General features: G+C 54.3%; 52 protein-coding genes, 1 tRNA gene and 1 pseudogene (1 of these 54 running past the window's edge). 28 read left to right on the top strand and 26 right to left on the bottom strand.

From position 1 onward, the window contains the following. Window positions 1-31: the 3' portion of a folate-binding protein gene (locus tag ABJM03_RS08700; protein ID WP_348417000.1), read on the top strand. Its footprint begins 719 nt before the window's first position; 31 of the gene's 750 nt are visible here — the last part of the coding sequence; its start codon lies off the left edge, out of view; it ends in the stop codon at window positions 29-31. A 69-nt stretch (window positions 32-100) separates the two neighbouring features. Here ABJM03_RS08700 and efp read toward each other — a convergent pair whose 3' ends face one another. After that, window positions 101-664, bottom strand: a complete 564-nt coding sequence (gene efp, locus ABJM03_RS08695) for an elongation factor P (protein ID WP_348416999.1) — start codon at window positions 662-664, stop codon at window positions 101-103. A 219-nt stretch (window positions 665-883) separates the two neighbouring features. Between efp and ABJM03_RS08690 the strand changes: the two genes are divergently transcribed. After that, entirely contained in the window at window positions 884-1,204 is a 321-nt protein-coding gene (locus ABJM03_RS08690) for a DUF6280 family protein (protein WP_008228933.1), read from the top strand. Window positions 1,205-1,260: 56 nt separating this feature from the next. On the opposite strand, the gene ABJM03_RS08685 is transcribed toward ABJM03_RS08690, so the two are convergent. Then, entirely contained in the window at window positions 1,261-1,836 is a 576-nt protein-coding gene (locus ABJM03_RS08685; protein WP_348416998.1) for a cobalamin biosynthesis protein CobQ, read from the bottom strand. Between the two features lie 64 nt (window positions 1,837-1,900). Here ABJM03_RS08685 and ABJM03_RS08680 point away from each other — a divergent pair, with 64 nt between their 5' ends. Then, complete coding sequence (locus tag ABJM03_RS08680; RefSeq protein ID WP_348416997.1) at window positions 1,901-3,364, top strand: cobyric acid synthase; 1,464 nt, start codon at window positions 1,901-1,903, stop codon at window positions 3,362-3,364. A gap of 3 nt (window positions 3,365-3,367) precedes the next feature. On the opposite strand, the gene ABJM03_RS08675 is transcribed toward ABJM03_RS08680, so the two are convergent. From ABJM03_RS08675 to ABJM03_RS08665, 3 genes are all read right to left on the bottom strand, one after another. Beyond that, a complete protein-coding gene (locus tag ABJM03_RS08675) occupies window positions 3,368-4,504 on the bottom strand; it encodes a hypothetical protein (RefSeq protein WP_348416996.1) in 1,137 nt (378 codons plus the stop codon). A gap of 177 nt (window positions 4,505-4,681) precedes the next feature. After that, window positions 4,682-6,085 carry a TolC family outer membrane protein gene (locus ABJM03_RS08670; RefSeq protein ID WP_348416995.1) on the bottom strand — a complete coding sequence of 468 codons (1,404 nt, stop codon included), beginning with the start codon at window positions 6,083-6,085 and terminating at the stop codon, window positions 4,682-4,684. A gap of 79 nt (window positions 6,086-6,164) precedes the next feature. Beyond that, window positions 6,165-6,818, bottom strand: a complete 654-nt coding sequence (locus ABJM03_RS08665; protein ID WP_348416994.1) for a protein-L-isoaspartate O-methyltransferase — start codon at window positions 6,816-6,818, stop codon at window positions 6,165-6,167. Window positions 6,819-6,985: 167 nt separating this feature from the next. On the opposite strand from ABJM03_RS08665, the gene ABJM03_RS08660 reads away from it, so the two are divergent. Continuing rightward, window positions 6,986-7,059: transfer RNA gene (locus tag ABJM03_RS08660), tRNA-Cys, on the top strand. 62 nt (window positions 7,060-7,121) lie between these two features. Here the strand turns inward: ABJM03_RS08660 and ABJM03_RS08655 are convergent. Further along, entirely contained in the window at window positions 7,122-8,027 is a 906-nt protein-coding gene (locus ABJM03_RS08655) for a tyrosine-type recombinase/integrase (RefSeq protein WP_348416993.1), read from the bottom strand. A gap of 600 nt (window positions 8,028-8,627) precedes the next feature. On the opposite strand from ABJM03_RS08655, the gene ABJM03_RS08650 reads away from it, so the two are divergent. Next, window positions 8,628-8,975, top strand: a complete 348-nt coding sequence (locus ABJM03_RS08650; RefSeq protein WP_348416992.1) for a hypothetical protein — start codon at window positions 8,628-8,630, stop codon at window positions 8,973-8,975. A 2-nt stretch (window positions 8,976-8,977) separates the two neighbouring features. On the opposite strand, the gene ABJM03_RS08645 is transcribed toward ABJM03_RS08650, so the two are convergent. After that, on the bottom strand, window positions 8,978-9,394 hold the full coding sequence (locus ABJM03_RS08645; protein WP_348416991.1) for a hypothetical protein: 417 nt from the start codon (window positions 9,392-9,394) through the stop codon (window positions 8,978-8,980). 383 nt (window positions 9,395-9,777) lie between these two features. Here ABJM03_RS08645 and ABJM03_RS08640 point away from each other — a divergent pair, with 383 nt between their 5' ends. The 17 genes from ABJM03_RS08640 to ABJM03_RS08560 all read left to right on the top strand — a co-directional run bounded on the left by ABJM03_RS08640 (window position 9,778) and on the right by ABJM03_RS08560 (window position 25,830). After that, window positions 9,778-9,990, top strand: a complete 213-nt coding sequence (locus tag ABJM03_RS08640; RefSeq protein WP_035920163.1) for a helix-turn-helix transcriptional regulator — start codon at window positions 9,778-9,780, stop codon at window positions 9,988-9,990. A 443-nt stretch (window positions 9,991-10,433) separates the two neighbouring features. Then, entirely contained in the window at window positions 10,434-11,162 is a 729-nt protein-coding gene (locus ABJM03_RS08635; RefSeq protein ID WP_348416990.1) for a hypothetical protein, read from the top strand. Between the two features lie 606 nt (window positions 11,163-11,768). After that, window positions 11,769-12,095 (top strand): hypothetical protein, encoded by a 327-nt coding sequence (locus tag ABJM03_RS08630; protein WP_348416989.1) that lies wholly within the window; start codon window positions 11,769-11,771, stop codon window positions 12,093-12,095. A 64-nt stretch (window positions 12,096-12,159) separates the two neighbouring features. Beyond that, window positions 12,160-12,738: a lytic transglycosylase domain-containing protein gene (locus ABJM03_RS08625; protein ID WP_348416988.1), complete on the top strand. Its 579-nt coding sequence runs from the start codon at window positions 12,160-12,162 to the stop codon at window positions 12,736-12,738. After that, the gene (locus ABJM03_RS08620) at window positions 12,738-13,028 is read left to right on the top strand and encodes a TrbC/VirB2 family protein (protein ID WP_114885057.1); all 291 of its coding nucleotides are present in this window, start codon (window positions 12,738-12,740) and stop codon (window positions 13,026-13,028) included. Before ABJM03_RS08625 ends, ABJM03_RS08620 begins: the two co-directional genes overlap by 1 nt. Window positions 13,029-13,035: 7 nt before the next feature. After that, a complete protein-coding gene (locus tag ABJM03_RS08615; RefSeq protein WP_024096577.1) occupies window positions 13,036-13,314 on the top strand; it encodes a VirB3 family type IV secretion system protein in 279 nt (92 codons plus the stop codon). Continuing rightward, complete coding sequence (locus tag ABJM03_RS08610; RefSeq protein ID WP_348416987.1) at window positions 13,304-15,670, top strand: type IV secretion system protein B4; 2,367 nt, start codon at window positions 13,304-13,306, stop codon at window positions 15,668-15,670. The genes ABJM03_RS08615 and ABJM03_RS08610 overlap by 11 nt, the downstream gene beginning before the upstream one ends. Window positions 15,671-15,906: 236 nt before the next feature. Beyond that, window positions 15,907-16,962, top strand: a complete 1,056-nt coding sequence (locus ABJM03_RS08605) for a lytic transglycosylase domain-containing protein (protein ID WP_348417571.1) — start codon at window positions 15,907-15,909, stop codon at window positions 16,960-16,962. Then, window positions 16,959-17,738, top strand: coding sequence for a type IV secretion system protein (locus ABJM03_RS08600; RefSeq protein WP_348416986.1), 780 nt, complete (start codon window positions 16,959-16,961; stop codon window positions 17,736-17,738). The genes ABJM03_RS08605 and ABJM03_RS08600 overlap by 4 nt, the downstream gene beginning before the upstream one ends. 4 nt (window positions 17,739-17,742) lie before the next feature. Further along, window positions 17,743-18,393, top strand: coding sequence for a type IV secretion system protein (locus ABJM03_RS08595; RefSeq protein ID WP_348416985.1), 651 nt, complete (start codon window positions 17,743-17,745; stop codon window positions 18,391-18,393). 3 nt (window positions 18,394-18,396) lie between these two features. Continuing rightward, entirely contained in the window at window positions 18,397-19,092 is a 696-nt protein-coding gene (locus ABJM03_RS08590; protein WP_348416984.1) for a TrbG/VirB9 family P-type conjugative transfer protein, read from the top strand. Beyond that, entirely contained in the window at window positions 19,085-20,398 is a 1,314-nt protein-coding gene (locus ABJM03_RS08585; RefSeq protein ID WP_348416983.1) for a TrbI/VirB10 family protein, read from the top strand. The genes ABJM03_RS08590 and ABJM03_RS08585 overlap by 8 nt, the downstream gene beginning before the upstream one ends. A 2-nt stretch (window positions 20,399-20,400) precedes the next feature. Further along, window positions 20,401-21,396: an ATPase, T2SS/T4P/T4SS family gene (locus ABJM03_RS08580; protein ID WP_348416982.1), complete on the top strand. Its 996-nt coding sequence runs from the start codon at window positions 20,401-20,403 to the stop codon at window positions 21,394-21,396. Then, the gene (locus ABJM03_RS08575) at window positions 21,389-21,565 is read left to right on the top strand and encodes a DUF4177 domain-containing protein (RefSeq protein ID WP_259938008.1); all 177 of its coding nucleotides are present in this window, start codon (window positions 21,389-21,391) and stop codon (window positions 21,563-21,565) included. Before ABJM03_RS08580 ends, ABJM03_RS08575 begins: the two co-directional genes overlap by 8 nt. Before the next feature lie 21 nt (window positions 21,566-21,586). Continuing rightward, the gene (locus tag ABJM03_RS08570) at window positions 21,587-22,585 is read left to right on the top strand and encodes a type IV secretion system protein (protein ID WP_348416981.1); all 999 of its coding nucleotides are present in this window, start codon (window positions 21,587-21,589) and stop codon (window positions 22,583-22,585) included. Window positions 22,586-22,777: 192 nt separating this feature from the next. Next, a complete protein-coding gene (locus ABJM03_RS08565; RefSeq protein WP_348416980.1) occupies window positions 22,778-24,214 on the top strand; it encodes a hypothetical protein in 1,437 nt (478 codons plus the stop codon). After that, window positions 24,211-25,830, top strand: a complete 1,620-nt coding sequence (locus tag ABJM03_RS08560; RefSeq protein WP_348416979.1) for an Hsp70 family protein — start codon at window positions 24,211-24,213, stop codon at window positions 25,828-25,830. The genes ABJM03_RS08565 and ABJM03_RS08560 overlap by 4 nt, the downstream gene beginning before the upstream one ends. Before the next feature lie 128 nt (window positions 25,831-25,958). Here ABJM03_RS08560 and ABJM03_RS08555 read toward each other — a convergent pair whose 3' ends face one another. The 13 genes and pseudogenes from ABJM03_RS08555 to ABJM03_RS08495 form a co-directional block, all read right to left on the bottom strand. Beyond that, entirely contained in the window at window positions 25,959-27,851 is a 1,893-nt protein-coding gene (locus ABJM03_RS08555) for a type IV secretory system conjugative DNA transfer family protein (protein ID WP_348416978.1), read from the bottom strand. After that, the gene (locus ABJM03_RS08550) at window positions 27,844-29,652 is read right to left on the bottom strand and encodes a relaxase/mobilization nuclease domain-containing protein (RefSeq protein WP_348416977.1); all 1,809 of its coding nucleotides are present in this window, start codon (window positions 29,650-29,652) and stop codon (window positions 27,844-27,846) included. The genes ABJM03_RS08555 and ABJM03_RS08550 overlap by 8 nt, the downstream gene beginning before the upstream one ends. Beyond that, window positions 29,639-30,229 (bottom strand): hypothetical protein, encoded by a 591-nt coding sequence (locus ABJM03_RS08545; RefSeq protein ID WP_348416976.1) that lies wholly within the window; start codon window positions 30,227-30,229, stop codon window positions 29,639-29,641. Before ABJM03_RS08545 ends, ABJM03_RS08550 begins: the two co-directional genes overlap by 14 nt. A 173-nt stretch (window positions 30,230-30,402) precedes the next feature. After that, window positions 30,403-30,684: a hypothetical protein gene (locus ABJM03_RS08540; RefSeq protein WP_348416975.1), complete on the bottom strand. Its 282-nt coding sequence runs from the start codon at window positions 30,682-30,684 to the stop codon at window positions 30,403-30,405. 22 nt (window positions 30,685-30,706) lie between these two features. Then, window positions 30,707-30,895, bottom strand: a pseudogene (locus tag ABJM03_RS08535) (hypothetical protein); the annotation flags it as partial. After that, the gene (locus ABJM03_RS08530) at window positions 30,892-31,095 is read right to left on the bottom strand and encodes a hypothetical protein (protein ID WP_247034477.1); all 204 of its coding nucleotides are present in this window, start codon (window positions 31,093-31,095) and stop codon (window positions 30,892-30,894) included. The pseudogene ABJM03_RS08535 and the gene ABJM03_RS08530, both read right to left, overlap by 4 nt. Then, window positions 31,092-31,970: a zincin-like metallopeptidase domain-containing protein gene (locus ABJM03_RS08525; protein ID WP_348416974.1), complete on the bottom strand. Its 879-nt coding sequence runs from the start codon at window positions 31,968-31,970 to the stop codon at window positions 31,092-31,094. Before ABJM03_RS08525 ends, ABJM03_RS08530 begins: the two co-directional genes overlap by 4 nt. 420 nt (window positions 31,971-32,390) lie before the next feature. Beyond that, entirely contained in the window at window positions 32,391-33,302 is a 912-nt protein-coding gene (locus tag ABJM03_RS08520; RefSeq protein ID WP_348336959.1) for a phospholipase D family protein, read from the bottom strand. Window position 33,303: 1 nt separating this feature from the next. Further along, on the bottom strand, window positions 33,304-35,076 hold the full coding sequence (locus tag ABJM03_RS08515) for an ATP-binding protein (RefSeq protein WP_348416973.1): 1,773 nt from the start codon (window positions 35,074-35,076) through the stop codon (window positions 33,304-33,306). Further along, on the bottom strand, window positions 35,076-36,737 hold the full coding sequence (locus ABJM03_RS08510) for a DEAD/DEAH box helicase (protein ID WP_348336961.1): 1,662 nt from the start codon (window positions 36,735-36,737) through the stop codon (window positions 35,076-35,078). The genes ABJM03_RS08515 and ABJM03_RS08510 overlap by 1 nt, the downstream gene beginning before the upstream one ends. Before the next feature lie 267 nt (window positions 36,738-37,004). Further along, the gene (locus ABJM03_RS08505; protein WP_348336962.1) at window positions 37,005-37,844 is read right to left on the bottom strand and encodes a phosphoadenosine phosphosulfate reductase family protein; all 840 of its coding nucleotides are present in this window, start codon (window positions 37,842-37,844) and stop codon (window positions 37,005-37,007) included. Then, window positions 37,837-41,187 carry a hypothetical protein gene (locus tag ABJM03_RS08500; protein ID WP_348336963.1) on the bottom strand — a complete coding sequence of 1,117 codons (3,351 nt, stop codon included), beginning with the start codon at window positions 41,185-41,187 and terminating at the stop codon, window positions 37,837-37,839. The genes ABJM03_RS08505 and ABJM03_RS08500 overlap by 8 nt, the downstream gene beginning before the upstream one ends. After that, window positions 41,177-42,118 (bottom strand): DUF4007 family protein, encoded by a 942-nt coding sequence (locus tag ABJM03_RS08495; protein WP_348336964.1) that lies wholly within the window; start codon window positions 42,116-42,118, stop codon window positions 41,177-41,179. Before ABJM03_RS08495 ends, ABJM03_RS08500 begins: the two co-directional genes overlap by 11 nt. 126 nt (window positions 42,119-42,244) lie before the next feature. Between ABJM03_RS08495 and ABJM03_RS08490 the strand changes: the two genes are divergently transcribed. From ABJM03_RS08490 to ABJM03_RS08475, 4 genes are all read left to right on the top strand, one after another. Then, window positions 42,245-43,387 carry a cysteine desulfurase family protein gene (locus ABJM03_RS08490; protein ID WP_348336965.1) on the top strand — a complete coding sequence of 381 codons (1,143 nt, stop codon included), beginning with the start codon at window positions 42,245-42,247 and terminating at the stop codon, window positions 43,385-43,387. 71 nt (window positions 43,388-43,458) lie between these two features. Continuing rightward, window positions 43,459-45,486, top strand: a complete 2,028-nt coding sequence (locus ABJM03_RS08485) for a DNA phosphorothioation-associated putative methyltransferase (protein WP_348416972.1) — start codon at window positions 43,459-43,461, stop codon at window positions 45,484-45,486. A gap of 77 nt (window positions 45,487-45,563) precedes the next feature. Continuing rightward, window positions 45,564-46,931: an exonuclease domain-containing protein gene (locus ABJM03_RS08480; RefSeq protein ID WP_348336967.1), complete on the top strand. Its 1,368-nt coding sequence runs from the start codon at window positions 45,564-45,566 to the stop codon at window positions 46,929-46,931. A 111-nt stretch (window positions 46,932-47,042) separates the two neighbouring features. Next, window positions 47,043-49,364 carry a DUF262 domain-containing HNH endonuclease family protein gene (locus ABJM03_RS08475; protein WP_348416971.1) on the top strand — a complete coding sequence of 774 codons (2,322 nt, stop codon included), beginning with the start codon at window positions 47,043-47,045 and terminating at the stop codon, window positions 49,362-49,364. A gap of 334 nt (window positions 49,365-49,698) precedes the next feature. Here the strand turns inward: ABJM03_RS08475 and ABJM03_RS08470 are convergent, their stop codons facing one another. The 6 genes from ABJM03_RS08470 to ABJM03_RS08445 all read right to left on the bottom strand — a co-directional run bounded on the left by ABJM03_RS08470 (window position 49,699) and on the right by ABJM03_RS08445 (window position 54,577). Then, window positions 49,699-49,896: a hypothetical protein gene (locus tag ABJM03_RS08470; protein WP_348336969.1), complete on the bottom strand. Its 198-nt coding sequence runs from the start codon at window positions 49,894-49,896 to the stop codon at window positions 49,699-49,701. 389 nt (window positions 49,897-50,285) lie between these two features. Then, window positions 50,286-51,506, bottom strand: coding sequence for a type II toxin-antitoxin system HipA family toxin (locus tag ABJM03_RS08465; RefSeq protein WP_348416970.1), 1,221 nt, complete (start codon window positions 51,504-51,506; stop codon window positions 50,286-50,288). Next, window positions 51,499-51,801, bottom strand: a complete 303-nt coding sequence (locus ABJM03_RS08460) for a helix-turn-helix transcriptional regulator (RefSeq protein ID WP_348336971.1) — start codon at window positions 51,799-51,801, stop codon at window positions 51,499-51,501. Before ABJM03_RS08460 ends, ABJM03_RS08465 begins: the two co-directional genes overlap by 8 nt. 235 nt (window positions 51,802-52,036) lie before the next feature. Beyond that, window positions 52,037-52,900, bottom strand: coding sequence for a hypothetical protein (locus ABJM03_RS08455; protein WP_348416969.1), 864 nt, complete (start codon window positions 52,898-52,900; stop codon window positions 52,037-52,039). Between the two features lie 344 nt (window positions 52,901-53,244). Beyond that, window positions 53,245-54,255 carry a site-specific integrase gene (locus ABJM03_RS08450; RefSeq protein WP_348416968.1) on the bottom strand — a complete coding sequence of 337 codons (1,011 nt, stop codon included), beginning with the start codon at window positions 54,253-54,255 and terminating at the stop codon, window positions 53,245-53,247. Then, on the bottom strand, window positions 54,242-54,577 hold the full coding sequence (locus ABJM03_RS08445; RefSeq protein WP_348416967.1) for a hypothetical protein: 336 nt from the start codon (window positions 54,575-54,577) through the stop codon (window positions 54,242-54,244). Before ABJM03_RS08445 ends, ABJM03_RS08450 begins: the two co-directional genes overlap by 14 nt. Window positions 54,578-55,303: 726 nt before the next feature. Here ABJM03_RS08445 and ABJM03_RS08440 point away from each other — a divergent pair. Together ABJM03_RS08440 and ABJM03_RS08435 are read left to right on the top strand one after the other, a co-directional pair. Next, window positions 55,304-56,392 carry an AAA family ATPase gene (locus ABJM03_RS08440; protein ID WP_348416966.1) on the top strand — a complete coding sequence of 363 codons (1,089 nt, stop codon included), beginning with the start codon at window positions 55,304-55,306 and terminating at the stop codon, window positions 56,390-56,392. Continuing rightward, window positions 56,370-56,978: a HEPN domain-containing protein gene (locus ABJM03_RS08435; RefSeq protein WP_348416965.1), complete on the top strand. Its 609-nt coding sequence runs from the start codon at window positions 56,370-56,372 to the stop codon at window positions 56,976-56,978. The genes ABJM03_RS08440 and ABJM03_RS08435 overlap by 23 nt, the downstream gene beginning before the upstream one ends. Window positions 56,979-57,671 lie beyond the last annotated feature (693 nt).

The raw sequence follows: 57,671 nt of genomic DNA, 5'->3' as shown, positions 1-57,671 counted from the left end.
TGCCACGCTCAGGCGTATTGACGACGCATAAGGACGCACCACGCATAAAAAAAGCAGCCCCGCAAATCGGGACCGCTTTTAAATTCCGGCAAAGCCGCGCTTAGGCGCGCTCTACGTATTCCATCGTTTCTGTGTTCACGATGATATCCTCGTCCTGCCCTACGAAGGGCGGCACGGATACTTTGACACCGTTATCAAGGATCGCAGGCTTGAATGAATTGGCCGCGGTCTGGCCTTTCACCACTGGCTCGGTCTCGGCAATCTTGCAGGTCACTTTCTGCGGCAAGGCGGCGTTGATGGCCTCTTCTTCGTAATATTCGACCACAATCATCATACCATCTTGCAAAAACGGGCGACGCTCGCCCAGCAGATCGGCAGGCAGCTGTACCTGATCATAGGTATCGGTATCCATCAGAACCAACATGCCCGCGTCTTCATACAGGAACTGCTGATCTTTTTGCTCCAAACGCACGCGTTCGACCTTATCCGCGCTGCGGAAACGTTCGTTGAGCTTGGAACCGTTGCGCAAGTTCTTCATCTCGACCTGAGCAAAGGCACCGCCCTTTCCCGGTTTAACATGATCGACTTTGACAGCCGCCCACAAACCGCCGTTGTGTTCAAGCACGTTTCCGGGGCGTATCTCGTTTCCATTGATTTTTGGCATGTGTCAAAACTCTAGCAAAAGGTTGATGATTTGTTAGCCGCTCCTATATCTTGTGAGGTAACCACGCGCAAGGAGCCCTATCTGGCATAGGCATGCCCCCTAAGCTATGCACATAAAGCATAGATGCCATGCATAAACAGGGTATCCGAATCAAAGCTTTTCTGTCAGAAGGGGCGAACGCCGAAATGACAAGAGCAAGAATAATGGAAGGACGACGAGTTGAAAGATTTCGTTGATGGCACGGCCTTTAATAATGAACAAGGTAACCGCGCCCGCAAACTCTTTGCTGCCGTAGTACTTGCGGCACTTGATGATGCAATCGCAGACGACAAAAAATACGGCAACGGTCCTGAGCAAATCGCCCGCTGGGCACGTTCACGCGATGGCCGCGAAGTACTCAGCTGCGCCGGCATCGACCCGAACGAACGCGTTGTAACCGGCCTGATGGACTTTGTTGGCAAAGGCGTACGGACATCCGTTGCCCTGTCGCGTGAAGAATCAGAACGCCGCAATGCTGCACAGCAGGCCGAAGCGGCTTAAACCCGCCCCAGCCTAAGACCAATAAAAAAGACGCAGCCTACGGGCTGCGTTTTTTTTCATCTACCAAAGACAAACACCCAAACAGATGTGACCGAAAACTCTGCAACCAGCAAAAGCCCGGCCACAATCCCAAGAACCCACCCCGGCCGTAAAAGCCATAGCCGGACAGCAGCCGCAGCGGTAAGCGCCGCCTCGATCGGGCCAATCCAATCGGCTCCGTAATTCCGGTTCCAATAGCTGAACGGACTGTCGAACACCCAATTCGAGATCGGCCAGAAATGTGCCCGCCCGTCGTTGTGGTGCAGTGGAAAATCCAGACTAAGATGCAGCAACGCGGCACCCGCGAATGCCACACTCGCAGCGCTATGCCGCCACAATGCCAGCGCCAGGATAGCCCCCCAGACAAAGAACGAGTTATCGATCGCAAAAATTGCCTGCCAGCTGTCCGAATAGTAAAGTTCGCGAAACACCACATCGGGCGAAATACCAAATAGATACATCGCACCGCCTGCCAGCAGATAAAGCGACATATCAGGCACAAGCGCCCCCGCCAAAGCAGCCCAGATCACCCCGCGCCGGCCCTTTTTGCCAAAGGCGGCAGCGCCAATCAAAAGATGCGCAGGTGTATTCATGAAATGGCTTTTCCTCTGGCGATGTTTGCGCCACCTTGCCCCTGAAATTCGGGGAAGGCAAACCATGGCAAACGCAATCATGTTACAGGGCACCGGCAGCAATGTCGGCAAATCCATGATCGTCGCAGGCATCCTGCGAGCGGCGCGCGCACGTGGCCTGACCGTGCGCCCGTTCAAGCCGCAAAACATGTCCAACAATGCCGCCGTGACCAGCGACGGCGGCGAGATCGGGCGCGCTCAGGCCCTACAGGCAAGGGCTTGTGGCGTTGCGCCCCATACGGACATGAACCCGATCCTGCTGAAACCGCAAACCGCCACAGGTGCGCAGGTCATTGTCCAAGGTCAGGTTGCAGGCCATCAAGAAGCCCGTGACTTTGGCCGAAACAAGCAAACTCTGATGCCTGCTGTGTTGGATAGTTTTCACAGGTTGGCACGTGAATGTGATCTGATCGTGGTCGAGGGGGCCGGCTCCCCTGCGGAAACGAACCTGAGGGCGGGCGACATTGCCAATATGGGCTTTGCCCGCGCGGCAGGCGTCCCGGTGATCCTGATGGGCGACATTGACCGTGGCGGTGTGATTGCCCAGATCGTCGGCACGCAGGCGGTCCTGTCAGAGGCCGATAACGCGATGATCAAAGGGTTTTGCGTGAACAAATTCCGCGGCGACCGCAGCCTGTTTGACGCGGGCCGCGATGATATTGCCGCGCGCACGGGGTGGCCCTCCCTTGGGGTGCTGCCCTGGTTTGACCATGCCGCCCGCCTGCCCGCCGAAGACGTGATGGACCTGCCCGCGCGGGCGCGATCTGGTGGGGACGGATTGGTTGTCGTCGTTCCGCAATTGCCGCGTATCGCAAATTTTGACGACCTCGATCCGCTGGCCGCCGAGCCCTCAGTCGATCTGCGCATGATTGCCCCCGGCACGCCCCTGCCCTCTGATGCGGATCTGGTGCTATTGGTCGGCAGCAAATCTACCATTGCTGATCTTGCTGCCCTGCGCGCTGCCGGTTGGGACATTGATATAGCCGCGCATATCCGGCGTGGCGGCCATGTGATGGGTCTATGCGGCGGGTATCAAATGCTGGGCCGTAGCATTGATGACCCCAATGGGATCGAAGGCCCCGCAGGCCGCGTGCAAGGTTTGGGGCATCTGGATGTCGATACAGTGTTGGCCCCTGTCAAAAACCTGTCACTGCGCGAAGGTGTGCATCTGGACAGTGGCGCAGAGCTCAACGGTTATGAAATTCACATGGGTGAGACCCTAGGCCCTGACTGCGGCGCGCCATGGCTGCGTTTGGGCATTACGGATGAAGGCGCAAGCAGCCAAAATGGCCGCGTGCTGGGGTCTTATCTGCACGGGATTTTTGCATCAGACAGCTTCCGCGCGGCCTATTTGGCCGGATTGGGCGCGACGTCGTCGGTCGCCTTCGAAGACCGCGTGGAAGAGACACTCGACGCGCTTGCCGCGCATATCGAGGCCTATTTCGACCTCGATACCCTACTCTTTGCCGCAACCGAGGTCGGCGGCTGAGCCTTACTCCAGCTCTTGAGCCGTCAGGGCGCGGTGAATTTCACGGCGCACCAGTTTGCGTACATTCCGCGTGATCCGCTCTCCTAAAGCGCCTTGTAGTTCAGCGCGTACGATTTCGCTGACCAAATCGCGCAGGGCTTCTTCATCAAGAAGCTGATCCTCAGCGCCAAAAGCAGCGGAAGGTGCCGTGCTTTGTTCTTCGGTTTCGGGGGGCGTATCCGCAATGTCCTCAACAGCTTCGACATCATCCAGAACAGGCGCACCAAGCGCATCCAGATCAACGTCATCTTCCCAGGCCATGGCTACAGCATCCGCTGGCACAAGGTCTTCTTCCTCGCTGCCATCGGGCTCCCACTCTTGCTGGGTACCACTCACCGCGGCCTCTAGTGCGGCGATCTTGGCTGTCAGTGGCAGAACCGAGATATTGCCCGTGTCACCGTAAAGCTCGCGCGCCGGTACGAATGTCGGCGTCGCCGCCTCTACCTGCGTATCGTCTTCGTCTGTCTCAGGGGCGTTGTCTTCGGGAATCGAGGCTTCTTCCTCTGCGCGCATACGTTCTTGCGCCTCGATATCAAAACCGGCGGGGGAATCGGCCAGGTCTTCGTCGTTCCAATAGCTTTCGTCGGAATAATCGCTTTCAGCGCCTTGCGCTGCTTCGTTTTCCAGCGTGTCCTGCACCAATGCATTCACTGCATCCATTGCGGCACTTTCTTCATCGTCACGCGCGCAATCGGCTTCCGCTGCCTGCGGGAACAGCATCAAAGGTGCCTCATCCGCCTCTGCCTCAGGTCCGTCAGGCAAATCGGATTCGTCCTCCATCCAAGTCTGCCGCGCAACAGCGCCCAGATCGAGAGGGGCGGAGTCTTCAGTATTTTCAGGTGCCTCCGTCGGCGTATCCTGAACGCGTAAAGCAGAGGTCAAAACCAGACGGTCGGACGCTTCAGCAGGGGCATCGCCTTTTGGCGCTGCCGCTTTAAGGTCTTTGAATACGATCTCATCGGAGCCTTCGACCTTCGGCGCTGTGTCTTGCTTTGCGGAGGCTGTGCGCAGCCCCGCTAGCGGACGTTTATCCTCTGATACCAATCGGCGGATCGAAGACAAAACATCTTCGACCTCTTCATTTGTGACGGCTTTTGACATTTCTCACCACTCTCTGCTCGGGGACAACGATAGCCCGCGAATTAGATTCTCACAATGGGGCGCAAATCATTGAAGAGTATAAAATTCGTCTCACGCTTCCCGATTGGGGAAATTTTTCGCATATAAAAAAGGGCCACCCGCCGGGCAGCCCAAATTCTCATTAGATCATGACAAAACTCAGTTTTTCTGGAGCCGCTTCAGCACCCGATCAAGCTGCGCACCTTGTTTGGAGCGCGCTGTCGGGCTGTCTTTGACGAGGTTATAATACTCGGTCACATCATACAGCTGCACCGGCAAACGCAAATCACGTGCAGTCAACTGCCCCGTCGACGACAACACTGCATAGGCGGCATTATGCAAAAGTGTTTGCGCCGCGATCTGGCTTGCGCCCGCATCCAGCAAGGATTGCTCGGCATCAAGAACATCCAATGTTGTCCGTGCGCCCAGTTTCGCTTCCTCGCGGATACCTTCAAAGGCAATGCGCGCGGAACGGACCTGCTCTTCGGAGGCCGCAAGGGATGCGCGGGCCGCACGCAGCTGCGCATAGGCATTGCCCACGCTCTGCTCGACATTACGCAACACGGTATGCAGGTTGCCCCGCGTCGCATCGCGTTGCGCTTGCGCACTGCGTACAGCCGAAGACAACAAACCACCCGAATAGATAGGCCCGCCAGCGACAATGCCAATCGACGCAGAGCTGGTGTAGTCGCTGCTTTCGAGGTCACTGCTGAGCGTCGCGGAACCTTGCGCGCTTATTGTCGGGCGCTGCTGCGCCTGTGCTGTCCGAATAGAAAGTTCAGCGGCTGAGACCTGATGCTGAACGGCCCGCAAATCAGGGTGGCGGCGCAAAGCGAATGCCTTGGCCGTGTCTACATTCGCCTCGATCTTCGGCAAACTACGCGTCGCTTCAAGGTTGCCGGGCGCACGCCCCGTCGCATTGCGGAATTCCTCAACCGCCGCAACAAGGTCACCTTGTGATGTCGCCAATCCGCTGCGGGCCTCGGCAAGCTGTGCCTCGGCCAATGCAACATCGGTACGCGTCACTTCACCTACTTCAAAGCGATTCTGCGCGGCACGTAATTCCTGTTGAAGCAAACGCACATTGTTCTGGCGCAGCGATACGAATTCTTTGGCTTCGATAACCCCGTTATAGGCCTCCACCGCGCGCAACAGGATCTGCTGCTCGACGCTGATCAATGCCTGCCGCGTGGCTAGAACCGTCTCCTTGGTCGCTTCAATATTCAGTGAGGATGCTCCGAAATCATACAAAAGCAGCTCTGCGATCAAGCTGCCTGTGACATCAAGGCTGTCGCTGTCAAAAGACGTGGAAGAGCTACGCCCCTGCCCAAGGGTCTGGGTAATATCTGCAGTCCAGCGCACGACAGGCTTTAAAGCAGCCCTAGCCGCGGCCACATCTTCGTCCGCAGCCCGCAAAAGCGCCTGGTTTTGGGCAAGTAATCCTGAGCTTTTATAAGCGCTGACCAATGCATCAGCCAATGTTTCAGCATGCGCCCCCGGGGCCAACACGACGGTCAACACCACGGCAACGCGCCCTGCCCGCTTGATCTTATCAAACAGCATTTCAAATCCCCTTAGCCGCATGGATGGTTCCTTGCTATCACAGAATCATAATTCAGGTGCCAGCGCAAATACCCTGCACTTAAAAGGAGAACACTGTGTCTTTTTGGAAGCCAGGCAAAATGGGTGCCGACGCATTAAAGCCCAAACGCCAGTTTACCTTACCCGCACGCTTGCGCCCCAGCCGAACCTCACCAAGGGGACCGTCCATAAAGAGCGCAGCAATCCGCCCTCCTTCTTTGAGCTGATCAGTCAGCGCCTCGGGCACTTGCGCAACTCCGCCCTGCACCAGGATCACATCATAAGGACCATGCTGCGGCGCGCCCTCGGCCAATTTTCCGGAATGCACAACTGCATTATCCGCGCCTGCCGCCATCAAGGCATCAACAGCCTCTCGCGCCATATCCTCGTCCTGCTCGACAGCTACAACAGCCTGCGCCATTCGCGCTGTTACGGCTGTTGAGTAGCCATATGCACACCCCAGATCGAGCACCAGCTCATCATTCCCGATCGCCAGGAAATCCAGCATCTTTGCAAGGGTACGCGGCTCGAGCAGCACCCGCCCCTGGCCCAGATCAAGGTTTTCACCAACATAGGCGGCCTCGCGTTGCGTCGACGGCACAAAATCTTCGCGCGCCACATGAAGCATTGCATCAATGATGGGAAACTTGGTCACATCAGAGGGGCGCACTTGCGTATCCACCATCATGGTACGTCGTTTGGAAAAATCGGTCATAGGAGAACGCTCTATCATACAGAATCCGGTTACGCCGCAATGTGCCACAACCCCGCCCCATCAGCAACGCCACATCCGGCCCATCTACACTTGTGTGAATACAGCGCAAATATCCCCCATCTTGCCACTTGCAGCCCCGCCCTCACCTGTTTATAGCAACACACGGCGGCGAGTTGGCGGAGTGGTTACGCAGCGGATTGCAAATCCGTGTACACCGGTTCGATTCCGGTACTCGCCTCCATTTAAAAACAATCACTTACATCACTCCTTGCCGTGTTTGTGGCCCCGCGTTTACAGGGGCGTTTACATTTTTGTGTCTTGAGACAGTGATTTTGCTCGATTGAGCTTGCGCAGAACCGCATCGCTTTCGTCCGGGCTAACCTGCGCATAATGCTCGATTACCTGCGCCGCGTAGCGAACCGACCAACCCATCAGAACTGCGATTTGGCGCAAAGACAGATCGGCATTCAGCAATCTTGTCGCCGCCGTCCCGCGCGTGTCAGACAGAGTCTTCTCTCTGCCGTCGATCCAAGGGGGAATCTGAGCTTCGCGCCGCCACTTGGTAATCTGGTTCGATGCCCAACGGGCCGTCAAAGGCCTGCCAAGCTCTGATACCAGCAGCACATCTTGGCCCTCCGGCGTCTCTGCAATCAGTTGCTCAAGGGCTGAAGTGGCGGGGATATATGCGATCTGGCCGCGCTTACTGGTCCTGAAACGAAGGCGCTTGCCGTGCGGCGTGTCTTCGAATTGGTCCATTTTGACCTGAACCAAATCGGCCGCTCGCAAGCCGGTTTCGCATCCGGCGATCAGTATCCTCTGGACCCACTTGGGTGCATGTTTGTTGAACTGAGAGATGTCGCCGCTAGTCCAAATGATTTCTGTGCGGTTCGATTGGTAGAGCTTTTTGAGCTTGTGGCAGTGATGCTCTTTCAGCTTCCCCTCTTCCACCGCCCAATTGAGGACGCGCGTCGCATGGGTGCCCGCCATATCGTGCTGCTTGGGCGAATGAAGCCACTTCTTGCGCCAATTGTTAACCTCGCCCCGCGAGGCGCGTTCTTCGAACATCGCGACAGGATCTGCACCAAACTCCTCACGGAACAACTCCAGCCATTTGCGGATATCCGCCTTTGAACGCTCAGCCTTGGGCAGTGACGCACTGGACAGAAAATCGTCGACCAAGTGAGTCGTCAGATATTCGGCCGGGCTCACGGGCGCACCGCACTGCGAAAACGCATAGAAAAATTCGGGTTCCTTTGGGTTTGGGTCCGTCCCTTCCCAAAATTTAGGGCCACCCCGCCAAGCATAGAAATGGTAGCGAACACCGGACACGACCTTGCGCCGGACACGGTGGACGCCCTTGGGGAGGTTATTTCTGGGCACGACGCGCTCTCCGCTGTGCAACGAGGCTCGGTTGCGAAGTGGCCTCGCGTTCTGCCGCGCTGATGCCCTGAACAGCATCCAATCGCGCGCGAATGAGTTTCGGGTCATACCACCCGCGCCGCCCTGGCACCGGAGCGATACCCGTCCTACGGCAGAAGTCATAGAAGGACGCGCTCGGCTCACTGTAGCCGAAGAGAAGCGCAAGCTCTGGGGTCGGAATCAGCTGAATATGGCTTGGGCTCATTTTTCCGCACTCTCACCCACGGCTTCTTGCCGCGACATGGCTGCCCGCAAACAAGACACCACCTGAGCGCCTTGTGAGCGCAAGTTCCGCACAGCCTCCTCTTCGAGCCAAGCTTTCACGTCCGCTGGAAGGTTAAGTTTGAACTGGGTTGTCTTCATATTTACACCTCAACAAAAGGACATAAAATGTCCATATCATTGGGGACAAATATTGTCCATCATGGAATCATGAAAGAAGAAGCCTTGGTCCAATTCAAACTCTTGCTTCCCGCCGCGCTCAAGAAGCGTCTGGAAACGCATGCCACACTGAACCGGCGCAGCCTGTCTCAGGAAATCGTCGTCGCTCTTGAGGAGAAGTACCCGGCTGCAGAACCGGATGCGACATCCGATCCAGCGGCCCGGATGCTGTTCTGGCTTGCCAAGCGCATCCGCAGGAGAAACCCAAAGCCAGGGACGCCAAGGGATAAACAAGCCGCCCTTTATGAACGCATTGCGGGCGATATCGCGGAACGTATGAAGGACATCGGCGAATAGCCTTAGTAGGCCACCCACTCATATCCATGGTTGCCTTCGTGATCTTCCCATTCGACACCGACCCCGCGACGCCAGCTTGAAGACGAACAGCGTCGCGTCGGCAGAACCCATTGTGGGGCGGCGGCTGGTGTCGTGCGGTGCCAGCCGAATTCGCCCTGCGTGCCGTAGGTTCCGAGGCGCATGTTGTAACTCTCAGAACAATCATCGTCGCGGCCACGTTCGCGATGGCTGTAGCGCCGAACATCCCAAACACGGATCGAGCGCACAAAATCGAATTCCAGACCACTGATGTCGATATCGGCACCGTTTTCGACCAACTGTGCCAGAATGACTTGGGCGAGCTGCTGACCTGATTGGTTGCTGGCGTCCCAAATTGTTGGGGCCCTACTTTGCAAAGGCGCGCGCTGAGAAACACCCATCGGACAACGCCAGATTTGCAACGGCGGCTCAATTGGCCAGGGCGTGATCCGGCGGATAAACACGGCACGGGCATGGGCACATTCTGCTGAAGCTGGCCACCCACCAGCCAGGCAAAGCAGAATAGCGCAATCAACTTGATAGGCTTTTGCCGCTTGTGGAGCCACGGTTGAAAGAAGAGCCACGACAGCTCCGGCGATCCAATTTCTGATAAGTCTGCACCACATATCAATAAATGCCTTATGTTTACATTACTGCACTATTGATATGCTACTCTTAACCTCAATCTTTACACCATATGCGAGCATGCCCTTTGTGAGGCTCTCGCGCGTTTTGTGGAATATATTCCGTAGAGTGGTTCTGGTGATCTGGCCGAATACAGGCCATGAAATTGAGGGAACAAGTAGGGCTAAACATCCGGAATCTAAGAAATTCCAAAGGTATGAGCCAAGAACAACTAGCTTTGGCTGCGGACGTGGACCGCAGTTACATCAGCGAGATCGAACTCGCCAAGAATTCAGCATCAATCGATATTCTGGAGCAGATTGCGCTTGCCCTCGATGTTGCCCCGAAGGAATTGTTTAACGAGAGGGGCTAGTTTTGCCCGAACTTGAGAGTGTTCGCACCACGGCCGAAGCCATCGGTCGCATTACGTGTATCAAGACTGGCGAAGAAATCGGTCTGCTGTATCAGTGGGATAACGGCGAGACGCAGGCAGCGTTATACGATGGCGGCCCTCCTGAAATACCACTTTGCTCAGATCATTCCACTGAAACAGACACTTTCTTAGAACCCAGAGAGTAGCCCAAAATCCCTGAACTCGCTGATGCTGTGACTTTCACAAGTAGCTGCAATCCACAGGAAACGGATCCAGCAGTCTGACGACATGCTTGATAAGCACCTTAGGATTCGATTTTGAGGTGTAATTCACAGGATGAAAATATCGGCGTTGGATTGCCGCCTTGGAACTGATCAGAGCACTTCAAGTCTTGAAGGTCGAAGATGCGCTTCATAGGGTGAATTCAATCAAGAAAGGGGGGTATGAGACTGGAAAACGACAATGGGAAAGTTTTAAGACTCGATAATCTCTTAGCGGAACTGCGCAGCTTCTCCAGCCACGAGAAGATTGAATTTTTAGCTAGCAAAGGATTGGGAGACGCAGAAGACCTCCGAACAGGAGAGCACAGACCTCCACTCATAATACCCAAGCGCTTCTACGAACATGCTTCGGGGCTACTGCGTGAAATCGAAATTGTCGCGCAAAGTTTAAACCAGCAGCTTTCGTACGCGGAAGGCGTCAGCTCGCTCGAACGGCGAGATAGCAGCAGCCTAGTTCTCGGCGAGATCTTTCTAGAGCGCGAAGAATTCCCCATAGTTCGAGGAAGTTTGCGGTTAGTTCAGCATCGCCCCATCATCTCGAGCGTCTCAGTAGTTACAGCACAATTCCTTCAGAGAGTTGATAAAAGACATGTTGTCATAAGGGAAAACCACGGGGATTGGGGATACCACTTTCACTACTGCGACGCGAAGAAGAAGCGCTCTGATACTATTTTCAGCTTCAGGGAAAAATTGAACAAGAATGGCAACAAAGTCGTTTTCCACGAAGGTCATGCCGAAGGGAAAAGTGCTTTTCACGCCAGGGTGGATCTCTGGGGGCGCAAAAAGAAGGAGAGTGCTTACAGCGCTTGCTTAATGGGGGTTGGGAAATTCACGCTAGCCGATTTCAAGAAACCTGGAGCGAGCGCTGAGACCTTATGGCCAATTCCATAAGGAAGCAGCTGGTTTTCCCAAGCTGAGGGTGGCGACTGCAATGGGCTGACAGCCGTCATTGTTTGCTATGGCACTGAATGCCAATCCGTTTTGGCGCGTGAGATATTTGATGCCGCCTTGGTGAAAGGTCCTTTTATGCTCATTGAAAGCGGGTTTCATTCCTTCATACCGCCCTGTATTTCCAGAACGCGCGCGTAGTCTCCACTGACCACGCGCGCTTGCTCGAAGACCTCTCGCCTCTGCCGATCTAGGCAACGGAAGTACCGCTCGACATCGGTAAAATACGTCTTCGCATCGCGCCTCAGCAAGTAAGCATAAGCCCGTACGTCATCGGGATCAGTAGGCATCCAGGGCGGCGCAGGCGGCAGGCAAGAGCCCGCAATCGCGGCAGATCCCCAGCTCACCACGACCATAACCGCCAATGTTTGTTTCAAAAGCGCCATATTATCTTGGCTCAGCCACTCCGTTGCAGTAAATTCGTTTCAACGCATAAAGGTTGCAACAAAGCAAATTGCACCCATTGATTGCAAGATTATAATATTGTATCGGTTCGGTAGTCCATGAGGGACTGCCGGGCCAATGCACAATTCTGCAAGGCTCGACCCTATGAATTTGATGCAAGACGCCCCTAATGTTGTCAGTGAAGACGGGCTGCGCACGCTGCTTGCCGAGGGTCATTCGGCGGATGTTGTGTGCCGGGTTACGCCCAAACGTACAGGTGCTCAGTGGTCCGGAGTTTGGACCGTGCATTGCGTCTCGCCAGATGGCGAGACGCGTCGCCTGCTCGTTACCGCGCGCAACAATATGGTTGCCCGAGAGTTCAAGACGATCAACGGCTTATCCAGCTTCCTTGCGGGCCTTGGTGTTTCGATCGTCTCGATCCCGATGCTCGAGGGCAAGGTCGCCTCTCACAAGTTGGACGAGGCTGGCTAAGCCACTTGCCGTCCTCGCAGCATTCTTTGCTGCACCCGCCTATTCTGAAGGCTTTGTTCTTTCCATGCGGGCTGATGGCCAGCTGGAAACCAAATCACCCCAATCAGGTTTTGCGCAAAGCTATGTCGACGGGATTGGCGCAAACCCGCCAGAGCTGATCGTTTTCGCAGCGCCTGAGCCGGAGACATCGCCTCCTGCACCCGCCCGCGCAGTTCCCCGCCCCGAAATCCGCGCAGCACTTGAAAGCACCGCACATCGATATGGCGGGCACCCGGCGTTGCGTCGCGCAGGTCTGTCGGTGACGGAATGGCAGGCCCTCTTCCAAGCCAATATCGAGATTGAAAGCGCTTATCGCCCGAACGCGCGTAGCTCGGCAGGCGCGATCGGCCTTGGGCAGTTGATGCCCGCAACGGCCGCGCAGCTCGGCGTCGATCCGCACGATTGGCAGGCCAACCTTGACGGGTCCGCCCGCTACCTTCTGATGATGCTGGCGCAGTTCGGCACGCCCGAACTCGCGCTCGCTGCCTATAACGCGGGGCCAGACGCGGTCGCGCGCTATGGCGGCATTCCTCCCTACCGAGAAACCCAAAATCACGTGCGCCGGGTCATGGCTGTGCGTGACCGACTGACTGGAGCCTCCTGATGCACATTCAATTCCGCACGATCCTGTCGCTGGCTCTGGCCAGTTTGATGATTGCCAATCCCGCACTCGCGCAAAGCATCGACCTCTCGCCGGTGCAGAACCTTTTGCAGGGCATCGTCGACACGATCACCGGCCCCTTGGGCATTGTGATCGGCACCTTGGCCCTGATCGGTGTGTTCCTCTCCTGGCTGTTTGGCATTCTGGATTTCCGCCAAGCCCTTTGGGTGCTGGTTGCCATTGCAGGCATCGCAGCTGCGCCGACCATCGTGACAGCCATCTGGGGCGCGTAACTCCGACATGGCAACACAAACCCGCCTCTTCCTCGGTCTGATCCGGCCGCCAAAGCTCATCGGCTTGCCGATCATGTATGCCATGGTGTGGCTCTTCGGGTTTGTGTTGCTCTTTCTGTGGGTTCAAAGCTGGCCGGTGATCATCATCGCCGCTCTGGCCTATCCCGCGCTGTGGAAAGCGGCAGATTGGGATCCGGCGTTTCTTGAGGTGATGGTCACCGCCCTACAGGAAACGCCCCCGACGCCAAATCGCAAGATCCATTCGGGGGACAGCTATGCTCCATGACCCCTCGGATGATCTTGCAACGCTGCCAGACTGGGCGCGCAAAGAGCGCCCGATAGCCAGCATGCTGCCTTATGTCAGCCTTGTGAATGACGTGACGATCCGCACACGCGGCAATGCGCTGCTCCAGTGCATCCGCCTTGATGGCGTCAACAGCATGACCAGCGATGACACACATTTGGAGAAGATCCGCGCGCTCTTCGCGGCGATCATCGCGCAGATTGGTCCAGAGTACAGTTTCTACGTCCACAAGGTTTCAAAAGCGATCGAGACCGCCTTGCCACCAGTGCCCAACGAGGGGTTTGCCCAGACGCTAGACAACCGCTGGCAAGCGGCCATAGCGCAGGCGGGCCTTCGGGACAAGACGCTCACACTCACGGTGCTGAAACGTCCTCCCCTCGGCGCGCGGCTGCGCCTGAAGCGCTCAGGCTCAATTGCACAGATAAAAGACCAAACAGCCAAACAGCTGCGCAAGCTCAAGGAGGTCGTCGGGTTTCTCCTGTCGTCGTTTGCCGAGATGAACCCGCGCCTACTCGGCGCTGAAAGTGGCGAACTACTCGGGTTCCTCGGGGCGCTCAATATCGGACAGGAGCGTCCGCTCTTCGCAAAATCCCGCTTTGGCGTCATTGCCGAGGATGTAGCAAACACGCGCGTCACGTTTCAGGGGCGAGGCTTTACGCTCGACGATGGGACGGCGGGCAAGCGGTTTGGCACTAGTTTTGCGATCAAGACCTATCCGGCCAAAACCAGTTGCACCATGTTCGATGAGCTGAACCTGCCTGTCGACATGGTGGTCACGCATTCCTTCACGCCTATCAACAGCAACATCATGGCCAGTCGGATCAAGCGCCAACAGCGTCTGATGAAGGCCAGCGATGATGGTGCGATTTCCCTCGCCGAAGAACTGATCGACGCGCTGGATGATCTGGAATCCAAGCGGCTCAGCTTTGGCGATCATCACATGACGGTCACGCTTTTCGCGGAGACCGAGGAAAAGCTGGAAGCAATCGCCGCCGAGGTGCGCAACATCGCGGCCAGTGAAGGTGTTAATCTTGTAAACGAGAGCTTTGCGGCGCGAACCCATTATTTTGCGCAGCATCCGGGCAACGGGCAAATGCGCAGCCGCAAGGCCGCCATCACAAACACCAACTTTGCCGACCTAGCAGCGCTGCATCGCGGTCAACTGGGCAAACCCGGACGCAAAGTGCCTTGGGGCAAGCCGATCACCCTGTTTCCAACGCCGGAGCGTTCGGGCTTTCTGTTCAACTACCATGAGGCGGGTCAGCCAGACAAAGAGCCGACGGGCGGGCACACCTTGATCCTCGGCCGCCCTGGCTCTGGCAAGTCGGTGTTATCAGCTTTCCTCATGACCCAGGCCCGTCGCTGCGACGCGCGTGTGTTCGTGTTCGACTATCGCGCGGGCATGGAAATGGCGGTCCGGGCCAATGGCGGGTGTTACAGCGCCATCAAGGCAGGTGAAGCAACCGGCCTGAACCCACTGCGCACCGAAATCGACGGGCGCGGCCAAGCCTGGCTATCCGATTGGTTGGCCACGCTGCTACATCGTGCCGACAAGCCCCTGAGCCCGGTCCAGATCAACCGCATTCAAGAAGTGGTGCGCCAGAACGCCGGAGCCAGCGATGCCGCCCTGCGCAACTGGCAGGATCTGGCCTCGCTCTTTGTGGCGGGGGCAGACGAAGGGGATCTGTTCGAACGGATTCAGGAGTGGACCGCTGAAGGCCGCTACGGTTGGATTTTTGGGCAAAGTTCTGAAGATACCTTCTCGCTCGATGGTAATTTCGTCGGGTTCGACCTGACCGGCATTCTCGACAGCGAAAGCGAGAAAGAGCGCATGGCGGTCCTGTCCTACCTGTTTCGGCGGGTGGAGCGTGTGATCGAGGACCGCCAGCCGACGTTGATCATCATCGATGAGGCCTGGAAGGCGCTCGACAATCCGTATTTCGCGGATCGGCTCAGCAACTGGCTGGTCACGGCACGCAAACAAAACGCGGTTGTCGTGATGATGACCCAATATGCGAGCCAGCTTGAGAAGACCCGCACTGGCAAAACGATTGTCGAGGCTGTGCCGACGCAGCTCTTGCTTCCCAACATCCGCGCCTCGGCCAGCGATTACACCATGCTGGGCCTTACCGAAAAAGAGCTCAGCGTCTTACTCGGCACGGGCAGCAATTCTCGCCTGGCGTTGGTGCGTGACGATCAAGGCTCGGTCGTGATCGATGCCGATCTAAGCGCCCTTGGCCCCTACCTCACGATCCTTGGCGGCATGGAAAAAGGCGAAGCGCTCGTGGGCGCGGATTACCGCCAGAACCCGGATTTTTGGAGACAGATTGATGCGTAGACTTTGCGTTCTGACCCTCACCCTTCTTACCCTGACAGCCTGCGCGGAGTACCGGCCGTCGGAAGCTGACTGCTTTAACTCCTTTGCCGAGGTCAGCCGCAGCAACTGTAATTTCGAGCTGCTCGGGCCGATTGGTGGCCTCCGTGAATAAGCACCGCCTGCATATCCTTGCGGGTCTGGTGTCGCTCGCCGCGCCAGTGGCCTTTGCCCAGGGCGTGCCCACATTTGATGCGGGCATGTTCTTCCAGCGCGAGCGCGTGTTGCAGCAGGGAGAACTAGATCTGGCGCTGCAGCGGGATCGGCTGACCAAAGAAGAAGAGCTTGAAGAGCTCGAACAAGAACAACTCCAGGCACTGGAAGACATCCTCGATGCCACGACGTTGGCCAGCGGGAAATCCGGCGCAATGGTCGCAAGCCTAGAAGCTGGTTCATCACCTGAAAGCGCCGCAGACACGCTCTATGGTTCGGTCGACCCGAACCCAGGCGCAGCCCAGATGTTCGGCGATGCCTCGGGATCGATTGAAGAGCTGATCATTCGTGCCGCGCAAGAAACGCACCACATGTCCGGCGTGCGCGCTGCCGGTCTGTCGCCCAAGCAATGGCGCTGTCTGTTGCAGGCGCTGATCTGGCAAGAAAGCCGCTTCACCATCGGCGCGCGTTCCCCTGTTGGCGCATTCGGCCTGACCCAGATCATGCCCGGTACGGCGCAGGATCTCGGGATTTATCCCGCCTATTATGAAAACCCCTACATCCAAGTCACCGGCGGCGCGCGCTATCTCGCGCAAATGTTGACCATGTTTGACGGCAACATCATTCACGGATTGGCGGCCTACAATGCCGGTCCCGGCAACGTGCAGCGCTACAGCGGCGTGCCTCCTTTTGCTGAGACCCAGCACTACGTTCAGGTGATCCCTCAGCGTTACAATCTCTACCTTGCACGCGTGGGCGGCGTCGACGCGCTTGGCACCATTGATCCAGTTTTGCTCGCCAACTCCACGATGAGCCTGACCTCTTTCGGCGCAGGGCTCTACGGCGATTACTCCTTGGTGTCGGTGCAAGCCGCCGCGCTTCGGGTGCGGGACATCATTACACGTATTGGCGAGACAGATGACATTCACGCGGCCATGTCGCTCAACACCTACGCGCGGGCAGAACTCGCCCGGCTGATCGCAATCCGCACGCGCCTCAAGGCCGCCCATACCCGCCCGCTTAGCGCGGCAGAGCTGGCCATGGCGGCCGCGCAGGCCCGTGAACAAGACTTCATGCAATTCGATCTGGAGGCCCTCCGATGATCCGCTTTCTTTCTACCGTTGCCACTTGCGCGTTGCTGGTTGCTTCCCCCCTTTACGCCCAAGGCGTTCCCACCGTCGACACACGCAACATCGCCCAAGAAATTCGCCAACTGCAGCAGATGCTGGAGGATTTCGGGATCCAGACCGACCAGCTCGACACGCTTCTCGAACAGCTCGATCTAGTGCAGCAGCAACTCGACAAGCTCAACGAGACCTACGCAGCCCTGACCGGCGCGACGGACATCATCGACATGGCCATGGGCGGCGACCTTGACGGCCTCCTAGACCAAGAATTTGGCGATCTCCTTGGCACCATCCGGCAAATCCAAAGCGGCGATTTCAGCGGCCTGATCGGCAACGCCGCACCCCAGATGGAAGGCCGCATGACACAAGCGCTTGAGGATGCAGGATTTGACCAAGATACCCTCTCCGACATGGCCAGCAGCGGCAATCCGGGGGCTGAGCGCATAGCTAGCCAGGTGGGCACCGGGGCGGTGATGTCGGCGGCCGCTGAGAACAGCTATGACGAAGCCGCGCAATCCCTTGAACGGGTCGAGCAGCTGGTCTCGCTAATCCCCGACATGGAAACGCTCAAGGCAGCAGTCGATCATAACACCCGCGTCACGGCCGAGCTGGCCATCGCCATGACGCGCATGTGGGAGCTCGAAGCCATTCAAACCGTCGGCGCGGGCCAATCCGGCGTGGTGGATGCCGCCACCCTGGCCGAAGAGCGCCGCTACATGGACTTTACCCTGCCAGACCTGCGCGCGGACTGATCCTATGAACAGTGAGGCAGAAACCATCGAAGAAGAGCTCGTTTACGGCGCACGACGACGCGAGCTCATGTGGCAGAAACTGGGGCTGACAGGCATGGCGTTTGGCATGGCAGGTTGTCTCGCCGCTGCTCTTGTCGCTCTGTTCGACGCGGACCCGCCGCCCATGATCGTGCCCTTTGATAGCGAAACCGGCATGGCCCTCCCCAATGCCGTGGTTGAAGCGGTCTCACTCACGGAACGCCCCGCTATCATCGAGGCACAGGTCTACCGCTATGTCATCGATCGAGAGACATACAATCAGCTCGACAATGATGTGCGTGTGCGGCGGGTCCTGGACCAGTCGGACGGCGCGGCAGCTGCAGGGCTGCGCGCATTATGGACCAGCGGCCACGAAGCCTATCCGCCCGACAGCTACGGCACAGATGCGCGGCTCGATGTCGAGGTTCTGTCGATCACCCATATCAGCGCCAACCGTGCCCAGGTGCGTCTGCGCAAGCGCTTGAACTCGCCGCGCGGCACTCAAAACGGGCTCTTCACCGCAACGCTGATGTTTGAGTTTCGGCCCGAGAATAGCCGGTCGATCGATGATGTCTGGCAGAACCCTTTCGGCTTCACTGTCACCGAATACGCGATCCGCTCAGATCGTCTGGAGTAACCAATGCGCCGCATATTCCTGATCCTCGCTTTAATTGTTCCGCTTGCTGGCACCGCCTATGCCGAAACGCAGCCGCGCCAAGGCCCCTTTGATGCCCGCGTCCGGCTGGCCACCTATCAGGATGGGCAGGTCTACCGTATCCGCACCAGCCTGACCCATGTGACCAGCATTGAGTTTGGCCAGGGCGAGACCATCCGCTCGATCATTGCGGGCGACACTGAAGGGTTCCTTTTGGACGGCGTGCCTGGTGGCCAGGCCTTTGCCATCAAGCCTGTCACGCGCGGTGCGCATACCAACATCACCGTCTACACCAACCGGCGCAGCTATTATTTCAACGTCACTGAGGCGAGTTCGCCGACCTTCTATGTCATCCGCTTCACCTATCCTGAGTCCGCTCCGCAGCAATCCCGAGTGGCCGCAAGCCAGCCTTCAAACCACGCCTATGGCGTCAGCGCGCGGACCGAAATCACCCCGCGCGAGATTTGGGATGACGGCACCTTCACCTATTTTCGCTTTGCCGCAAACGCGCCGCTACCCGCGATCTTTCGCTGGTCGGCTGGCAATGAGCGCAGCGTGAATACGCTCGCGCGGCCAGACGGCGTGATCCGTGTGTCAGGTATCAGTGATCGATGGGTTCTCCGGCTCGGCGAGGATGAGATCTGCGTACAAGAGATGAGCGAGGCAAACCACGATGAGTGAAACAGCTGAGCTTAAGAAACGCTTAGAAGCGCTTGAAGGCAAACCACAAAACGCGAAGGCGCGCCCGTCTGTTGTCACGATTGCCTTGGGCATTGTGGCAATCGCAGCCCTTGGGGGGCTCATGTGGTTGTTCTCTGGCGGCTCTGCCCCCGAAAGTCTGGAAACCGCATCCCCTGATGAGTTCCAAGCGGCCGGACCGGGCTTTGGTACGCTCGAGCCCACGCCTGCACCGATTGACACAGCCCCGCCGCCGGAGCCGGAACCGGCCAGCGACACAGAAGAGCTGCGCGCGCAAATGGACGCCATGCGGGAAGAACTTGAAGCCCTGCGCAACGCGCCAGCACCTGAAACCCCAGCCGTCAACACTGAAGCGCTCAACAGCTTGAGCGCAGAGATCGATGTCCTGTGCAGCGAGGCCGCCTCCACCCAAGCCGCCTTGCGCGAAGAGTTGGAAGAGCGTGGCCGGCAAATCCAGAGACTGCAGAACGATCTGGAACTTGCACGCCTGGAAACCCCGCGCACGCCCGCACCGACCGGCCCCACGGCCGAAGAGCTGCGCCTTCAGGAACTCGAGCGACGACGGCAAGCCGAACTAGAGGAACTACAAGCACGTATAGCCAGTCCTATCATCGCCTTTGGCAGTACTGGAAGCGGCAACACTGAAACCGCCGCGCAGCAGCGGCGACTTGATGGCGATACAGACTTTGTCCGCAATGGCGCTGAACCTGCCGAGGTGACACAGGCACAAGTGATCGTGAACCCGTCAAACACGGTTGTTCAGAGCACGATGATCCAGGCCGTATTGGAGACAGCGATCGACAGCTCACTCGCCGGTCAGGTCCGCGCCATGGTGTCTGAAGATGTCCACGCCTATGACGGCTCACGGATTTTGATCCCGCGCGGCGCACGCCTGATCGGACGCTATCAATCTGGCCTCGATATCGCGCAACAGCGCGTGATCATCGCCTGGGATCGGATCATTCTTCCCAGCAACCAGACCGTCGAAATCAGCGCCTTTGGTGGCGATGAACTGGGCCGCTCCGGCACAACCGGTTTCGTCGACAGTCGTTTCGGCACCCGGTTTGGGTCGGCCGCCCTGATTTCACTGATCAGAGCTTTGCCAGCTGTGGCAGCCCAGAACACCGAAGATGAGATCACCTCTGATGTTCTGGAAGGCATTGGCGAAGACCTGCAAGACAGCGCGCACAGCGTGATCAGCGAATATCTCTCCGTCTCGCCTGTGATCTATGTCGACCAAGGAGCCCGCGTCACAGTGATGGTCGACCGCGATCTGGAGATCTTCTGATCATGGCGGCCAGCTACCTGCAAAGCTCGATGGACAAGATCCCCGAGGCGCGTGATCCAAAATTGATCGAGCTTTGCATCAACCCTGACGGTACACTTTGGGCCGAGTTTCAGGGGGATCATTTTATGCGGTCCGTCAATCGTCGGCTCTCGCCCAATGAAATCAAAGACCTTGGCAATCAGATTGCTTCCGCCGCGAACACCACGCTCAGCCGAACGAAACCCATCGTCTCGGTCAGCATTACCTTCCGCGACCGCCCCATCCGCGCGCAAGTCATCCAGCCTCCCGCCGTTGATGGCAGGTATGCGATTTCTCTGCGGTTCTTCGCCGACCTTCCATTGGAACAGATCAAACTGTCCTACCTGTTCGGAAAAGAGCGCAGCAACGAGGCTGCAAGACACAAGCGCAATGCCGAGTTGCGCGATGTCGTGGCTACAGGCGACATCGACGCCGCGATCAAGTTCTGCGTCACGCACAAGCTCAACATGATCGTGTCCGGCGGCACCTCGACCGGCAAGACCGTCACGGCCCGCAAGATCCTCTCCTTCGTGCCCGACGACGAGCGTATCATCACCATTGAAGAGGCTGCTGAACTGCGACCGAAGCAACCCAATGTCGTCACGCTGATGTCTGACCGGGACGAAGCCACGCGCAGCGCGGATGTCCTGCTGACCTCTACCCTCCGCATGCGGCCAGACCGGATTGTCTTAGGCGAAGTGCGCGGCAAGGAGGCCATGACCTTCCTTGAGGCCATCAATACCGGGCATGGTGGCTCACTCACCACGCTGCACGCTGAAACGCCTCAGCTGGCGGTCCAGCGCCTGGCCATCGCCGCCCTGAAAACCGACGTACCCATGACCTACCAGGACATGAACGACTACATCACCCGCTCAATAGATGTGATCATCCAGGCCGGTCGCCATGAAGGCGCGCGCGGCATCACCGAATTCTATCTGCCGATTGATCCGGCCCATCCAAAGGAAACAGCCCATGTTTGAATACAAGATTGAACAGATCAACACCGCCAAAACCAAGCCACCGAAGATCGAAGCGCAGCTGACCGCCCTTGGCCAGGATGGCTGGGAACTGGTCTCCGTCGTGCCGGATTTCGATGGCGAGCACATCCTGAAAGCCTTCTTGAAGCGTCGAACAGGCGCGAGCGTCTAGAGCCAAACCGAGGAGGATCCGATGGGCGTCGTCACCTGGATGGTAGAGACAACCGACAACTTTCTGGACGACGCGGCCCAAACCACCTTTGGAAACGTCGCGGGTCAGCTCGGCGGCGTCATCGCCGTGGCCTCGACGCTCGCGGTGATCGGCGTCTTCCTCAACATGGTGTTTCAGTACAAATCCATGGATGGGCGAACCGCCTTTTGGTTCGCCCTAAAGCTCATGCTGATCTCTCTGTTTGCTATGAACTGGGTCCAATTCAACGGTGTGGCCAGCGCCCTGATCGATGGGCTCGACCAACTCGCGGGCGGCATGGTGGCCGGGCTTGGCGGCGGCGGTGCAGGTGCATCTTACTTTGCCGAAGCCTTCGACGATCTTATCGAGGAATTTGGCGACTACCTGAACGCGGCAGGAGACAACATGCATTGGATGGCCGGAGCCCTGATCGGCGCGATTGGTGCGTTCCTCCTCGGCGTCATCGGCGCGCTCTGCGGGCTTGTTCTGATTTTCGCGAAGATCATGCTGGCGTTCATGATCGGCATCGCCCCAATTATGATCGCGCTGTCGCTATTTGATGTCAGCAAGGACTATTTCCACCGATGGCTGTCCAGCACCGTATCCTATGCGCTCTACCCACTCGTGATTGCAGGGGTGTTTTCCACCGTTGTCGGTATGTCGCGCTCACTCATGACCGAACTCGGAGACCCCACCGGAGCAAGCAACATTGGCGCGCTGGTGCCCTTCTTCATGATGATGTTCCTCGCAGGCGGCATGATCATCGCCACCCCGCTGATCGTACGCTCTATCTCCGGCAACTTCATGATGGCAGGGCCGCCGAGCATTCCTGGACCCGGCGGCTTCGCAAAGGGCTTGATTGGAACAAAAGGTTCGCGAGCAAGGGCGCGGCTTGGAAGTAGGTCTAATGCTGAGATCGCAGGGGCTGTGATGCGGCAGGCTAGCACTGCGACTGTTTCGATGGTTCAGCGCGTGGCGGAGAGGGCGAAGCGTTTGGAATAGGGATTCGGCCAAAATCGGTCCTCTGTAACAATTGCAAGAATATCGGCAGGCCCAAGGTAGCTTTAACGCACACTGCAGCGACTCGCAGGCCTAGCAAAATCGGCCAAAGGGTGTCGACGCAGCAGATGTGTTAAGGCATAACTGAGTTTCGGGCTGGCTCTGACTGAGCGTATAGTCAAGACGAGGTTGAGCATGTGCCAAAGTGAAGAATCGCATAAACAAAGTGATTTCGCCAAAGAGCCCGAAGTAGCGGGTGCTTTGCGTAAAGTGATTCAGAATCGCCGCCTCACGAAAGAATTCCTGGAAACAGACGAATTTGAGGAAATTCTTGTATCGCTGCGTAAAACCATACTTGACGGGTCACCATATGAAGTTTGGAGTTGTCTCTCAATAGCGGGACGAGCAGCCTCTGTTTCTAAACCTATGGAAGCCGTTTTCCTCACAATTGTGGAGGAACGCATTGCATCCGGACTCCCTTCCTTTGAAGCTCTCCAGGATGGTGAGGACCGTTGGTACCTTGCGAAAGCCATGCAAAGGAAAACGACACCAGAGGTCGTCGAAATTGCTTTTTCTGAAATTGTTAGAGATGACTTAGGTGAAAAGGCAAGGCGTGTATGGGTTGAAATCGGCCTTTCGGCGGCTGAGACCCGAGAGGAATTCCTTAATAAGATAAACAGAAATATCGATAGCCTACTTAGTTCGGAAGGTGTTCGATCTGATTTACTGACCCGCCGTATCAGAAGGATAAACTCAGCTATCGATGACAGATTGATAACTTCGGACTTGCCGTCAGGTTCAGAATTCAGTCATCAGCTAAGGTTATTTTTCACTGGCCACCTCCCTAAAGAAGGACCAGAAGACAGGCGCCTGCGGGAAGAAGCGGCCATCGAAGTGATAGGATCCCTCATAGATATCGTCCGGCTATCGCTTTCTGCTTCTTCGGACCCGAAATCATACCTTATTGCACAAGATTTAAGAAACTGGTGGCAGCCAGCATCGCCGCCGCAGGAATTCGAGGGGTTATCACGCAGACTAATTCGTCATGGCGCTGAAGCACTGCATGTTTTCTCACGCCAAGGCCTTCGCAACGAAGCTTTGCGAAATAGTCTGAAAGCGGTCGGCGGAAGCGATCTCCTAGCGGGGATCACGCGGACGATCGTCAACCGAGATTCGAGCCTACCAGAGGAGATGTCTGCCTGGTTCTGCACCGGGGAAGAACCTCGGAAGCGCCAATCAAGTGCTGCTGTAACAGCTCTTTCCGGCGAGCGGCTTGATACTGACATATCGCGGTTGCTAATTTATGTAAGTTCTGCGGAATTTGATGGAGCCGCAATCGAGAGAATTGCCCAAGATGTGAGTGAACTCATGCCAGACGAAGGGCAGATAATCTCGCGCACTTCCGGAAGAGCGAAGCAGGTTTCCCAAGTAGTACAGTCTCTGGCCAAGAGACGTCATATCAATCTCTTTCTCGATATTGGCGAGGTGGTTCAGTTTGATCCAGCTCAACATGAAGCGGTCAACGAGGGTCCTATCGCTGCAACTGTATTAGTTGTCAGACCGGGAACCCGAAAAACCGAGCCAAGTCGTTCGCCGTACATATTACTCAAGCCGAAGGTAAAGCATTCATGAACGAGGAGTTTGCAAAACTAATTCTTCAAGGTCTCGTGGAGAGGGCCTTAGAAGACAGAAAGAAAACCTATTTATCTGAAGCCGAGTTGAAGGCCATTCAATGCTTGATTGACTTACAATTAGAATTGCCCAGTGATGACAAACTCGAGATTGAGGCGGTTTCTCAACCCGATGATTTCCAGCCGGTAGTAAAGTGGCTGCCCGAAAACACTCCGGATGCCGAAACGCTTGTCTGTATTGATTTCGGGACCTCTTTTTCAAAGGCTCATGCGAGCGAAGGCGACGATCCTGACGAAGTCCCCGATCTGATCGATATTGCACTTTCGGAGAGTGCCGAAGGGTCCGCACGGTTTCTAATGCCCTCTGAGCTTTTTATTCATCAGGGCGAAATTCACTTTGGGCGATCAGCGCGGAAGATCTTTGACGACATTGCCGCGGAACAGGACCAGCTCATCGATAACCCAAAACAATATATGACCTTGAGCAAGGATGTTTCCAACCTAGAGAAACGGATGCTACCAGAATCCAAGGATCCTGATCGCACCTTTTCTGAAAGAGATGCCCTCGTTCTTTATCTCTCTCACTTGGTAAGAATGGTCGACCATTCCCTCGTTTCAGCCGGGCTTTCGCAAGATATTTCAATGCGCTACACGCATCCAGCCTGGAAAAGGGAAGTTGCGGGTCACAACTCAATTGCGATGCGCCGGATAGTTGCAGAGGCGATTGCCTTGGCGCGGAGTCACCCTTCAGATTTCGTTGAGGAAGTGAATGTACGTCGGGCATCCAAACTCCTACTTGCCGCGAGACAGGCTTCCGACGAGGATTTGCCACTCAACCTTCTGAACGAACCAGTCTTAGAGGCTACCGCAGCAGGTGCCGGTGCCTTGATGGAAGCTCAGCCCACAGGTCGACAACATTTTGTCATCCTTGATATTGGCGCAGGCACGACCGACGTCGCGGGATGCATCTGTGTAAAGGGAAAATCCCAGCGGGCAAAGGTATGGGAGATCCAAAGCGCACGGGGCGCTAAGAATTTAGCGGGGAATGCTATAGACAATGCGCTTCAGAAATTCATTTTGGAGCGTAGCTCGCTTGCGAAAGGAACAACCGAGTACTCGCAAGCCGAAAGAGCGCTGCGCCGAACAATCCGTGCAGAGAAAGAGGCCCTTTTTTCCACTGGCGAAGCACTCGTTGAACTTGTTACCGACGAACTTGTTGAAGTTAAGCTTGAAGACTTCCGCGATGACCCCATGATCGAAAAGATCTTCGATTCTATTAGGGATATGGTTGCCAAAGCAGCAATCGCGATTAAGGAAGGCGACGCAAAGGTCTACCTTGTTCCAACAGGCGGGGGCGCAGGCTTACCTTTGGTCAATGAATTGACTTCCAAACCAATTTCAAACGATGGGCAGCGCGTGAAGCTTGAACTCAGCAATGCTATGCCAGACCAGTTGAGGGATGCTTATCCTGAGATTGAACAATTTTATCCTCAGCTTGCGGTGGCTATCGGCGGAGCGCATCCAGCACTTCCTGAACAAAAACCGACGCTAGATCAGTTTGACGGTGATCCGGGACCAAAGCACATGACGCCCGTGTATACTTCCCCACACTCTTGAGAAAGCCATCAACAAAACTCTGCACAGAACCGAGGATTGAATGATCTTCGGGCATTTAGAGCAATGACTTGAGGTGAAACTTCGGATTTAGTTCACCGGACACCTTAGCGATAATGATGACCCCACCTTTATCCTCGAGTTGCTTCTTCCATAAACCGCTCCACCCTTGCTGCACCGGCCTGATAGTCACCTAAACTCGCGGTGTTTTCGGTCTGCGAATTTTGCTCTTCAACTGCCATTTCTTCGATCTCCTTGCGCCGTTTCTCGCCGACACTTCCAGATTCATTTGCAACCTTCTTCGACATTTCCATCGCCCCGACCTTCGCTTCCAGCGCTTTGATCTGCCCTTGCAGCCCGCTCATTTGGTCTTCGGCGGATGGATACGGCAGATCGCCGCTCTGCTTGTCGAAGATCTGCCTAAAAAACCGATCCTCATAGTATTTGATCCGCTTGGCGCGGACAGGCATTTGCGCGTCGACGACCAAGACGATGTCATCAAGATCCATGCGCCGCGCCTCATCCTCTGGCAGCAACGCGGTTTCTTCAGTCCGTTCAGACATGCTGCGACCGGCGAAGGGGTTACGTCCGACTGATCGCGAGCGGGTCACAACACGCTTGGTTGTTTTACCGACGGCTTTGCTGAGCTCTTCGATGGTCTTTTCATCTGAGGGGGTTAGATAGAGCTTGATGCCCGCGTTACCCTGCAAAGCGCGGCGGGCATTTTCGCCGTAGATTTCGTCCAGCGCCGGGATTGTCTGGGTGACGATGGCGAGATTGGCACGGTAGGACCGCAGAGTTTCGATGCTGTCGAGAACGATTGGCATTTGGCCCAGGCGGTTGAACTCATCGAGCATAATCATGACCGGCCAAGGCTCGTCCTTACCAGGTTCATGGTCCTGAAGTGATGCAAGCAGGTCCGAGAAAAACAGGCGGATCAACGGCGCGAGCGGTTTTACCATCAGCGGTTCGACCACGAGATAAACCGAAAACGGCGATTTTCGGATATCGCGAAAATCGAAGTCCGACGTTGCGGTCGCACGGTCGATGGCCGGGTTTGACCACTGCTTGAGGCCAGATGTCATCAAGAGCGACAGGTAGGATGTCAGCGTGTCGTTGTTGGTCGAGGCCATGCGCATGAAGATCAGCTTGGCGGCTGGATTGACCACTTCATCGGCGCGGCGGCGATATTCCTTCTGCTTGTCTCCGCCTGAAGCCGTGATCCGGTAGATTTCGCCCAAGGTGGGCCGCTTTCGCTCGAACGCCAAAAGTCCTGCCGCCACGAACAGATCGATACCACCATCGAGAAGCCCTTGGACCCGGTCGCTATCAGCTTGCAAGAACAGCGATGCTAGAAGCTGCAGCTCCATCTGCTGGCGATCGACGTTGTCCAGCGCCGATATGCGCAGCAAAGGACTGTAACGATGCGAGCGGCCGTCCTTCCAATCTGTGGGCGCGAACCGGAACACCTTGTCGCCCTGCGCGGCCCTGTGGCGCGCCGTCGCCTCGAAGTTCTCGCCCTTCACGTCCAGCACCACGGCACTGCCCTGATAGGTCAGAAGGTTTGGGATAACAAAACCCGTCGTCTTACCGCGTCCGGTCGGGGCGACGATCAGGGCATGGGGGAACACCTTTGACATCACGAAGGGTTTGCGACTCTTGGACTTGCCCATTTTGCCAAGAACAAAGCCCTGGCCAGGCTTGCCGAAAAAGCCATTCCGCTTCATCTCGGACATATGCTGCCAATGGGTTTTACCAAACTTGGTCAGCGCGTCGTTCATCAACACAGCGCTAAGCAAAACACCCGCGCAAGTGCATATCCCGACGATCAAGTGAACGATCTGCATATCGGCCGGATGGGTCGTGCGAAGATCTCCATAGCCACGCGCCAGTATCAGAAAGTCGATATCCGCCCCACCCCCGAACCAGCGAAACGTCAAAAAGGCTGAGGCCAGAACATACCCCAAGACCGCGCCCAGAAGAGCAAAGCTTATGACGCCGAGTGCGATCCGCGTCTTACCCATGCGTCATGCCCTTTTCGCCATCGCTATCAACATGCCGCTCGCGCTGAACCTCAATTTCTTCATTGGCGATCTCGTCGAGGACGTGCTCCATCGCCACGCTGTTCGCCAGAGCAGCATCGCTCTGCAGGTAGGCTTTGGCCGCATAGAGCCGGTCCAGGCGGTCTTCGATATGTTCCTCCAGCGTGGTCTCATCGCCAATCGCCAAGTCCGGGGTGCTTTCTTCACCGACCAGTTCCTCCAGCTCGGAGCGCAAGGTCTCGCGTTCCAGATCGCTGCGGAAAGGATCTGCGGTTGGGTCGTCCCTCATACGGCTCAGGATATCAGCCATGGTCGGCGACAACCCGTCGACTATGGTTTCCTGCCGGTCGGTCTCCACCGTCCCACTGTCTTTAAGAACCTCAGCATCTGCCAACATACGGCCCAGATCACTGTGCAACTGGTCAAGGCGGTCGATCGCTTTCTCAAGCTCATCGGCGCGTGACAGATCAAAGCCGTGCTTCTCGGCAATCGCATTCAAATCCTGTCCAAGCCATTGCCGCTCGAGCGCGGCATTGCCCGCGCCAATTTCGACACGACGTGTCACCTCTTGCGCGTCAATGCCGGTGTCTTTCAAAGCCTGCTGAAGACGTTCTGCCAGAGCTGGGTCCTGCAACGCTTCTTGAGCTTCGGCCCGTATATTCGCTGCGGAATAGATCCCACTTTGGGACGCGTCTTCGAGCAAGGTGTGGGACTGCGTTCCCATTGGACTCAGATGTGACAGTGAACGATAGATGTCGTTCAGCTCATGCTCGAGCGCTGCGCGCCGCTCCACCGGGGCGTCCGCGACGATGCGTTCAGCTTGGTTGATCTTGTCGTGAAAGGCATCCACGACCTCATCAAACGAATGCTGTTCTTCGGCCATACCATATACCTTTCCATCTGCTTCAATCGGTTTGCCCTGCGCCAAGAGAGTCGCGGCCTTGCCCAAGGCTGCTGCAATGTCATGCTGGTTCTCGCGCGAGGCTTCGGCCGCCAATCCGCGATAAATCCGCGCGTTCTGCGCCACCTCAGCCAAGGCACGGTTAAGCTCTGGCCCTACTCGCTCGCGCTCAGCCAGCTTCTGGCCGGTGGTTTCGGCACGGCGCTGCTCTACGTCACTTGGCCTCTTCGTCGTGATTCCACGCTCAAGCTTACGGGTCGCCTCAAGGCGCAGCCCATAGCGGTCCGACACCTCCACCATCGCCTCGCGAAAACTGTCGTAGTTGAAGTGGTGCCCTTCTTTCAGAAAGAAGAATTCACCGTCCTTGCTGCGCCGGTTCAGAACGATATGCGCGTGCGGATGATCACGGTCCTCATGCACGGCCGCGATATAATCAAAGTGGCTGCCTTCGCCCTGAAAGAAACGCTCGCAAATCTCGCGCGAAATGTCGGCGACATCCTCACCGCGCGTGCCAATCGGAAAGGCCATCAAGAGATGTGAGGTGTGCCCTAGTCTTGGATGAAACCCCTCATTCCACTGCGCTGAAAACCGGCGCGCGACCTGCTCGATCTCTTTGGCTGACAGAACGCTTTGGCCGTCATAGGTGCCACGGCTGTCGATAATGAAGCTCGACTTGGTGGTCAGGTATTCCAGCTGGTTGCGCAGCTGCGATTTGTTGTGCGTGCCGCCGTCGCGAATGGCTTTGAAGATCGCCGGGGAATGCCCCATGGCCGCGCGCGCCATCTGCTTCGCGCGGGCGCGCGGGACGCTGCCGCGAATGCGGCTCCAGTCGCGATCAAAGAAGGCCTCCTGCGCGGCGGCAACGGCGCTATTGCGGGCCATCGGTAAAGCCTCCCAGTACGCGGGCAACCTCGCCGGACAATGCACTACGACGACGCTGCGCCATGTCCTGAACCTGGTCGGCGATATCGAAAATCAGCCCGGCCAAAGCGCGTACCTGGCTATGGGCGGAGTTGCCATAAGGCGGCGTCTTGCCCTGCCGCTTTGCCTCGTTCAGGCGCTGCGCAATCTGGTTGATGTTGTTGCCGGTACGATTGAGCGAGGCCGACAGACTTTGCATCTGATTGGCCAGTTCGTCGTCGGGAACAAAGAGATCGTTTGAGGCTTGGATCAACCTCCGCAACCCCTCGGCCCGGCTGGTAATATCATGCCGCGTCAGCACCGCATCGAAGCCCGCAAGCTCCTTTGGCGTGAGCCGGGCATTCACCAATTCTGAACGCACGCGTGCATCCAACTTGCGGCTTTGATCGGCCTTCAACGTGTAGAATATGCTGCGGGGCGTGACGCCGTATTCGCGGGCCAGATCCTCGATCGGCACCCCCTCGGCACGCTTGCGCACGATGGCAAAACGCTGGTTTTGCGTCAGTCGCTTGTGCCGTGGTACGCGCGATCGGCCCATGTGAAGTAATCACCCCTATTTCTTGCCAGCATCATACAGGCACCCTGTTATGGCACTTCGCCATAATTGATTCAATATTATAATACTGCATCAACTGCCTGTATTCCGTTTGGAGCAGCCATAGGCTGCGATCGCCGGGCAAAGCCCGGCCACATGCGCAAGGCAGGGCACCACTAATCGTGGTTCCACGCCTCAGCATCGCCTAGCAATTGCAGCGCTATTGCGCGGGCCGCGCCTTTGGCGCTGGAATAGGCTTGATGGTCGGGCAGCTCGTGCAGATCAAAGGGCTGTTGCGGGTCGTCCGGGGTCTCAACTCGGACATAGATAGCCCAGCCATCAATCAGTTCTGGATCATCACAATACTCCTGCCCGCCATCGGGCAGATTGCAGAACCCATGAAGATGCACGCTGGCGCGGCCCTCTCGGCCCGCCTGCCTGATGTCAGAATACGTCATGGCAATCCTCGGCGCTTTCCTCGATGAAAAATTCGTCAGGCTCGCCGTTCAGGAGGGTGCCATCCCGACTGGTCAAGCCAATAGCTGACCCGTTCCGCGTGAATGTGATGAGGTATTGCCCGAGGTCATCACGCATCACCACATACCCGCTGTTGACCCAATGAACGCGGTTGCCCGCGTCCACTGCCGTTTTGATCTCTTCCAAGGTCATCGCAGCGCCTCCTCAAGGATTGCGAGCGCCCCAAGGCAATCATCAATATAGGGCTGCTCCTCGCCGTCCAGATCGTTCAGTTCGAGCCGGTTCAATACCGCGTAGAGCGTGGCGCGCGCTTCACGAGCCGCGCTTCGCAAGCTGACGGTATCTTCCAGACGTGCTGTCGAAAAATCATCGCTGTGATAGTCGGGGATCATGCTGCGACCTCCTTGCTCTGGCCTGCTGCTTGCAAAACAAAGTCGGCGGCCTTCTGCGCCTCAGACGCCGCGCGAAAAATCGCCCTCGTGTCCTCTTTGAGAGCTTTCAACCAGCCTTCAACATAGGCGGCGCTTTGGTCGAACTCCGGCGCGACGCCAATCTGAGCCCCAAGGAAACACGCACCGATTTCTGCCACCAGCTCCTCAAAGGCATAGGCTTCGCGGTTCGCAAATTTCTTGATCCGCTCCAACCGCTTTTCGCTGCCAGTCCAATGAATCGCCTCATGGGCCAAGGTCCCGTAGTAGCCTGCCGCATTGTGAAACGTGGCAATCGGCGGCATGTGGATGTGATCTTTTGCCGGGCTGTAATAGGCGCGCGGGTCGTCGCTGGTGAGGATATCCGCCCCTGTCTGGCTGAAAAACGCCTCGAGCTCCGGATCTGCCGCCGTGCCAAGGTCGCGCGGGGCCTCGGGCCGAATGTAGTAATCCTCCGGCAAGCCTTCGATCTGATCTGCATTGAACACGCGATAGGCGCGCGCATAGGGCAGCTCTTCCTCAATGCCCAGCTCGTTCTCTCGGGTGAACGTGCCGTACTTCACCACAGTGGACGACGTTTCACCTTTGCGGACTTGTCCGCCCAGCTCCTGCGCTTGTTTGTAGGTCATCCAGCGGCTGGACACATGGCCATGCTTGGCCGCCATGATCCAGAGCATCAGGACATTAATCCCGCGATACTCCTCGCCGTTGTGTCGGGTCGGCAAGGCAATGCCGGACGCGCTCCCCGTCCAAGGCTTGCGCCATGGCGGCGTGCCTGCCTCGATCTCTGCAATAATGGTTTCGGTGACATGGGCATAGACATCAAACTTCGGTGCCATTTGTGGCCTCCTTGATCAAAGTGACGCGGGTGAGGCTTTGCGTCCCCTTCCGCCGATGGGCTGCGCCTCGGCCACCTGATCTGACCGAATACGCATGTATTCGGCGGAACAGAGTGGGAGAGGGCAAAGCCCGACCCACGGCCCTGAACGGGGCTGTCAATCGGCCACATTTGCGAAGAAAATGTCTGCGCCAAAATCAGACGCCAATCTGCCGCGCGAGGAATGGCTCGCTTGCGAGACAGGGGAAATTGGTGGCTGATTTTGGGGATGGACTAAGGTTAACCGCCACGGTCAGGGATGTTGGGCGGACTAAATAAAACGGAATGATGCTTGGATCGGGGTGAGCGGGCCAACGGCCCGTTGAGCTCCGGTGCAGTCTACTGGGAAACGTCGCCCGCGCACGAAAGCGCGGGCTCATTACTACACCGCGCGGATTACCTGTCTGTACTGCGGCCTGGCCACTTCAAACTTTGTGTTGCACCTGCTAGCCCAATCGAACAGGTTTGCTACGCCTTCCTTGATGTTTTTACGATATGGCATAGGGTCATCAAGAATCTGGTCGTGAAACAGCGAGGTGACCTTCCCAAACGATAGCTCACCATATTCCTGCAATTGCACTTCAAGCCAAAAGCAAATTTGCGACGACATGAAGCCTTTCAACAGCTCGTCTTCGGCAGCGCCTTTCTTGCTTCGAAAGCAATCTAGATCGTGCTCTATTGCCGTTGCTGCAGCCGTCTGCGCTAGCAACTGATTTGGGCTGCACATTGGAAGATCGTGAAACCAGACACCAAGGGGTTGAGAACCCAGTTTTTCAGAAATTTCTTGGGGCCATTCATTCGACGGTACATCCGTGTTGCCGCCAAAGCTACTCAAGAAGTCAGCCATCAATTCGACAGTTTTGACATCAAGCCAGTTTACGGACGCGAGATAGTCCCGGACTTTGATCTTTTCAGTCTGACCGTATTCGAATCCAGTTCCAAACTCATCGTTCTCCAAATGTGAAAGGGACATTCCCTTTGATGTTAGATTTGCGCTCCCAATGAAGATCTTGGAATCCACGATGTAGACTTTTCCATGGAGATTCCGCGATATCCCGAATGGAATATTGGCCTCCTCACAGAGGTAGAAGCACTCCAGGTCTGAAGCTCCAGCCGCCAAATCTGACGGCTGCCAGCGAGATACGATCTTAAGGTTGCTAGTTCTACTTGTTTCAATAAGCCACTTGAGCGCATCGAGCTTAACAAATGCGCTAAGAACTATTACCTCTTGCTCCGCTGAAGACAAAGCATCCGCTAGTTCTCGTCTAAAAGCACCCGTTTGTAAGAGAAGCATTCTACTCGTCAATATTCTCTAAGAGTTTTGACACCCAGTAACCCCACCGGTCACGGAACTTCTCAAAAGTATCTCCGTCTAGGGTTTTCCTGAACTCATCTTCAGTACGCACATATGCCATCGTGTAAACTTCAAGAGCACTCAAAGCTCTGTCATCGCCAGAGTCTTCGACATGCTGCCACAATTTCTCGTAATACGGCGAACGTGTATTGATCACTCCAACCGCCGCATTTGCTATGAATTGTAGATCTAGGAACATAGTACCAGGCCAGCTTCCCTTGTTCAGATCCACCTTGTAGTTAACTGTTGCCTTGGCAAAAGCCTCAGCGTCCTCTTTTGAAAGCTCTGGCCGAACATCCAAAACATACTTTGTACGCTCAGCGAGCTTTTCTTGTTCCGATTTCTTTTCCGCCTCCTTGTCTGAAGAAGTTGCGGTATGATCCTCTGCAACATCCTTGTTTACCTTCTCGGAAACTGGATCGGGTTTAGAATTGGAAGGTTCGCTAGAGCTGCCCTCTCTACGCGTTTTTATCAGATCCATCATCGCCTTTATCTTAAGCGTAAGGTTCTTATTCAGCTCAAGGTACAATGAAGATTTGTAGTGACCAGAATTCTCAGGATCTGCCGCAGCTTCCTCTAACTCCGCCATCTGCTCTTCGTCGTGTTTCGGGTCTAGTTTCTTGAAGCCTCGAATTTGCTGCTTGTTGTTTGTTACGCCAAACAACTCATCCAAGACCGGGTCAAAGCGGACCTCAATGCCCCACCATCTATGCCTAGGTTCAGATGGCGCAATGTGACCAAAGCTGCCAAAATCGATCTCGCGGCCGGCACGAACAAACGATATTCCGGCATTCCGTCCGTAGTGTTTGCCGAGGTTTGAGTTTCCTCCCATTTCCTGAGTTGCTGGTTTGGCGATGCTCAAACGAATTTCAATATTGGAGCTCTTCCCCGTATCGTACTCGACAGGTATCTTATATGGTTTTTCAAACGCTACATTGGTTGCCTTTCCATCGCTGTCTGGACAAATCGACGGCTCCAAAAGGTACAAAGGATCATTGGGCTTCAATTCATGGGTCGTCTCAACCGCCGCCTTGCCTAGATTGAAATCGACCAATTTGACGTCACGTCTTTTGCCATAGTCATCGTTGTCATCAAGAAAGTGTCGATAAATGCGGCAGAGCTCTTCTTGCATTCTAGAAAAAAGCGTTGCTGGGCGTTTGAAGTCCACCCCATCTAGCTTAGACCAAACAACCAGCGTGCCACTACTTGCAATCTTTCCGCCTGCAGCTTCAACTACTTCCTTTGGAAGCTCCGCCTTTTCAACGCTCTTGAGATATTGCTGTCCGCCTTCCTTAATCTCTGGGAGATCAAGGTAAGTTTTAAAAATTTCACCATCTTTTTGCCAAGAGTACACTTCGACTAGCTCGGCCTGCGACAGAGACGAGCCTTTGAGGCCAAAGCCAAAACGGCCTAGTCCTTCTCGGGTATCAAGTCTCGTACCCCAGCCAAGTGATAAGCAACGCCCCAAATCGTCCGGCGACATCCCCTTACCATCATCCAGGACCGCTATTTTTTGAACGCGGTAGACGGTGCGCTTCGCGACAGGTTCCCTGTCAGACAGCGTTATCACGGTAATTTTCTTAGCCTCGGCCTCTATCGAGTTATCTACAAGCTCAGCAACTGCTGTTGCCGTGTTACGATATCCAACTTGCCGCAACGCATTGAGTGCCAAATACGCGTCAACGATTTGCACTTGTTCGTCTTTTTTACTCATCATGTTTTCCCAAAATGTTCGTCAAAATACGTAAAAGCCTGCGGCACGTTAGGTAAATTCACAATATTATCAACCACATCCACAACTGTGCAGCTAGGCGTCCCACCAACTGAACTGCCTCTAAGGCCCCGTCCTACCATTTGTGAATAAAGCACAACCGACGTTGTGGGACGCGCAATCACAACGGCCTCTGTCTTTGGCGCGTCAAATCCCGTTGTCAAAACACCAAAATTTGTGAGAACCCTGACACTTCCGTTCTTGAAATCTTCAATTGCCTCGCGCCGATCGCTCGGAGGCGTTTCGCCGGTTACTGCTCTTGCCGCGCACCCTCTTTCCCTTAAGACCAATGCCATATCAGATGCATTCTGCTTCGATGGGCAAAAGACGATGGTCTGTTTCTTATCAACAAGCGCAAGCTTTTCGACCGCAGCGACTACTTCCAGAGTCCTTTGGGCATTGTTGCCTAACTCCGCCAGCACTTTGGGTGAGATGTCTAAAAGATCGGAAATTAGCCTGACTGCCTCGGCGTCAAGATTAACAGTAGCGCTGGTATTGAGACGCATTCGTTCAACAGAAGACAAAATCCCACGATCCTGAAGATACTCAATTGAGTTTCTCTCGCTGGTCAATCGCTGGTCGATCGTGAGTTTTCTATTGCCATAAAAATCCGATAGAGCCTTGGTTTGAGCCACATCACCCCCAACGTGATGCCTACCAGGCGTAGCCGTCAAGCCGATCAAAGTAGTGCTCGAGTTACAGAGAAACTCTATTGCTTTCTTGTAAGTTGGCGCCATCGACATGTGCGCCTCATCGACAATCAGCAGACTACATTCGCGCCTAATTTCTGCAAATCGATCAAAATCAGCGTTTTTGTTTGAGTGAATGCTAGAGTAGCAACTCTGAAAGCTCGTAACTATGAAACAGGGCTTGCTCAGGTCGATGTGATCTGGCTTCCTGCCCCCCCACATTGAGTAAACATTTGCATTCTCAGTTCCTAGTTTTGTCCAAATGCTAAGGAACGTTTGAACAGCCTGATCGCAGAGCTCTTCGCTATGCGCAAGCCAAACAACAACGGGATTTTCGCGTGAACAGCTAAACCGAAGGAAATCTGAAATAAATTCCATAGCTGTTCTTGTTTTTCCCGAGCCTGTCGGCATGTGCGCAACGATTCTGCTGTTTTCAGCATCTCTGTGGGCACCAGCCTCCAAGAAGGAGAAACTAACAAGCTGTTTCCTTATGCTGTTTTGATAATCAAAGAGCGGTTTTTCAATGTCCGTTTGCAAATGTGGCTCTGGGCCAGACAACAAATCGTTTGGGAAAGCTTCGTCGATGTTTAGTTCCATCAGCTTTAGAAAACTGGCCGTTGCCTCATTTCTTCCCCAAGTGAAATTCGGGGGAATAGTTAAAGGGCAACCATCTGGCCCTGAGCCGAGTTTGTCTCGGATAACTTGTGGCGAAAACACTTCTAGTACAGCGTTTCTGAGGTCTCGCTTCTTAAAGATAGCCAGCCCACTCTCAGACAGCATGGCTTCAGCTACCGCGCGAGGTCGAGTACTAACCCCAAGCTCTGAAAGCCCTTCTAACCGGTTCTCACCCCAAAAAGCCGCCAGTCGTGCAATACCTATGCTTGCGAGGGCGTCAACTACGGCGTTCGAACTCATCTTGTTTTCCACTCTCTCGATTTTCTATTCGCCAGCAGCTCGCCCCAAGGGTGTACGCTTTCGGCATACTTTGACAGATTCCGCTGCTTGGTAAAGCCCCTGAAGGGAAATGCTTTTTCATCGACGGCCCCTAAACGCTAGCTCGGTGATCTGTTGAGGAAACAAAACCCAATTTTGGATTCATACGAAACAATCTGACGGTGGGTATCCGTGAGCCCGCTTCCAAAGACCTTCAACGCTGCATCTAAAAAGGATCCCTACATCAGATCATTTATGGCAGGCCAAACACACCTTTTGCTGGCCATAAATCTCATCTAGATCAACTGCGCCTTGTTCCGGCCGTAGAGGATCAACCTTCCTCTTCGCCTTGGCTCTTTCGACACGCTTTTCATGATCCGCGCGGATTTGAGCGATGCGTTCAGGCTTTTCCAATTCAAGCAGAGTCTCCCCTTCACTCCATGAAAACGGCGACCCGTGGTCAAGAGAGGTTTTTTCCATTTGCTTAGCCCTCTCGAAGGCTTCAGGGTGACGCTCCTTTAGGCCAACCCACTCAATCTTTTGCTGAAAGAAACAAAACGTGCAGCCACTCCTGGAACGCCAATCGTAGTATGATGGAAGGCCAAGACCCGAGTTCTCAAGAATTTCGAAAACGCCGGCCTTGTCGATCCCATCATCTTTGAAAGGCAGCTTGGTAATCAAATTTCCATTTTTCGAGTTCAAACCTTGACGAAAATCTTCGTCAGCCCGGATCGCCACATAACTATAGACTGTATATCCCTGCTCGGTGAATTCAGATTTCACCCACTTCTCAAAGGGCTTGATCTTTAGGTCTTTCGTACACCAACGCGTCTGAGCAGACGGGAGGAATTGATTATACTGGGCTAGGTAGAACTTAAAATCTCGCCCTGGATCCAAGTACCGGATCTTCTTTCCGAGGAACCCCTCGAGCATCGCTAGGTACTCATAAACCTCATCCAGCTCTTCGCCCGTGTCAGTGAAGAAATACTCAATATCGAGTTCGGGGTGAGCCTGGCTCATGTAGATCGCGAGAGCAGAACTATCTTTGCCCCCAGACAAACCTAGAACATGTTTTACCTTGTCAGCCATCTACTTCCTCTCTTGCGCCTGATTGTTTGATCCTCGCAGCACCAACTCTTGCCAACGCAGCCAGGATCACGTTTCTACCGGTGCCTTCCGCAGCCTGCTGCAATACCTCTTCAATCTTTCTACTGAGGTTATTCACTTCCTCATCGTCGGAATCCAAAACATCGAATTCCTCCATCACAGGCGTGGGCCGATCATCAACGCTGACAATCAACGCCATAGCGGAGCGCTTGTCCTTCCGCCCCGCCACTCGCGCGACTGACTCGTGTTGGTTGAACTGCTGCGCAAGCAATGTGAGTTGAACAATTGCCCGGTCTATGTCGCTATCAATCCAAGCTTTGGGTGGCTTATTGATGCCCAACCCCGCGAGTGCCTCCATCGACTGCAGGTCATCTCCGAAGCTTGTGAGCTGGGTGATGAAAGATCGAAGCCGCAAGTCACCTGCAACATCTCGGATATTCTTCGCGCGCTCATTCAGTTCTCGGTACGCTTTCTCAGTGCGCCCGTGAACTTGTAACTCGTTCAGAATGTGTTCGCGCATTCTTGTGAGCATCGCCGGGTAAGCTGCGCGGATTTCGATGAGCCCTTCTTTGATGTTTTGAGCGATCTCAGAGATTCCTTGATCTGTGAGAATGTCGATGTCCTGTCCGTAGAGCCCAGGAATGTCATCAAATGCGAACTTTTGTGGGTCATTGGAACGCTTGAAGAGCGCTCTGACTTTTTTTGCGTGCTCAGGAAGGCGTGCGGTTCGTTGAACCCAAGGTGCTGAAGTTTCGTAAGCTGCGATGAGCGCGCGTCCAACTTCTAGCGGACTTAGAGTTGAGATTGGTTTGTCCACAACTTCACCGACCGCGTTTGCCAGCTCAGTAAGCAGCCTCTTGGTCGTTCGGTTCATTTCGATCCAGCGCAACTGGACCATTTGCGGCGCTCTCAGAACATAGTCCACGTCGACATCCGAAATAGTCGATAAGAAAATACCTTCCCGATAGTGTGACAGGTTCCGGCGCTCAGCTAGCATGAACAGAACAGCAAGGAATGGCATCAAACCGTCCTTCAACCCAAAGGGAGGTGCCCGCCATAGGTCATAAACATCGGTAAGTTGTACGTTGCGGTTACCCCGCTTCTTCAAGAAGTCTTTCGTTGCTTTCCAAATGGGCAACAGATTTGCGGGGTCCTCTCCTGAGGGCGGCACAAACTGCCAACTGTCGCCCTGCTGCACGTATAGCTCGTTGGCCTCAACGAGCGATACGAACAGAGCTTTTTCCGCTGGGAACTTCTTAAACCCAAGCCCCGGAATACCTTCTTTAAGGACGGCAGCATGCAGTAACAGCTTGAGCGCTGAATTGGCCGATGCCGAGGGCTTGGTTCGGTTCAGCAGTTCGTTGTTTAGTTTGGGCGACTGCGAAAACCGACGGTTTGCCATTTCTGAGGCCAAAACTGTGAGGTTCCGGCGCGCGGAAATCGGGAGATCGTCAATTCCAGTTTCCCATTCTGCGCTTGCGATCAATTGCCAGACTTCATGCTCAATCCTACCCCCAATCGCCTCGATACGATCGGTAAGCTCTCTGCGCGCGATTTTGTCTCGATGAATCTCGGGGTTCGATGCCAAGATATCCTTCAAAGCGGAGTGCTCTCGTGCGAGCGCCACAAGGTTCTTCGATTTTTTAGACCTCACAACCGCAAAGTCAGCCCCCCCCCCATACTCACCAAAATCCTCAACAATGCTTGGCGTCGCATCGTCCAGTGAAATGATGAATGCGCCAAAGCATCCATTTGTAGGTGTAAAGCTAGTAACATAGTTCTCGACTTGGCTTTCGAGCAGTACCTTGAGTTCGCACCAGCGCAGAGCACCAGTTTCACGGTAGTGCCGCTTCGCGACGATATTGGGTGAAGATAAAGCGTTTGAGATTGAGCTGAGATCGAAGTCTAATCTTTCTCTCAATGCCTCATCCAACGCCACTTCAATGTCAAAGTCGCTCCCGTCAAAGAGAGAGTAAGTGCCCCTGAACTTTCGAAAAACAACAATCGACGCCGCCTCAAGTTCTGACAAGAGCCCCTCTACCGCAGCACTTGTTTGATTTATTGCCAGGCTAAGTGCGCCCAGCGTCGCACCTACTCCGGTCTGCTTTTGTGTCAGTTCCAAAATGGCTAGCGACTTTAGCAGCTGCACACCGATCTCACCGCCATCTTTCGCTTCCCACCGCGCAATTGCATCCCTTGCATTTGCAAAGTGATGGCTGTCCAAAGACACGGCGATTGCAGCTTGCAGATTGAAATCTAGATAATCCCAAAAATCAGCCAATCCGTAGCCCTTCGGATCTTCTTTGCTCGCCTTCTCAAGGTAGTCCTGAAAGCCGAACAGCTCGGAAGAGCCCAGGAAACTGAAGATGCTACGCTGGTTTTGCCCATAGCTCCGACGCGATGCAGGCCCTAGCACCAATGTTACAAGCGGGTTGAGTGGCCAAGCTCTAGTAAGCAACTCTTTCGAAACTACGGACGCGCCACGTCGAACATCGGCAAGTAGCTCCGTGGCTGCCTCTGCGTTCCGTCTAGCGCTATCCGGCTGCTCTGAAGCGATAATCGCCTTGCTCACCAATTCAATCTGCTCATCGCCAGATACATTGACGGGAATGTCGATGAAGCGACCCTGGATCTTTCCCCACTCATCTTTGATGTCGCGTGCCAAGCGGCTCGCATATTCTTGGAAGGATTGATGAAGGATACCCACAACGATAAGGCGGCCACCGCTCCTCGACGCCGCTTCACCAAGCAGTTGGAAGAAATATGCATCTCCTGTTGAGGATGCCGCGTGCTCAAGTAGCTTCCCCATTTCATCCAAAAAGAGAACTAAACCTCCAGAATGTTCGCGGTCGTCAGCCGCCAAATACTGCAAGTATTCAATGACTTTTTCTGGCGTATCAAACTTCCTTTGGCGAGCCGCAAGTCCTGCATCCTTGATACCATCACCGATCAACTGGAAGGGTTCCTTGCTGCGCCCAACGACCGACACACATTTCCAGCCATCTCTCTTCGGAGGGAGTAACTTCCATAGTTCCTTTGCAAACTCCGGGTCAGTCTTGCTCGCAGCCGTCGCGCGTTCTTGCTTACTACCACTCAACAAAGCGGATAGAGCGAGTGCGAGGCTCGACTTCCCGCTTCCATACGGACCAGTCCAAGTGAAGGCACCTTGCCCGCCCTCAAAGTGCTGATGTGAAAAGTTTTTAAGGATTTCCCGTACTGATGATGAAAAGACAAAACCCTCGAGGGCTTCATTGCGGTCATCTTGATCAATTCGAACAGATCGCAGGAAGCGTCCATTCACCGAGACAATTTCGTTAAGCGGCATATGACCCCCTCAAGGCGGAAATGTCGGAGGACCACAGGTTTTCTGCAAAATCTGGGGGAAATTCCCCATGCCTAAGTAGCTGCTTCAATCCGGCTGTCTCAGACCAGGAAATCAATCCGTCGGTCACGTCAGCGACATCCGCCAACCGATCAATCAACTCCCACTCTTCAAGCACGAAAACCCTTCCGGGAGACCCGGGCTCTAGTAGCATTGATTGGACCCCAAGTGTGTTTGCAGAAGACGTTCGCTCCCAAAAATCGCACACCGCATAGAGGAACACGCCGTTAGACAGGCCTGGCTTTTGCCCTAAGTTCATACTGAATTTTCCATTTGAGCGTCGCCGTATTAATCCCAGCTCGGTCAGCGGCGAATTGAACGCCTCTTCGCTAGGGCCTCGCTTCGGGACGCTAGGCACGTAGTTAGCCAATAAGACGCTTACATCGTTTGATAACGTCTTCTCTGATGGCAATTTCCAACCACGCTGACCAATAAATTCCATCAGCCTTCGTAGAACAGTATCGCGGTCAAAGTTGGGTTCATTGAAAACATTGAACAACCAATAGGTGGCTGTATGCTTAGGATTGGAGGCAATATCCCAGTGAATTTTCCAAAGAGACGAAGCGCTTTCAAGGTATGGATCGCGCCCATTGGGGCCAAGTAACTGCTGACCAAATTCGGTCGTTCTTACGTCCTTCCCATCCGCTGTGAGAATACCTGCGACCTGTGCCCAAAATCGAATTGCCGCCACCATGTTCTTGCCCACGCCAAAATGCGCAATCGCCTCGCCCTCTGAAAAAATCTTGTTGTTATTCAGGCCACTAGAATCAACAGCTTCGAATGCCTTTTCCAACCATCCGTAGCGCAACGGAAAGGTCTCGTGGCCGGAGAACTGCGGCTTGTAATTCTGTGTAAATGTTGTTTGCTTTTTCATAAATCTGCTACCCCGCTTAGTGGTTGTTATAGCGATCTTCCGAGGGGATGGTCAACGACGACCTGGTGCTTGACCCCAGGATCAAGGTTGGTCTACAGATAACCTTCGATTTGGCAGGAAAACCATTTGACCATATACCTTGATCATCAAGCAAGCACTCCGATGCTGCCAACAGTTCGGGCCGCAATGCAGCCGTTTTGGACTGAATTCCATGGCAACCCGCACTCCTCCGAACATTCCATAGGGTGGTCCGCGAATAAGGCTACCGAGACTTCGAGGACCAAAGTGGCCAACCTCCTTGGAGTCGATCCGGATGAGATCATTTTTACATCCGGCGCTACAGAGGCGAACAATCTTGCCATCAAGGGTCTGAGCACTCCGGAGCAACGGCAAAGTCAGCGCACGACAATCCTTGTTTCAGCGACAGAGCATAAGTGCGTTTTGGAAAGTGCCGCCTATGTAGCTCAGACAAAAGGATGTGCGGTTCGAGAGATTCCGGTCAACGGGAAAGGCCACATCGACCTCGACAAACTGAGAGACATGCTAAGCGAGAATGTTCTTTTGGTAAGCGTGGCATTGGTCAACAATGAAATCGGGACCATCCAAGATCTTGCTTCAATATCAGCACTTTGCCGTGATATGGGAGCAATCCTCCACTCCGACTTCGCGCAGGCACCAAGCGCAGTAAACCTCCAAGAATATGCAGATATGGCTGACGTGGTTAGTCTGTCGGGGCATAAATTTGGTGGGCCAATGGGTGTTGGGGCGCTCTATGTGAGCCGAGAGCTGAAGGACCGGATTGAACCTCTGTTTCACGGAGGTGGGCAAGAGGGTGGGCTTCGGTCCGGCACACTGCCCCTTCCTTTGTGTGTTGGTCTTGGCTCAGCGGCGGAGTTCCATTTCTCTGAAGCCGGATCTGCTTTGAGAGCGCGGGTCGCAGGTCTGCGAGATCTCTTCGTAGACAAACTGCAATCGAACCGCGACCATATTGGATTGAATGGAGATAAACTTTGCTCCCGTCATCCTGGCAATGTGAATCTAAGGTTCGAAGGACGCGATGCGGGAGAAATGCTCCAACGACTACAACCCATCGTGTCAGCTTCTACAGGTTCGGCCTGCTCATCGGGAATGTCGGAACCAAGCTACGTCCTCCGTGCAATTGGGCTCACATCGGATGAAGCGCAAGCCTCCATACGCTTTAGTTTTGGGCACACCAATACATCGGATGAAGTTCTAGAAGCCGCAGAGGCCATTATAGCAGTACTCTAGATCGATCGCCCTTCGGTCAGGTAGGATGTTTCAAAAGAGCCTTTAGAAAGATCCAACCCGAGGGGTGAAACTTGCAAAACAATAAATCTCAAAAAAATGCGGTTGGAAAAAAGGTAGGCCAGGCAATCTACGTGCACCGTAGCGCGGTCGATCACCTTCAGTCGAGCGCAAAGGATAAGCTGAGCCTTGCACTGCAAAATGTTCCGGAAGATTTCCAATGGTCAGTGTTGAAGATCTCGGGGCAAAACGACCAGACCTTCTCGTTTTTGGACTATCAAGACTTCAGCGCCGTGGCTTTTCCAGAGCTGCGGGCAAGCCTACTCGTCAACCTCTCGGAAGAAGGCGCAAAACTGAGAAAATATTCTGACGCAAACCCACCCATTCTCCACAGAAAGGAGCTACTGCTAGCCCCGGATCATCCGCTAAGAGATGACTTTGCAAAGCTGACGCAGTTCTTAGAGAGCAAGGGGCTCTTTAAGAACATGGCAAACAAGGGAACGCGGCGGATTTGGATGAAGACATTGGCTGAAGCCGGATTGACCGTCGAAGGTCCACGCATCGTGCAGAGCGATTTGATCTCAGAAGAGTCCGCCAAGAAATCAGCCGAAGACAGGAATGGCCCAGAGAAAAACACTGTTGAGCGCCACAAAACGGCGATCACGCGAGCTGCGCTCTCAGCGCCAATGTACCTGCTGTTTACAAGTGGTCTGATCCGTCGCGATAGAACCGTTTTGGACTATGGATGCGGTCAAGGTGATGACATCGGAGCCCTACTGTCTGATGGCTATACCGTCGAAGGTTGGGATCCCCACTATCGACCAAATCCCAGTACTCTAAAAAAGAGCCAAATCACCAATCTTGGATTTGTCCTCAACGTAATCGAAGATCCTGAAGAGCGGGCAGAGGCACTTAGGCGCGCCTTCAGCCTAACGGAGCTCTGCTTGGCCGTATCCGTCATGTTGTACGGCAAGGCTGACCTGAGTGGCGTGCGGCCCTACCGCGACGGATACTTGACGTCCCGACAGACGTTCCAAAAGTACTATACCCAAGCAGAACTCAAAGACTTCATCGTAAGCATTTTGAATGTCGAACCCTTGGCCGTAGGCCAAGGTATATTTTTGGTCTTTCGGGACGAGCTGGAAGAGCAAAGATACCTACTAAGGCGTCAAATAGGCTTCAAAGGCCGTGAGTATCGCTCCGTTCCAAAACCAAGTGCATCGAGAAAAGGCACCCCAAAAAACCCTAACGACAAGCTCAACAAAACAACCATCCGAGACCTTGCTGTTGAGATCAGGGCCTTTGGCCGTCAGCCCGACATCTCAGAACTCCCCAAAAGCCTTGTGACAAAGCTTTCGCGATCAAAGCAAGGCCTTCAGTATGCGGCAAGTCAGGCAATTGCAGAAATAGGTCACGAGGAACTTGAAGGAATCGTCGCCACAAGAACTGAAGATCTAAGCCTTCACTTCGCAATGCATGCATTCTCTCAAAGAAAATCGTATGGCTCATTTCCTCCTGAACTAAGGCGCGATATTCGCGCTTTCTTTGGCAGCCACAAAAGAGCGCAGGAATCTGGACAAGCGCTCCTCTATTCGATCGGCAACCAGGACCTTCTCCTAGAAGATGCTGAAACAGCAGCCGCTGCTGGAATAGGTCATTTAGAACAGGACAGATTTCAATCTCCCACTGATAGGCTCCAAGAACTGCCCGTCAGGCTTCGAGGGTTCGTAGCTCTCGCTGAAAGGCTAGCGGGTGATCTGTCCGAAACAACTCTGCTGAGAATTCACATTACCAGCCGAAAGCTGACTGCGCTGACCTATGCCGAATTTGAGACGTCCTTCTTGCCCCGTTTGATGACCCGAGTGAAAGTCGAGTTCGACACCTTCGACGTTTCCATCATCGACCATTCTGCAGACAATGACGTCCGACTTCTGTATCTAAAATCCCGCTACATGAAAGAAACTGATCCTCGGCAAGCGGCGCAGAAAGCATTTGATCAGGAAGTCTTAGACTTGAATACTCTCAATTTCAGCAATGAGGGACCAAGTTTTCGGGAGTTTGCTCAGACCCTCCTCAAGGCTGGCGTGAGAATTCCCAGCTAGATTAAGCATCCTTAGGCTTCGTCGCTAAGGCCGGTAGGAATTGGACTTTGGCGGTATAAGGCAGGTAGTAGTCACTTATGTTTGCATTTTACGACCTTGAAACCACGGGGACATCACCCGCTTTCGACCAGCCCTTACAGTTTGCGGCGATCCTGACGGATGACGACTTCAACCAAGTTGAGCGCGTAGATATTCGCTGCAAGCTCGCGCCTCACATACTTCCAGCACCATGGGCGCTCGCTGTTACGGGGATCTCACCAGATCAGCTGATGGACCCTAGCCTGCCATCCTGGTTTGAGTTTTCACACCAGATAAGTGATCTAATCAAACGCTGGGCTCCAGCGACATGGGCCGGATACAACACACTTGACTTTGACGAAGAGTTCCTCAGGCAGTCATTCTATCAAAATCTTCATCCCAACTTGTATCAAACCCAGTTTGACAACAATGACCGCCTAGATCTCATGAAGGTGGTCTACGCAGTCCGGAATCGCCAGCCAGACGCCCTCGAATGGCCAATAGATGATCTTGGACGCGAAAGTTTCAAATTGGATCGTCTCGCTCCGGCAAACGGCTTTGCCAATCATGACGCCCACGATGCCCTCGGCGACGTAGAGGCAACGATCCATGTCGCGTCACTCATTCGCAAGCGTGCCCCTGCCGTTTGGGATCAATGCTTGTTGAACCGCGACAAACACCACGTTTATCGGTTGCTGCAAAGCGGGCGTCCCGTGTGCCTGATCGAACGATTTGGTGCGGCACCACCGCGATCCTATTTCGGTGTTTACGCAGGCACAAACCCGCAGCACCGTAACGCAGTAGGATTTCTCGATTTGGACCTCTGCGATGCGTCTATCATCGATGCCAACGATTGCGATCTTGCTAAAGCGGTTGCTGCATCACCCAAGCTGATACGGACGATTGCGATAAACAAAGTCCCAAATGTTTTTCCGGTAGCCAACCCAAGCGCTGCGCATAGTTCGCTCGCTCAGCTAGTTTCTGCGCACCCTGAATTTCATAAACGAGTGGGGCAGGCATTGGCCGATCGCTATGCGGACAAAGAGCCAGCTCAACACGTCGAGCAGTTGATCTATGACGGATTCTACAGCGCCGGTGACAAACAGGTCCTTGAAGAATTCACCGCAGCCGACTGGCATGACCGCGCTCGAATTGTCACTCAACTGCACGACATCCGGCTCAAGCAACTGGGCATGCGGCTTATCTTCTCCCACGCCCCAGAGTTTGCACCCATGAACTACCGATCAGCAGCAAACGCTGCGATCCGAGACCGCTGGTTAACCAACGAGCCCTCCACGCCATGGACGACCAAGGCAACGGTACAAGAACAGCTCCAAGAGATTGTCAGTGATGAGGTGCTCGACCGAGATCGGATTTGTGCGCTTCAAGACTTCTATCGCGCAAGAGTTTCAAGAATAGACGTATGAGTTTGCGCCGGCGGCCACGGCGTGTCATCTCTACGACACGGCTGCTCAAATACTGCGGGCCTATGATCTCGAACACATGATATTAAAACCAAAAGAATTTGCGAAGTTAGCATGAAAAAAGCGAAAGACCTGTTTGAAGCACTAGCAACCAGCCCTCTTGAGATGGCAATGCTTGAGGAAGGGCGTGTCGGTTTTGCGATCCCAGAGTATCAGCGTCAGTATGATTGGGCCGAAGCCAACATCGTAAGACTCTACTACGATGCGCTTAATGGCTTTGCCCGCACGTCGGAAAGCGGCGATGCCAACGCCTTTACGTTTCTTGGCACGCTGATCCTCGTCAAGGAGGAAAACAAGGAAGAAGATTTTGGCGGCCTTTCCTTTGCCGTCGTAGACGGGCAGCAGCGCTTGACGACCTTGTCATTATTTGCCTGCGCTCTCAGCGAAGCATTGCGCCGCCAACTTGAACTGACAGACTTTCCATCCTCCGTTGACGCAACTCTAAAGAAATGGCTCGAAGAGGAAGTGAGCGAACGTCTATATGCACTCTATGAGTGTGCTGTCGGATCGCAGCGTATTTCGCCGAAGAACACCTTCCCGTTTCCGCGAATAGTCCGGCATGAGGATTCACGCGGACGAAGCAAGCCCACGTCGGATTATAAGTCCGCCATAGCACGGTTTCTTGACGGATTTGCCGAATATGTTGACAGTGAAAAAACTGAATATGTTCCTCCGTCGCTCGGAAGCGGTACCGATGCCGAGAAACTTGCAGGCAACTACCAGCTCATCCGCCTCCTTATTGGCAATCTAAACGATGCGGATTGGTACGAGGATACCGAATGTGAGCAGTTCGACATATCATGGATTCAGCGGGCGCAGTGCCGTACTCTATTCGATAGATTTTTTGACTTCATAAAGAATGACAGCGACCGAAACCGGGCGCTCGATACGATCATCAAGCATGAAGAACTTCATTGCCTGATGCGGACGCTCCTGTTCGCATCCTACTTTTGTAATTGCGTCGTGCTTACACGCGTAACAACGCACGACGAATCAGCGGCCTTTGATATTTTTGACGCGCTCAACACGACCGGCGAGCCTCTCACGGCACTCGAGACTCTGAAGCCCCGTGTCATAAATTATGAAAAGAAGCAGCATGGCTATGCCGGGACACCTTCGGAAAGTGCCTTTGCCACGATCGATCACAATCTGGATCAACGGTTTTCGGATACGGCAAAGAAACAAGCCGAGACGAAGGACCTGATCGTCACCTTCGCCCTTTATCTCGAAGGCAAAAAGCTCTCCAAGGACCTGGCAGCACAGCGTAACTTTTTGCGTCAGAGTTACGACAATGCTGCAAAAAACGGTGCAAACTCCGCTCGCCAATTTGTGCAGGCGCTTGCGGACGCCACGCAGTTCCGACGCTACTACTGGGAGCGCGACGGTGTCGAGGAACTCGGCAGGTTTCACAAGAACGAGAACGTCGACGAGGTGCAGCTCCTTTCGTCATTCATTGCCGATATGAAGACCAGCCTCGCGCTTCCCATACTCTCGCGGTACTGGACGGATGATCTGAAACATAAGGGCGAAGATCGCTTTCTTGAGGTACTCAAGGCTGTAGCCGCATTCCTTGTTCTGCGGCGCGCGGCGACCGGCGGCACGGCAGGGATCGATAGTGATTTCAGGGCAATAATGGCCCCCAGTGTCGGCCGCGGATCAAGCCGTAAATTTGGCCTCTGTGCGGGCGTCGACCATACGAACGAACTTCTTTCGCCGGACAAGCTCAAAGAGGCCTTCAAGGCGCTTCTGACGCACAAGCTGAAAACGCTCACGAAGGAGAGCTGGGTAGGGATGGCAGCGGCAAACCCGCTTTATGAACAATCTCGGGAACTTGTCAGGTTCATGATTCTGACGGCAGCGCATCAGGCCATGCCGTCGGAGACCACACCGGGTATCTGGAATACGGACGGCGTAAAGGCGAGCGTCCATACCAACAACTTCCGCAACTATGCAACCTGGCGTGGCAAGCACTACGCCACCGTCGAGCACATCGCACCTGAAACAGTCCCGAAACATGGGTGGGATACTGGGCTCTATAAAGATAGCATTCTAAGACACACTCTCGGCAACCTCGTGCTACTGCCGGCCAAAGAGAACTCCGCTATCGGTAGCGACAGCTGGGAGAAGAAGAAGAAGTTCTATCTTGCGCTGACTGAAACATCGGCGGCCGATCAGGATAGGCGTATTGAAGAGGCAAAGGCGGCAGGGATTAGCTTCTCGCAGAACACGACCAAACTCCTACAAGCAGGCACCCGGCTTTCCCTTCTTGATCCGCTGCGCGAAGTCGAATTTTGGAATTCGGAGGTTGTCTCGGCACGCGGCAAGAATATTGCCGAACTATGTTGGGATCATGTCTGGCCTTGGCTCAACAGATAGTCTTCGATCAGAAGTTGGCACAAGAGTTTGCATCGACGGCCACGGTGCGCCATCTCTACCGCCCCTGATCTCTGGTGTGGGTCTTGGCTCACCAAAGGCACCGTAGTGAATTGGCCTCAATCACAAGAACGGTGTAGCGCTTTTTGCCATTGAGCCAAAGCTTAACTAATAAATCTAGATCTCAACGCACGCCCGAATTGATGTAGAATTTTTCACACTCTGCCACCTTAGCTTTAATCGACATTTACTTGTAATTTAAATGGAAAATTAATTTCCAACTAAGCTTCTCTGCCTTGGAGAAAGCCAGAGCGGGAAACCCGCCCTGGCGCTGAGGTCACTCGGTGACCGGATCTTCATCGCGGCGTGGGAAGGCGACCATTTCGACTTCGGGAAACATGCTGTGTTTGACGTTGATCGACGTGATGTTGCCGCTGTCGTCAGTGTTGACGAAGAGGACGCCGCAGCGGTCCCAGAAGTTCTTGCCGTCTTTTTCGCCGGATTTGACGTTCAGTTTCAGAGTTTGAGTAGCCATTTTTTGATCCTCACTTTGAGTGTTTCGATGAACATGACCAAAGCTGGCACCAAGAGGCTGTCAGCGAGAAACTTGCCTCGCGAGGAATGCGCTGGCGCAGGGGAATTTTCTTGTTGAAGCGGGGCTTGCCCCGCGTCGGACACGGCGGCTCGCTTATGTTCAGCAATTGGAAACACGGAGTTGAGGAACTGATTTGGCACTCAGAATTTAACTGGTCTCGTCAACCTGCTCCATAAGGGCGCAGGAACTTCAAAGACCGCAGCGGCCATTATTCTCGACATCTTACGCTGCAGCGTAATTTTTCGAGATTTGCGCTTCAGCGTAAATTTCACACTGATGTGTTGCTTTGTCCTCGAGCTCAATCAACGCGAGGCGACAGCTACCCCGGTTCACGCTCGCGCCCCATCCGCTTCCTCGTGCTCGAAGGCTGTCGCCATCTCTCTGATCTCCCTCTCCGGAGCCCCCAAAGCCCGACCAACGTCACGCCAAGCCATAGCCGCCTCAGCCACCTCTGCAATGATACGATCTGCCTCGCCGCGTTCGAGAAGATAGGATTCATGTTGCGCGCGGTGCAGGGCGATACTGGCATCCGGATTGTCGTCGTCAACGTAGCTCTTGAGCACGCGTGGTTGGTTCGGCACGGGATTGATGTCGTAGGCCGGTGAGAGGTGCCATCCGCCACGCCCACGCAGAAATCCGTGATTGCGCATGTGGTCATCGAGGTTCGTCACGAGAATGGAGAAGGCCACCCGCCGGTAGAGCTCCTCGCGGTCTTGATCAGGCGTGACGCTTTCTGAGGTGATAACGTCGGCCAGGTCCAAATAGCTGTAGCTTTCGCCATCTTTGCCGCCCAGCATCGCCATGGCTGAGATGAACGGGATCCTGCCGTCCTCGTTTCGGTCAAATCGATGGGACAAGAAAACAGGCTTGTCGCCAGCCATCTCAAGCGTGTGATCAGAAACCGTAATTCCAGCGCGCCTTGCCAGCTCCAGTGCGATGGCTTCCCAGCGTTCCACGCAATAGGTGTCGGTCTCTTTCGGGAACTTGGCGACAGACAGGCGGCCGTGTTGGTCGAGGATACTGGCCTTCGGCCGCGCACCCCCTAGGGAACTGCCCGGGGCAAACAACATTTGAAGATCCTCAGCGTTCTCTTCCCCGCGCAGGACGCGTTGCGAGGCATGAAGCAAATCCCCGAGGCTCACGAGCGCAGGCACGCCGATGCCATCGCGCGCTTGAAACTCGCCATCAACCTTGAAACGCAGCGCACCCAAACGGGTCTCGTCGTTAACGCCAAGCAGGTAGTCGGTTTCTTGCAGCGTTCTCGGACGTCGCCTTCCGGCCTCTGCAATGCGCCCCTCATAGCGCCGCATCACCGTTCTACCCCAGGTATCAGGTGCAGAATCCCCTAGCGGTGCAAGCATGTCCTGCCCAGCCTCAGGCACGAATTGTCCTTTGACTAGGGGCATGTCTGGCGAAAGACCAAAGGCAATTTCGTCGGCAAGCCAATCGTCATGATAGGTAAAGGATACCCGCTCTCGGCCGCGCCCAGCTGCGCGGTGAAGCGTGCCGACACGTTTCAGCCCCTTCCAGTCAATCCAGACCTCAACCATTTTTCAGTCTCGCACGCTGCGGGAGGTCATCCAGGGCCATCTGCTCACCAACCGGATCGTCGATATCCCCCCAGCCTTTCAGAAGGCCAAGCGCCTGCAGTACGGCCACGTAAGTTCCGATCTTGACTGCAGGGTTCCCGCTTTCGATCTTGGCGATGGTCTGCCGCGTTGTGCCAGCGCGCTGCGCAATAATTTCGGCGGTCAATTTGCGACGCAGTCGTGCAACGCGAATGTTATCCCCAAGTGTCACGAGCTCTTTACGTGCAGCTCTGGGCATTTTGATCGGAACAGCCATAATGATACCTCAAACCGACACTAAGATCATATATGTTACACTGAGAGGACATTAATGTCAATTCTCACCGCTTAGCTACATAACCCAACGCTGCCACTCTAGTCACACCTTATGTTATCTCAGGGAAACATTGAGTGTATTAAGGTTACCATTACGAAACACAACCCGGTCACCTCACCACACTCATACAACTCGCCTGCTCGAACGAAACGATTGCGTGGCCTTCCTTCGAAAGTCATGCCTGCAGCCCTGCAGCGCGCACCTGCTCAGGCGTCACCATCTTTGATGCGATCAAGTCCTCGATCTGCCGGTTCGTGATGTGGCGGCACAGGGGATGGCGCTCGTGGATCCACTCGGCGAGGCTCGCACGGCCTTTCTCTTCGGCCTCTCGCGCCTTCTCGCGGTCCGCCTGCACCTGGGCCAGTCCCTTCTCCCACCGGCGCATCTTGAACCAGTTGTCCGAGAAACAGACCTTGCTGCGCGTGTAGCCTTCGCTTTCCTTGGCATAGGCTTTGACAGCCAGCAGCAGGTCATCGGGCTCTACCCCGGCCTTCACCGTCGCTGCGATCAGGCGCAGACTGGTTCGCCGGTCTCGGATCCTGTCTTCGGGATAGGCCGCCAAGATCTTCTCAACTTCAAGATCTTCAACCTCCTCCGCCGCCTCGCGCTTGCGCGTAGGTGGTTTATGGATGGTTTTAGGATGGTTTGGGGTCCACCGTGAACCCCGTACCCCGTTCACCGTGGACCCCGTACCGGGTTCAGGCTGGACGGGGTTCACAGTGACCCCCGTGTCGATGTCGGGCTCAGCCGTGGGTTCGAGCGCGGCCACGCGCTCCAGAACGATGCGGTAAATGACCGTATAGCCGTTCTTGCATTGCCGCCGCCCTGTCTCGATCAAAATGCCTTCGCGCAGGAAATCGATGATGGTGCGCTTGACCGTGCTCTCGCTGAGCTCTGTGTGGCGCTGGATCGTCCCCTTGGAGCACCAGATGCCCGAGCCATCATCGCTCGCCTTGTCGGCCAAGAACATGATGATCTGCTTGCGCGCGGCGCTGCCAAAGCGGCGCTCGGCGCATTCGTTTGCGATGCGCCAGCTCATGATCTCACCGCCAATTGGGTTGAGGTCAGACCGGAAATGCCGTAGGTATTGGGACGGAAGTATTCTTCTATGCCGTTGAGGTGGGTGGCCGCCCCCTCAGCGGTTTTTCTTTGCCTTTTCGTCAGAGCAAGAGCCTGTGAAAAACCGTTTACTTGGGCCTCGTAACCTATTGAAAAGTGACCCTGAACGAAACAAGTTCGTTTACAATTTTTCCCTTTGAAATCAACGAAATTTCCCGGATTGCAAATCCGTGTACACCGGTTCGATTCCGGTACTCGCCTCCAATAAAATCAAGCACTTAGAGAATTTCACACTAATCAGTGCAGAAAACTCTAAGCAATTGTCTAAGCATTCCGTTTTTGTTCTGTTCTTTTTTGCTGTGCCTCAATGGCCCTCAGCTTCTGCCGAACTTTCTTGGTATAATGCAGAACCATCGCGGGGCTTTGCCCAGTAACGGCAGCGATTAGATCATCATCGCACCCCGCCTCAAGAAGCTCGCAAGCGGCGTTGTATCGCCAACTATGAATATCATAGTCTAACGCCCCAACTTGCTCGCGCACGTTCCGCACGGACTGAGACGCCCCGCGATAGGACCAGCGGTTTGTTCCCTTCTCATTTGTGAGGATAAACACAGAATGGCGGCTTGCCGCGTTAAGAGCCAATTGAAGCTCGGGCAAGATCGGTACCCACAGCTCTTTGCTCGTTTTGTTTTGCCTTATGACAAATGCCCCGTCCTGAATGTCAGACCAGCGCATTTCAAGCACGTCGCCAATTCTCTGCCCCGTGCAGACGCACAACTCCATCACAAGCCGTTCTCTTGTTCCAAGCGGGCAAGTGCTGCGATATACGTCTAGAAGCTCTTGCGGCCAAGGCTCGCGTGCGATCTTTTCGGTCTTCAACTCTGATACACCCCTAGCGGGGTTTTCCTCTCGCCACCCCAGATCAACGCAGTGCTCCATAAGCACCCGCAGAACACGAAGGGAATAATTGGCGAAATACGCCTTTTCCGCGTTCGCATCACGTAGACGAATGACGTCCTTACGTTTCATATTGCTTGGGCTGGCATCCCCCATGATGGACTGGAAAAAGTCTAGAAACTTATCGTAATCCAACGCCGTGCGCGGCTTAAGCCGCGTATACCTTGGAGATTTGCGATAATCGGCAATGAGGGAAGAGAAATTACGAGTAGAAATCCGTTTAGGTGGAGCTTTTCCACCTAGTATATCAGCATATTCTTTCCAGAATTCTGGCGAGCCAAATTCATGCAAAATCTTTTGGGACGGCCACCCCCGCCTTTGAAAATACAAGCCATTTCTCTGCTGATATATATATTTTGGAAGTTCACGTTTTGCCATGGCGCATATCTATCCCATCATACTCATCTTCGATTAATCTCTGATCCAACACGATCTCAATTTTTCGACCGTCTACCGTTACGCGGCTGACCGACTTTCCAGCGCTCTCGAATGCGTTGAGCAATCCGAGTGCTTTTTGTTCTATGCTTTGAGCCGCCATATCTTCACCAACAGTGCCTTTGAGTTCGCGCGTCCAGATGGACGAATGGACTAGCGCCCATGCAAACAGTTCTGTTGAAGAATCTAGTCGGGCGACATCAGCACAGCAAGAATCTGGAAGTCGATTTAGCTTAAATAATGCCGCGACTGTCACTAAGTGCATTAAGCACCAGTGTAGGGCATTTGAAACGAATGAAGAAAAACTTCGCTTTAGGCACATTTTCTATTGACCCAAAAATTGGGCCCATCTTAGATTCGAGCCAGTCAAAATCCTGAACTTATCATTTGTGACACCTGTATCCGCACGACTGACCCATCGCAGGTATCATTGGTAAATCTTTGCGAAAAAAGCTGTCACTAAATGCAACCACTACCAAGGAGTGTGGTTGTAAGCCCCGCCCATCGCCCCCTCCGATACTTACGTCTCCGAGGGCGATAGGCTCATGTTGTGGCAGCGTTTAAACAATTCGGTTAGCAGCTTGCCGTTGTGGATGATGAACGCATAAATTCCCCCGCCAGAGCAGGCAATGAGCGCTCGCTAGGGCAGAACACCCAACAGCCTCATCCAAGCAAATCTAAACGCCTCTCTGCTCGCCTACGGCCGAATCCGCGGAGGTGTATGTCATAAGCAAAGAGAGACCGCATGGAGCCGGCATGAAATTAAGAGCAACACTGGGCGGGAACCGGACGTTTGCCGCAGTATGCATCAAGGACAGCTTTGGCAGTTAGTGTACTTTGTATAACTGGCTTAGAGCTCTTGGAAATGTAGCATTAAAGATTGCTCAGCCATCAAGGGATTTGGCCAAACGACGTTGCCATTGAGGATGATCTTTTCAATCAGCCATTTGGAGGGTAGCGTTGACTAAAACCACCTCGAAATGGAGAAAATATGTCAAAGAGAATTGCGGTGTTCAACCACAAAGGCGGAACCGGAAAAACCGTTTCCACATATAATATTGGGTGGAAACTGACAGAAAAGGGCAGTCGCGTATTATTGGTTGATGGCGACTCACAGGTAAATTTAACAGCGCTCGCACTCGGCTTTGATCGCTTCGATGATTACTATGAAAACGACGAGACAAAAACAAAAAACATCAAAGATGCCGTGTCACCGGTTTTTGAAGGGAAACCCGCAACTATTGCAGCATTCGATTGTCCGAATGCAATAAACAATGACACCATGTTTATCCTTCCAGGTCATGCCGATCTTGCAACGTATGAAGGGCAATTGAGCTTAGCGCAGGAAACGGGCGGCTCTCTTTCTGTATTGAAGAATCTCCCTGGGGCGCTGCAGGCTCTAATTGCTGCAATCGAAGATCACCACGAGATCGATTATACACTAATCGACCTAAACCCAGGTTTGGGGGCGATCAATCAAAACTTTTTCATGGCTTGCGATGCATTTGTCGTACCTACAAACCCTGATCCATTTTCTCTTATGGCAATTGGAACGCTTGGCGCTCATCTGGTCAGGTGGAATGAGTGGAAGAACGCTAACTTTGATAAGTTCAAAGATGCTGACTATCCTTTGCGTGATACTACGCCTGTCTTCCTTGGTGCCCTTCATTCTAGGTACAATAAACACGCCAGTAAAGCCGCCGCAAAATTTGATCGTCGTATGCGACAAATCGATGAGCAGGTTGATAGCGCTCTGTTTCCAGCGCTTAAAAGTGCAGGTATGGTCGTAAAACGGAAATGCTATGATAAAGCATTTGAACTCGGCAAAGGCACCCTAACAGAGGACAATACTGGGGCTTTTGCTTTAGCCCGAATTCCCGATTTTCAAGGACTTATTCACACTGCGAATGTCGCTGGTGTGCCCATTTTCAAGCTCACAGAGCAGAACTTAAAAGATGATGGCGTGCAGGGTGTTGTAGCAAATAATCCACTAAAGAACATCACAACATTTGATGAAATCTACGACGTTATTGCGTCAAAAATTGAGGTTTTGTTAGATGCCAAGTGCCGCAAAAAATAACTTTTCGTCTCATATTAGTCAGTGCGATGATGCCGCGAAAATTTATAACTTTCTTGTCACCAAGGGTTACGCTGCAGATTTCGGCCTCCGATTTGTATGGGTTGCGGCTATATCTGCGTTAGACAATTACATTTCAGAGCTAGTAGTTGAAAAAGCTACCGAAATTTATTCGAATAAGGGATCTCTGCCCAAAAAACTCCAAGCTGAAGGTGTTCCTTTGGAAAAGGTGTTGGAATTTCAATTATCAAATCCAATTGAAGCAACAATGATTTTCCGAAAGCTCATTACAAATTCAGTGAAATTCCAGACCTTTCAGAGTGCGGACGGTGTTGCGAGTGGCTTGGCTTACATTTGGGATGAGCAGCATAAATGGAAACGAATTTCTGAAGGAATGGGTATGCAGCTCAAACCCGCTAAGGGTAAGCTCAACAGCATCTGTTTCAGAAGAAATGCCATTGCTCACAATGCAGATTATGACATGTCTTCGAACAAGCTAAGGGATTGCAAATTGGAGGATGCTGTGGCGGCTTCAGAATTTGTAAAAGAACTGGTGAATACCATTGATGATTTGGTTTCCAGCTTATAGCCGCTTCGGCGATGGGAGCTGCCGTTAGACGCAATTTGCACGAACGACGGCTGTGGGCCCTAAGTTAGACCTTGAACCCAAAGCCGAAAGCGTGTTTTGGCGACCTCGCCTTACATATACTTTCACTGGAACTACCTATGTTAAATGAAACTACAGCGCTGATCTTACTGAGCATTTATTTGGCACCCTTAGTATTCATAGTTTGGTCTATCTTGGCGGTAGTAGCCGCACTAAAACGGATAGCCTCCGCTCTAGAAGGTCCGTCCGATGGCCAAACCTCAGCTTTGTTAAAGCCTGATGTGACCAAGAGTGCTGACCCAGCTTACAAATACATACCTAAATAGCCCAACTTCAGACTATACTAGGATCGTATATTATACAGTCATTCAGTGGCAATTTTTCTCCAAGCTATTTTGCGTTGCTAGACATGCGCAGCGATCAAAGAGCGTTAACGGCCTCCGCGACCCAATCTTTACTTATTAAAAACTGCCATGTGGCCCCGCTGCTTGGCGGCTGCTTTCCAGTGTTTTTTCCTCACGCCTTCAGGCTCAATGAGCTACTCCCTAATTGTTGGACAGTATCTGGCGTAGATTAAGCTACTCTTTGCACCTGCTGATCGGGTTTGGGTTCTGCCATTCGCTGCCAATAGATCACAGCGGGTGGTTTGCCGCCAAGTGCGGAATGCGGGCGGTT

This window comes from Sulfitobacter sp. (assembly GCF_039977885.1).
Classification (GTDB): Bacteria; Pseudomonadota; Alphaproteobacteria; order Rhodobacterales; family Rhodobacteraceae; genus Sulfitobacter.
The sequence above is the reverse complement of the archived record's forward strand: the minus strand, read 5'-3'. Positions and strand labels throughout refer to the sequence as shown.

Bases quoted from the DNA above. Each gene is read 5' to 3' on its own strand.
- ABJM03_RS08510 (WP_348336961.1), bottom strand. From the start codon at position 36,737: ATGAGTTCGAACGCCGTAGTTGACGCCCTCGCAAGCATAGGTATTGCA.
- ABJM03_RS08475 (WP_348416971.1), top strand. From the start codon at position 47,043: ATGAAAAAAGCGAAAGACCTGTTTGAAGCACTAGCAACCAGCCCTCTT.
- ABJM03_RS08545 (WP_348416976.1), bottom strand. From the start codon at position 30,229: ATGGGCCGATCGCGCGTACCACGGCACAAGCGACTGACGCAAAACCAG.
- ABJM03_RS08680 (WP_348416997.1), top strand. From the start codon at position 1,901: ATGGCAAACGCAATCATGTTACAGGGCACCGGCAGCAATGTCGGCAAA.
- ABJM03_RS08585 (WP_348416983.1), top strand. From the start codon at position 19,085: ATGAGTGAAACAGCTGAGCTTAAGAAACGCTTAGAAGCGCTTGAAGGC.
- ABJM03_RS08580 (WP_348416982.1), top strand. From the start codon at position 20,401: ATGGCGGCCAGCTACCTGCAAAGCTCGATGGACAAGATCCCCGAGGCG.
- efp (WP_348416999.1), bottom strand. From the start codon at position 664: ATGCCAAAAATCAATGGAAACGAGATACGCCCCGGAAACGTGCTTGAA.
- ABJM03_RS08615 (WP_024096577.1), top strand. From the start codon at position 13,036: ATGGCAACACAAACCCGCCTCTTCCTCGGTCTGATCCGGCCGCCAAAG.
- ABJM03_RS08480 (WP_348336967.1), top strand. From the start codon at position 45,564: ATGTTTGCATTTTACGACCTTGAAACCACGGGGACATCACCCGCTTTC.
- ABJM03_RS08470 (WP_348336969.1), bottom strand. From the start codon at position 49,896: ATGGCTACTCAAACTCTGAAACTGAACGTCAAATCCGGCGAAAAAGAC.
- ABJM03_RS08520 (WP_348336959.1), bottom strand. From the start codon at position 33,302: ATGCTTCTCTTACAAACGGGTGCTTTTAGACGAGAACTAGCGGATGCT.
- ABJM03_RS08630 (WP_348416989.1), top strand. From the start codon at position 11,769: ATGAATTTGATGCAAGACGCCCCTAATGTTGTCAGTGAAGACGGGCTG.
- ABJM03_RS08560 (WP_348416979.1), top strand. From the start codon at position 24,211: ATGAACGAGGAGTTTGCAAAACTAATTCTTCAAGGTCTCGTGGAGAGG.
- ABJM03_RS08460 (WP_348336971.1), bottom strand. From the start codon at position 51,801: ATGGCTGTTCCGATCAAAATGCCCAGAGCTGCACGTAAAGAGCTCGTG.
- ABJM03_RS08525 (WP_348416974.1), bottom strand. From the start codon at position 31,970: ATGGCACCGAAGTTTGATGTCTATGCCCATGTCACCGAAACCATTATT.
- ABJM03_RS08445 (WP_348416967.1), bottom strand. From the start codon at position 54,577: ATGCACTTAGTGACAGTCGCGGCATTATTTAAGCTAAATCGACTTCCA.
- ABJM03_RS08570 (WP_348416981.1), top strand. From the start codon at position 21,587: ATGGGCGTCGTCACCTGGATGGTAGAGACAACCGACAACTTTCTGGAC.
- ABJM03_RS08645 (WP_348416991.1), bottom strand. From the start codon at position 9,394: ATGGGTGTTTCTCAGCGCGCGCCTTTGCAAAGTAGGGCCCCAACAATT.
- ABJM03_RS08670 (WP_348416995.1), bottom strand. From the start codon at position 6,085: ATGCTGTTTGATAAGATCAAGCGGGCAGGGCGCGTTGCCGTGGTGTTG.
- ABJM03_RS08550 (WP_348416977.1), bottom strand. From the start codon at position 29,652: ATGGCCCGCAATAGCGCCGTTGCCGCCGCGCAGGAGGCCTTCTTTGAT.
- ABJM03_RS08635 (WP_348416990.1), top strand. From the start codon at position 10,434: ATGAGACTGGAAAACGACAATGGGAAAGTTTTAAGACTCGATAATCTC.
- ABJM03_RS08620 (WP_114885057.1), top strand. From the start codon at position 12,738: ATGCACATTCAATTCCGCACGATCCTGTCGCTGGCTCTGGCCAGTTTG.
- ABJM03_RS08495 (WP_348336964.1), bottom strand. From the start codon at position 42,118: ATGAAAAAGCAAACAACATTTACACAGAATTACAAGCCGCAGTTCTCC.
- ABJM03_RS08595 (WP_348416985.1), top strand. From the start codon at position 17,743: ATGAACAGTGAGGCAGAAACCATCGAAGAAGAGCTCGTTTACGGCGCA.
- ABJM03_RS08450 (WP_348416968.1), bottom strand. From the start codon at position 54,255: ATGGCAAAACGTGAACTTCCAAAATATATATATCAGCAGAGAAATGGC.
- ABJM03_RS08675 (WP_348416996.1), bottom strand. From the start codon at position 4,504: ATGTCAAAAGCCGTCACAAATGAAGAGGTCGAAGATGTTTTGTCTTCG.
- ABJM03_RS08565 (WP_348416980.1), top strand. From the start codon at position 22,778: ATGTGCCAAAGTGAAGAATCGCATAAACAAAGTGATTTCGCCAAAGAG.
- ABJM03_RS08640 (WP_035920163.1), top strand. From the start codon at position 9,778: ATGAAATTGAGGGAACAAGTAGGGCTAAACATCCGGAATCTAAGAAAT.
- ABJM03_RS08610 (WP_348416987.1), top strand. From the start codon at position 13,304: ATGCTCCATGACCCCTCGGATGATCTTGCAACGCTGCCAGACTGGGCG.
- ABJM03_RS08665 (WP_348416994.1), bottom strand. From the start codon at position 6,818: ATGACCGATTTTTCCAAACGACGTACCATGATGGTGGATACGCAAGTG.
- ABJM03_RS08575 (WP_259938008.1), top strand. From the start codon at position 21,389: ATGTTTGAATACAAGATTGAACAGATCAACACCGCCAAAACCAAGCCA.
- ABJM03_RS08530 (WP_247034477.1), bottom strand. From the start codon at position 31,095: ATGATCCCCGACTATCACAGCGATGATTTTTCGACAGCACGTCTGGAA.
- ABJM03_RS08555 (WP_348416978.1), bottom strand. From the start codon at position 27,851: ATGGGTAAGACGCGGATCGCACTCGGCGTCATAAGCTTTGCTCTTCTG.
- ABJM03_RS08465 (WP_348416970.1), bottom strand. From the start codon at position 51,506: ATGGTTGAGGTCTGGATTGACTGGAAGGGGCTGAAACGTGTCGGCACG.
- ABJM03_RS08500 (WP_348336963.1), bottom strand. From the start codon at position 41,187: ATGCCGCTTAACGAAATTGTCTCGGTGAATGGACGCTTCCTGCGATCT.
- ABJM03_RS08515 (WP_348416973.1), bottom strand. From the start codon at position 35,076: ATGAGTAAAAAAGACGAACAAGTGCAAATCGTTGACGCGTATTTGGCA.
- ABJM03_RS08605 (WP_348417571.1), top strand. From the start codon at position 15,907: ATGTTCTTCCAGCGCGAGCGCGTGTTGCAGCAGGGAGAACTAGATCTG.
- ABJM03_RS08505 (WP_348336962.1), bottom strand. From the start codon at position 37,844: ATGGCTGACAAGGTAAAACATGTTCTAGGTTTGTCTGGGGGCAAAGAT.
- ABJM03_RS08440 (WP_348416966.1), top strand. From the start codon at position 55,304: ATGTCAAAGAGAATTGCGGTGTTCAACCACAAAGGCGGAACCGGAAAA.
- ABJM03_RS08685 (WP_348416998.1), bottom strand. From the start codon at position 1,836: ATGAATACACCTGCGCATCTTTTGATTGGCGCTGCCGCCTTTGGCAAA.
- ABJM03_RS08650 (WP_348416992.1), top strand. From the start codon at position 8,628: ATGTCCATATCATTGGGGACAAATATTGTCCATCATGGAATCATGAAA.
- ABJM03_RS08455 (WP_348416969.1), bottom strand. From the start codon at position 52,900: ATGAGCTGGCGCATCGCAAACGAATGCGCCGAGCGCCGCTTTGGCAGC.
- ABJM03_RS08625 (WP_348416988.1), top strand. From the start codon at position 12,160: ATGCGGGCTGATGGCCAGCTGGAAACCAAATCACCCCAATCAGGTTTT.
- ABJM03_RS08540 (WP_348416975.1), bottom strand. From the start codon at position 30,684: ATGACGTATTCTGACATCAGGCAGGCGGGCCGAGAGGGCCGCGCCAGC.
- ABJM03_RS08590 (WP_348416984.1), top strand. From the start codon at position 18,397: ATGCGCCGCATATTCCTGATCCTCGCTTTAATTGTTCCGCTTGCTGGC.
- ABJM03_RS08600 (WP_348416986.1), top strand. From the start codon at position 16,959: ATGATCCGCTTTCTTTCTACCGTTGCCACTTGCGCGTTGCTGGTTGCT.
- ABJM03_RS08435 (WP_348416965.1), top strand. From the start codon at position 56,370: ATGCCAAGTGCCGCAAAAAATAACTTTTCGTCTCATATTAGTCAGTGC.